55 protein-coding genes (2 of these 55 cut by a window edge) are annotated in these 54,977 nt (G+C 67.2%); 32 read left to right on the top strand and 23 right to left on the bottom strand.

All coding sequences use genetic code 11. From position 1 onward, the window contains the following. Positions 1-765 carry the 3' portion of a M15 family metallopeptidase gene (locus AC5P56_RS19370; protein WP_140222747.1) on the top strand. It extends 45 nt beyond the left edge of the window, so 765 of the gene's 810 nt are visible here — the last part of the coding sequence; its start codon lies beyond the left edge, outside the window; its stop codon occupies positions 763-765. Between the two features lie 154 nt (positions 766-919). Here the strand turns inward: AC5P56_RS19370 and AC5P56_RS19365 are convergent, their stop codons facing one another. The 4 genes from AC5P56_RS19365 to AC5P56_RS19350 form a co-directional block, all read right to left on the bottom strand. Then, positions 920-1,291, bottom strand: coding sequence for a DUF423 domain-containing protein (locus AC5P56_RS19365; protein WP_134808623.1), 372 nt, complete (start codon positions 1,289-1,291; stop codon positions 920-922). Positions 1,292-1,395: 104 nt separating this feature from the next. Next, positions 1,396-2,469, bottom strand: coding sequence for a polyketide cyclase (locus AC5P56_RS19360; protein WP_049406424.1), 1,074 nt, complete (start codon positions 2,467-2,469; stop codon positions 1,396-1,398). 234 nt (positions 2,470-2,703) lie between these two features. Continuing rightward, a complete protein-coding gene (locus AC5P56_RS19355) occupies positions 2,704-3,345 on the bottom strand; it encodes a response regulator (RefSeq protein ID WP_006424175.1) in 642 nt (213 codons plus the stop codon). Continuing rightward, a complete protein-coding gene (locus AC5P56_RS19350) occupies positions 3,345-4,541 on the bottom strand; it encodes a sensor histidine kinase (RefSeq protein ID WP_032961359.1) in 1,197 nt (398 codons plus the stop codon). Before AC5P56_RS19350 ends, AC5P56_RS19355 begins: the two co-directional genes overlap by 1 nt. A 150-nt stretch (positions 4,542-4,691) precedes the next feature. Here AC5P56_RS19350 and AC5P56_RS19345 point away from each other — a divergent pair, with 150 nt between their 5' ends. The 5 genes from AC5P56_RS19345 to AC5P56_RS19325 are packed head-to-tail and all read left to right on the top strand — an operon-like array spanning position 4,692 to position 7,715. Next, entirely contained in the window at positions 4,692-5,288 is a 597-nt protein-coding gene (locus AC5P56_RS19345) for a GNAT family N-acetyltransferase (RefSeq protein ID WP_014036357.1), read from the top strand. After that, positions 5,234-6,079, top strand: a complete 846-nt coding sequence (gene minC / locus AC5P56_RS19340) for a septum site-determining protein MinC (RefSeq protein ID WP_046429497.1) — start codon at positions 5,234-5,236, stop codon at positions 6,077-6,079. Before AC5P56_RS19345 ends, minC begins: the two co-directional genes overlap by 55 nt. 37 nt (positions 6,080-6,116) lie before the next feature. Then, positions 6,117-6,926 (top strand): septum site-determining protein MinD, encoded by an 810-nt coding sequence (gene minD / locus AC5P56_RS19335; RefSeq protein ID WP_005415682.1) that lies wholly within the window; start codon positions 6,117-6,119, stop codon positions 6,924-6,926. A 2-nt stretch (positions 6,927-6,928) separates the two neighbouring features. After that, complete coding sequence (minE, locus tag AC5P56_RS19330) at positions 6,929-7,189, top strand: cell division topological specificity factor MinE (RefSeq protein ID WP_005408532.1); 261 nt, start codon at positions 6,929-6,931, stop codon at positions 7,187-7,189. A 46-nt stretch (positions 7,190-7,235) separates the two neighbouring features. After that, positions 7,236-7,715 carry a hypothetical protein gene (locus AC5P56_RS19325; RefSeq protein ID WP_134808622.1) on the top strand — a complete coding sequence of 160 codons (480 nt, stop codon included), beginning with the start codon at positions 7,236-7,238 and terminating at the stop codon, positions 7,713-7,715. Positions 7,716-7,786: 71 nt separating this feature from the next. Here the strand turns inward: AC5P56_RS19325 and AC5P56_RS19320 are convergent, their stop codons facing one another. The 3 genes from AC5P56_RS19320 to AC5P56_RS19310 all read right to left on the bottom strand — a co-directional run bounded on the left by AC5P56_RS19320 (position 7,787) and on the right by AC5P56_RS19310 (position 13,456). Further along, positions 7,787-9,031, bottom strand: a complete 1,245-nt coding sequence (locus AC5P56_RS19320; protein ID WP_032961385.1) for a DUF819 family protein — start codon at positions 9,029-9,031, stop codon at positions 7,787-7,789. Positions 9,032-9,171: 140 nt separating this feature from the next. Beyond that, positions 9,172-11,250: a S9 family peptidase gene (locus tag AC5P56_RS19315; protein WP_495231863.1), complete on the bottom strand. Its 2,079-nt coding sequence runs from the start codon at positions 11,248-11,250 to the stop codon at positions 9,172-9,174. Between the two features lie 241 nt (positions 11,251-11,491). Further along, positions 11,492-13,456: an OPT family oligopeptide transporter gene (locus AC5P56_RS19310; protein ID WP_014646348.1), complete on the bottom strand. Its 1,965-nt coding sequence runs from the start codon at positions 13,454-13,456 to the stop codon at positions 11,492-11,494. A gap of 277 nt (positions 13,457-13,733) precedes the next feature. Between AC5P56_RS19310 and AC5P56_RS19305 the strand changes: the two genes are divergently transcribed. The 3 genes from AC5P56_RS19305 to AC5P56_RS19295 all read left to right on the top strand — a co-directional run bounded on the left by AC5P56_RS19305 (position 13,734) and on the right by AC5P56_RS19295 (position 17,380). Further along, complete coding sequence (locus tag AC5P56_RS19305; protein WP_227863628.1) at positions 13,734-14,276, top strand: hypothetical protein; 543 nt, start codon at positions 13,734-13,736, stop codon at positions 14,274-14,276. Positions 14,277-14,367: 91 nt separating this feature from the next. Continuing rightward, the gene (locus AC5P56_RS19300) at positions 14,368-15,516 is read left to right on the top strand and encodes an acetyltransferase domain-containing protein (RefSeq protein WP_445392236.1); all 1,149 of its coding nucleotides are present in this window, start codon (positions 14,368-14,370) and stop codon (positions 15,514-15,516) included. 109 nt (positions 15,517-15,625) lie between these two features. Further along, the gene (locus AC5P56_RS19295; RefSeq protein ID WP_014646346.1) at positions 15,626-17,380 is read left to right on the top strand and encodes a peptide MFS transporter; all 1,755 of its coding nucleotides are present in this window, start codon (positions 15,626-15,628) and stop codon (positions 17,378-17,380) included. A 54-nt stretch (positions 17,381-17,434) separates the two neighbouring features. Here AC5P56_RS19295 and AC5P56_RS19290 read toward each other — a convergent pair whose 3' ends face one another. After that, positions 17,435-19,423 carry an alpha/beta hydrolase family protein gene (locus AC5P56_RS19290; RefSeq protein ID WP_049441182.1) on the bottom strand — a complete coding sequence of 663 codons (1,989 nt, stop codon included), beginning with the start codon at positions 19,421-19,423 and terminating at the stop codon, positions 17,435-17,437. Positions 19,424-19,586: 163 nt separating this feature from the next. After that, positions 19,587-20,222 carry a LysE/ArgO family amino acid transporter gene (locus AC5P56_RS19285; protein ID WP_005415673.1) on the bottom strand — a complete coding sequence of 212 codons (636 nt, stop codon included), beginning with the start codon at positions 20,220-20,222 and terminating at the stop codon, positions 19,587-19,589. 137 nt (positions 20,223-20,359) lie between these two features. Between AC5P56_RS19285 and AC5P56_RS19280 the strand changes: the two genes are divergently transcribed. The 13 genes from AC5P56_RS19280 to AC5P56_RS19220 all read left to right on the top strand — a co-directional run bounded on the left by AC5P56_RS19280 (position 20,360) and on the right by AC5P56_RS19220 (position 34,713). Further along, positions 20,360-21,265 (top strand): LysR family transcriptional regulator ArgP, encoded by a 906-nt coding sequence (locus AC5P56_RS19280; protein WP_495231862.1) that lies wholly within the window; start codon positions 20,360-20,362, stop codon positions 21,263-21,265. A gap of 185 nt (positions 21,266-21,450) precedes the next feature. Then, the gene (locus AC5P56_RS19275) at positions 21,451-21,897 is read left to right on the top strand and encodes a GNAT family N-acetyltransferase (RefSeq protein ID WP_014646343.1); all 447 of its coding nucleotides are present in this window, start codon (positions 21,451-21,453) and stop codon (positions 21,895-21,897) included. A 191-nt stretch (positions 21,898-22,088) separates the two neighbouring features. Continuing rightward, positions 22,089-23,777: a malate dehydrogenase (quinone) gene (gene mqo, locus AC5P56_RS19270; RefSeq protein WP_495231861.1), complete on the top strand. Its 1,689-nt coding sequence runs from the start codon at positions 22,089-22,091 to the stop codon at positions 23,775-23,777. Positions 23,778-24,102: 325 nt separating this feature from the next. Further along, the gene (locus AC5P56_RS19265) at positions 24,103-26,295 is read left to right on the top strand and encodes a TonB-dependent siderophore receptor (RefSeq protein ID WP_075076127.1); all 2,193 of its coding nucleotides are present in this window, start codon (positions 24,103-24,105) and stop codon (positions 26,293-26,295) included. Between the two features lie 181 nt (positions 26,296-26,476). Then, positions 26,477-28,120, top strand: coding sequence for a malonate decarboxylase subunit alpha (mdcA, locus tag AC5P56_RS19260; RefSeq protein WP_495231860.1), 1,644 nt, complete (start codon positions 26,477-26,479; stop codon positions 28,118-28,120). 10 nt (positions 28,121-28,130) lie between these two features. Next, the gene (gene mdcC, locus AC5P56_RS19255; protein ID WP_014646339.1) at positions 28,131-28,451 is read left to right on the top strand and encodes a malonate decarboxylase acyl carrier protein; all 321 of its coding nucleotides are present in this window, start codon (positions 28,131-28,133) and stop codon (positions 28,449-28,451) included. After that, the gene (locus tag AC5P56_RS19250) at positions 28,448-29,356 is read left to right on the top strand and encodes a biotin-independent malonate decarboxylase subunit beta (protein WP_495227380.1); all 909 of its coding nucleotides are present in this window, start codon (positions 28,448-28,450) and stop codon (positions 29,354-29,356) included. Before mdcC ends, AC5P56_RS19250 begins: the two co-directional genes overlap by 4 nt. Before the next feature lie 2 nt (positions 29,357-29,358). Beyond that, positions 29,359-30,063 (top strand): biotin-independent malonate decarboxylase subunit gamma, encoded by a 705-nt coding sequence (gene mdcE / locus AC5P56_RS19245; protein ID WP_262225021.1) that lies wholly within the window; start codon positions 29,359-29,361, stop codon positions 30,061-30,063. Continuing rightward, the gene (mdcG, locus tag AC5P56_RS19240) at positions 30,056-30,697 is read left to right on the top strand and encodes a malonate decarboxylase holo-[acyl-carrier-protein] synthase (RefSeq protein ID WP_262224968.1); all 642 of its coding nucleotides are present in this window, start codon (positions 30,056-30,058) and stop codon (positions 30,695-30,697) included. Before mdcE ends, mdcG begins: the two co-directional genes overlap by 8 nt. Positions 30,698-30,732: 35 nt before the next feature. Beyond that, a complete protein-coding gene (gene mdcB, locus AC5P56_RS19235; protein ID WP_495231859.1) occupies positions 30,733-31,548 on the top strand; it encodes a triphosphoribosyl-dephospho-CoA synthase MdcB in 816 nt (271 codons plus the stop codon). Next, positions 31,545-32,465 (top strand): malonate decarboxylase subunit epsilon, encoded by a 921-nt coding sequence (gene mdcH / locus AC5P56_RS19230; RefSeq protein ID WP_014646334.1) that lies wholly within the window; start codon positions 31,545-31,547, stop codon positions 32,463-32,465. Before mdcB ends, mdcH begins: the two co-directional genes overlap by 4 nt. Positions 32,466-32,569: 104 nt before the next feature. After that, complete coding sequence (locus AC5P56_RS19225; RefSeq protein ID WP_134808615.1) at positions 32,570-33,937, top strand: SLC13 family permease; 1,368 nt, start codon at positions 32,570-32,572, stop codon at positions 33,935-33,937. 56 nt (positions 33,938-33,993) lie between these two features. Further along, positions 33,994-34,713, top strand: a complete 720-nt coding sequence (locus tag AC5P56_RS19220; protein WP_049441166.1) for a GntR family transcriptional regulator — start codon at positions 33,994-33,996, stop codon at positions 34,711-34,713. A 294-nt stretch (positions 34,714-35,007) separates the two neighbouring features. Here AC5P56_RS19220 and AC5P56_RS19215 read toward each other — a convergent pair whose 3' ends face one another. After that, positions 35,008-35,331, bottom strand: coding sequence for a hypothetical protein (locus AC5P56_RS19215; protein ID WP_495231858.1), 324 nt, complete (start codon positions 35,329-35,331; stop codon positions 35,008-35,010). A gap of 153 nt (positions 35,332-35,484) precedes the next feature. Here AC5P56_RS19215 and AC5P56_RS19210 point away from each other — a divergent pair, with 153 nt between their 5' ends. After that, positions 35,485-36,432, top strand: coding sequence for a nucleoside hydrolase (locus tag AC5P56_RS19210; protein WP_075076135.1), 948 nt, complete (start codon positions 35,485-35,487; stop codon positions 36,430-36,432). 4 nt (positions 36,433-36,436) lie between these two features. Here AC5P56_RS19210 and AC5P56_RS19205 read toward each other — a convergent pair whose 3' ends face one another. The 6 genes from AC5P56_RS19205 to AC5P56_RS19180 form a co-directional block, all read right to left on the bottom strand. Further along, positions 36,437-37,696: an MFS transporter gene (locus AC5P56_RS19205; RefSeq protein ID WP_495231857.1), complete on the bottom strand. Its 1,260-nt coding sequence runs from the start codon at positions 37,694-37,696 to the stop codon at positions 36,437-36,439. 78 nt (positions 37,697-37,774) lie between these two features. Beyond that, a complete protein-coding gene (locus tag AC5P56_RS19200; RefSeq protein WP_495231856.1) occupies positions 37,775-38,788 on the bottom strand; it encodes a hypothetical protein in 1,014 nt (337 codons plus the stop codon). A gap of 125 nt (positions 38,789-38,913) precedes the next feature. Then, the gene (locus AC5P56_RS19195) at positions 38,914-40,227 is read right to left on the bottom strand and encodes a sensor histidine kinase (protein WP_032960782.1); all 1,314 of its coding nucleotides are present in this window, start codon (positions 40,225-40,227) and stop codon (positions 38,914-38,916) included. Then, positions 40,224-40,964: a response regulator gene (locus AC5P56_RS19190; RefSeq protein WP_032960784.1), complete on the bottom strand. Its 741-nt coding sequence runs from the start codon at positions 40,962-40,964 to the stop codon at positions 40,224-40,226. Before AC5P56_RS19190 ends, AC5P56_RS19195 begins: the two co-directional genes overlap by 4 nt. A gap of 57 nt (positions 40,965-41,021) precedes the next feature. Beyond that, positions 41,022-41,567, bottom strand: a complete 546-nt coding sequence (locus AC5P56_RS19185; RefSeq protein WP_495231855.1) for a redoxin family protein — start codon at positions 41,565-41,567, stop codon at positions 41,022-41,024. 3 nt (positions 41,568-41,570) lie between these two features. Then, a complete protein-coding gene (locus AC5P56_RS19180) occupies positions 41,571-42,362 on the bottom strand; it encodes an alpha/beta fold hydrolase (protein ID WP_288495082.1) in 792 nt (263 codons plus the stop codon). Between the two features lie 341 nt (positions 42,363-42,703). On the opposite strand from AC5P56_RS19180, the gene AC5P56_RS19175 reads away from it, so the two are divergent. The 5 genes from AC5P56_RS19175 to AC5P56_RS19155 all read left to right on the top strand — a co-directional run bounded on the left by AC5P56_RS19175 (position 42,704) and on the right by AC5P56_RS19155 (position 46,269). Continuing rightward, positions 42,704-43,348 carry an HvfX family Cu-binding RiPP maturation protein gene (locus AC5P56_RS19175; protein ID WP_014646323.1) on the top strand — a complete coding sequence of 215 codons (645 nt, stop codon included), beginning with the start codon at positions 42,704-42,706 and terminating at the stop codon, positions 43,346-43,348. Between the two features lie 95 nt (positions 43,349-43,443). After that, the gene (locus tag AC5P56_RS19170) at positions 43,444-43,920 is read left to right on the top strand and encodes an HvfA family oxazolone/thioamide-modified RiPP metallophore (RefSeq protein ID WP_014646322.1); all 477 of its coding nucleotides are present in this window, start codon (positions 43,444-43,446) and stop codon (positions 43,918-43,920) included. A gap of 54 nt (positions 43,921-43,974) precedes the next feature. Further along, positions 43,975-44,820, top strand: coding sequence for an HvfB family MNIO-type RiPP peptide maturase (locus AC5P56_RS19165; protein WP_046429440.1), 846 nt, complete (start codon positions 43,975-43,977; stop codon positions 44,818-44,820). Beyond that, positions 44,813-45,547, top strand: a complete 735-nt coding sequence (locus AC5P56_RS19160; RefSeq protein WP_111205843.1) for an HvfC family RiPP maturation protein — start codon at positions 44,813-44,815, stop codon at positions 45,545-45,547. The genes AC5P56_RS19165 and AC5P56_RS19160 overlap by 8 nt, the downstream gene beginning before the upstream one ends. An 83-nt stretch (positions 45,548-45,630) precedes the next feature. Continuing rightward, positions 45,631-46,269, top strand: coding sequence for a ferric reductase-like transmembrane domain-containing protein (locus tag AC5P56_RS19155; protein ID WP_014646319.1), 639 nt, complete (start codon positions 45,631-45,633; stop codon positions 46,267-46,269). A gap of 55 nt (positions 46,270-46,324) precedes the next feature. Here AC5P56_RS19155 and AC5P56_RS19150 read toward each other — a convergent pair whose 3' ends face one another. The 5 genes from AC5P56_RS19150 to AC5P56_RS19130 all read right to left on the bottom strand — a co-directional run bounded on the left by AC5P56_RS19150 (position 46,325) and on the right by AC5P56_RS19130 (position 50,649). Next, entirely contained in the window at positions 46,325-47,461 is a 1,137-nt protein-coding gene (locus AC5P56_RS19150; RefSeq protein ID WP_495219905.1) for a metallophosphoesterase, read from the bottom strand. A 120-nt stretch (positions 47,462-47,581) separates the two neighbouring features. Further along, positions 47,582-49,123 carry a TerC family protein gene (locus AC5P56_RS19145; RefSeq protein WP_227863618.1) on the bottom strand — a complete coding sequence of 514 codons (1,542 nt, stop codon included), beginning with the start codon at positions 49,121-49,123 and terminating at the stop codon, positions 47,582-47,584. Positions 49,124-49,166: 43 nt separating this feature from the next. Continuing rightward, positions 49,167-49,391 carry a helix-turn-helix domain-containing protein gene (locus tag AC5P56_RS19140; protein WP_012479411.1) on the bottom strand — a complete coding sequence of 75 codons (225 nt, stop codon included), beginning with the start codon at positions 49,389-49,391 and terminating at the stop codon, positions 49,167-49,169. Beyond that, positions 49,391-49,858: a DUF2975 domain-containing protein gene (locus AC5P56_RS19135; protein ID WP_041864087.1), complete on the bottom strand. Its 468-nt coding sequence runs from the start codon at positions 49,856-49,858 to the stop codon at positions 49,391-49,393. The genes AC5P56_RS19140 and AC5P56_RS19135 overlap by 1 nt, the downstream gene beginning before the upstream one ends. A 209-nt stretch (positions 49,859-50,067) precedes the next feature. Continuing rightward, positions 50,068-50,649, bottom strand: coding sequence for an NMCC_0638 family (lipo)protein (locus tag AC5P56_RS19130; protein WP_046429431.1), 582 nt, complete (start codon positions 50,647-50,649; stop codon positions 50,068-50,070). A gap of 145 nt (positions 50,650-50,794) precedes the next feature. Between AC5P56_RS19130 and AC5P56_RS19125 the strand changes: the two genes are divergently transcribed. Beyond that, complete coding sequence (locus AC5P56_RS19125; RefSeq protein WP_004147836.1) at positions 50,795-51,106, top strand: metalloregulator ArsR/SmtB family transcription factor; 312 nt, start codon at positions 50,795-50,797, stop codon at positions 51,104-51,106. Positions 51,107-51,130: 24 nt separating this feature from the next. Beyond that, positions 51,131-52,525: a DUF2867 domain-containing protein gene (locus AC5P56_RS19120; protein ID WP_445392227.1), complete on the top strand. Its 1,395-nt coding sequence runs from the start codon at positions 51,131-51,133 to the stop codon at positions 52,523-52,525. A gap of 38 nt (positions 52,526-52,563) precedes the next feature. Here AC5P56_RS19120 and AC5P56_RS19115 read toward each other — a convergent pair whose 3' ends face one another. Further along, a complete protein-coding gene (locus AC5P56_RS19115) occupies positions 52,564-52,995 on the bottom strand; it encodes a pyridoxamine 5'-phosphate oxidase family protein (protein ID WP_495231854.1) in 432 nt (143 codons plus the stop codon). 285 nt (positions 52,996-53,280) lie between these two features. On the opposite strand from AC5P56_RS19115, the gene AC5P56_RS19110 reads away from it, so the two are divergent. Then, the gene (locus AC5P56_RS19110; protein ID WP_046429425.1) at positions 53,281-53,718 is read left to right on the top strand and encodes a hypothetical protein; all 438 of its coding nucleotides are present in this window, start codon (positions 53,281-53,283) and stop codon (positions 53,716-53,718) included. A 36-nt stretch (positions 53,719-53,754) separates the two neighbouring features. Beyond that, positions 53,755-54,261 carry a PaaI family thioesterase gene (locus tag AC5P56_RS19105; protein WP_046429424.1) on the top strand — a complete coding sequence of 169 codons (507 nt, stop codon included), beginning with the start codon at positions 53,755-53,757 and terminating at the stop codon, positions 54,259-54,261. 9 nt (positions 54,262-54,270) lie between these two features. Here the strand turns inward: AC5P56_RS19105 and AC5P56_RS19100 are convergent, their stop codons facing one another. After that, on the bottom strand, positions 54,271-54,977 hold the 3' end of the coding sequence (locus AC5P56_RS19100; protein ID WP_126411822.1) for a GGDEF domain-containing protein. It continues 1,036 nt past the right edge of the window; only the last 707 of its 1,743 coding nucleotides appear in the window; its start codon lies beyond the right edge, outside the window; it ends in the stop codon at positions 54,271-54,273.

Below are 54,977 nucleotides of genomic sequence, written 5' to 3'. Positions count from 1 at the left end.
CTGTGGCCCGCCCATCTGCTGCGCGCACGAAGCAACCTGGATGCCCGCCTGCTGTCGCAGGCACAGTGGGTGCTGCGGCGCAAGCGCGATGGCCGCTACCTGGCGGCGGTAACGACGCATGGCGTGCATTCGCTGGTGCCACGCCTGCCGCGCGAGCCCGGGGCCGAGGACGCACTGGCGCTGCTCGATGCAGCGGCGGCACGTCCGTTCGGCGCTGCGCTGCAGGAACAGTGGCTGCCGCTGGCCGGGCTGCAGCAGCGCCTGCAGCAGCTCGGCCTGGACCCGCAGCGCTACGCCGACGACAGCGGCCTGCCGCTGGAGCCCGAACCGTGCCTGCTGCATTTTGCCGGCCGCGACCGCTTCGCCCGGCCGCTATGGCTGCGCCGTGGCGCCGCGCAGGGCTGGCGACGGATGCGACTGCACGCGGCACGGGATGGCATTGCGCTGGACGCGATCTCCGGCTTCCGCAGCCATGCCTACCAGCTGGGCATCTTTGAACGGAAACTGGCGCGCGGCCTGAGCGTGGCGGAGATCCTGAAGGTCAATGCCGCCCCGGGTTTCAGCGAACACCACAGCGGCCACGCGCTGGACATCGGCACACCGGGCGACGCCCCGGCCGAGGAATCATTTGAAGCCACCGACGCGTTCGCCTGGCTGCAGGTGCATGCCGGCGGGCATGGCTTCCATCTGAGCTACCCACGCGACAACCCGCACGGCATCGTCTACGAACCCTGGCACTGGTGCTGGAGGCCGGCCAACAGCTGAGCCCCTCGTGGCGCCCGCACGCGGAATGGAACGAGAGAGCGAAGACAAAAGCGGGCCGCTTCGCTCGAAGCCGAGCATGGCTCGGCTCTACAGCAGCTGCCGCGCAACGCCCCCATGTCGTGCCGAGCCATGCTCGGCTGTACCCGGATTGCCGTCACCGCCTCAACGCATTGATCGCCAGCACCACCCAGCCGGCCATTATGCTGGTGCCACCGATCGGCGCCATCCGCGTCGGCCACTGCCACAGCGCCCCGCCCACCAGGCTGCCTGAAAACAACAGCACACCCAGCAGCAGCACGTACAGCGCCAGGTGTGCGATCGCCCCGTGCGCGCGCGGCCCGAGTGCCACCAGTACCGCACCATGCGCGAACGCGTACAGCGCCGCCATGTTCAGGTGCTGCTGCGCCAGCGGATCGGCCACGCCATGCGAGGCGTAGGCGGACAGGCCGATCGAGGCAGCGGCCAGCAGCGCCCCCAGGCAGGCGAGCAGGGACGGCTTACGTGCACGACGTTCGAGATTGAACATGGGGGCTCCTTGCGCAGCGCCCCTTGCCGGGCGCCGGATCAAAAAAAACGCGCCGCAATGAGCGGCGCGTTTTCGTGTCCAACACTACATGGGTCAGCCGAGGCTTACTTGACGGCCCAGTAGATGTCGTAGGTCGCTTCCGGGGTGAACGACTTGTCGATGCCGTCCTTCCAGGTTTCGTACGGGCGGTCGATGACTTCGTTGCCCGAAGTCACGGCCCAGGCACGCAGGCCGTTGCGGGCCACGTCCAGACCCGCCATGTGGCCGGTGTAGGCCGCATGCGCCGAACGGTGCGGAGCAACGTGCACGTACTTGACCGGAGCGCCGCCGTCGATCTTGACGGTCAGCTCGTCGGCAGCAGCACCTTCAGCACCCTTCTTCTTCACCGGCTGGGCGATGTCGAAGGCGTACTTCTCCTGGCCGAAGTCGGTGGTGATGATGCGGAACGGGCCGGCGGCTTCAAGGCCATTGGCCTCCATCACGCGCTTGATCCACTCCTGGTTGTCCTTGATGGACTTGGTGATGGTGTCCTGACCGCGGTCCACGTTGCCGGCGTTGACCACCAGCAGGTTCTCGGCCGGCACTTCAACGATGGCCAGGTCGGTCAGCGGGGCTTCCGGCGTGCGGTAGTCCACGTTCGGCACGGTTGCGAGCATGTTGGCGATGCGCGACAGGCCCAGCTTGATGTCGTCGCCGATCTGGCGGCTGACATACAGGCCGGCGTAACGGCCGAACAGGTCGAAGCCGTACTTCACCGAGTAGTCCTGGGTGATCTTGACGTTGCGACCGCCCTTGCCGGTCGGCTCCAGGTTGAAGGTGGTGACCTTGTCGTGACCCTTGGTGGCGTCTTCGATGGCGATCACAACACGCTTGTTCTCTTCGGCTTCGGTGATCTTCCAGGAACCGGTGCCCAGCTCCTTGGAGGTGAAGTCGAGGGTGGCACCGGTACCGGAGGCCGGGCCGGACAGCTTCAGTTCAACGGCGGGATCGCGCAGTACCAGCGGGTTCCAGTCCTTGAAGCGGCGCAGGCTGCTGACCGTGTCGTACACGATCGTCATCTTGCGGTTGGTCTCGATGCTTTCGGTGATGTGACGCTCGCCCGGCAGACATACGCCAATGATGACGAACAGGCCAGCCACGATCCCCAAGGCGATCAGGAACTCGATAATACGGGTCATTCAGAGAGTCTCCGGGGCCGATCCCACGGCCGGGTTGATTGAAGCGAAGCGCCAATCCTAGCAGGCTTCGCGGGCATTGTTTATCGGGATTGGCGCACCGGTTTCCCTGCCGGCTGCGTATTTGTATGGACAAAGAATTCGAAGGGTAACGCATACCGCTACCCGGCAAGTAGGGGGCAACCTTGGCAGGAACCCGTAACTACGACCCAAGTCTTTGTACTTGAACGATTTTCTTCAGACCAGCTGGAGTTCGAACGCCTTCAGTACGGCACGCGTACGGTCGCGCACGCCCAGCTTGGACAGGATGTTGGACACGTGGTTCTTGATGGTGCCTTCGGCCACGCCCAGCGAATTGGCGATCTCCTTGTTGGAGAAGCCGCTGGCCATCAGCCGCAGGATCTCGGTCTCGCGGTCGGTCAGCGGGTCCGGGCGGTCCAGGCTGACGAACTCGTTGCGCATGTGCTCCAGGCCGGACAGCAGGCGCTGGGTCACCGCCGGCTGCACCAGCGAACCGCCGTCGGCCACGGTACGGATGGCACCGACCAGCTGCGCCAGGGTGACATCCTTGAGCAGGTAGCCCTTGGCACCGGCCTTGAGCCCGGCCAGCACCAGCTGGTCATCGTCGAACGTGGTGAGGATGATGGTCGGCGGCAGCTGTTCCTGCCGCGACAGCACCTGCAGTGCCTCCAGACCGGACATCACCGGCATGCGCATGTCCATCAGCACCACGTCGGGGCGCACCTGCGGTATCAGCTCGACCGCCTGCCGGCCGTCGCCGGCCTCGGCCACCACCTCGATGCCGTCGTCGAGCGCCAGCAGGGAGCGGATTCCCTGCCGCACCAGGGTTTGGTCGTCGACCAGGCAGACGCGAATCATCAACGCACTCCTTCAGGAACCTTGGTAAGGGCCGCCACCAGCACCGTTGCCGGCACCGTCGCCCGCAGCCGGAAGCCTTCTCCGGGACGGGTTTCGATCTGCAGCTGGCCACCACATTGTTGCAGGCGCTCGCGCATGCCGCGCAAGCCATTGCCTACATTGACCATATCCGCGCCGACGCCGTCGTCGCGGGCCTCCACCACCACCCGGTCGGGGGCTTCACGGTACACCTTGATCCACAGGTGGCGGGCGCCGGCGTGGCGCACCGCGTTGGTAATGATCTCCTGGGTACAGCGCAGCAGCACGTGGGCCCGCTGCGGGTCTTCCACGTTCAACGGATCCTCGATCTCCAGCTGGATATCCAGCGAGGGCACGTTCTCGGTCAGCGGGCGCAGCGCCGCGGCCAGATCGATCGCGCCGGTCTCGCGCAGCTGGCTGACCACCTCGCGCACATTGCCCAGCAGCAGCTTGGCCAGCGCGTGCGAGCGCTTCACGTGGTCCAGCGCCTGGCCCTCGGCCAGGTGGCCGGCGACCTCCAGGTTCAGGGTCAGCGCAGTCAGCTGATGGCCCAGCAGGTCGTGCAGCTCGCGCGAAATGCGGGTGCGCTCGTTGACCCGCGCGCTCTCGGCCAGCAGGGCGCGGGTGGCACGCAGCTCCGAATTGAGCCGGCGCTGCTCGTCGCGGGCCTCGGTCTGCTGCCGTGCAACCAGGCTGGTCACGAAGATGAACATGGAGAAGCCGCCGTACAGCAGCGACTGCATCACCGCTTCGAACAGCGGGAAGCGCAGCAGCAGGTAATAGACCGGCGCCACCGCCAGCTGGCTGACCAGCAGCCACAGCACCCCCAGCCGTACCGACAGCATCCACGGAATGACCCCGGCGGCCACCATCATCAGGATGCTGCCCAGGCCCGAACCGCTGAGGAAACTGACCCCCAGCGCCGAGACCGTCAGCAACAGCAGCAGGCCGCGGTCCAGCCAGCTGGTGTGGCTGTCGCTGCGCAGGATGCGGGTCAACCAGTAGTAGGCCGTGCCGAAGGACAGGTAGGCGACGAACAACAGGATCGCCCAGCCGCCCATGTCACCGCGGCTGTGCAGGTTCTCGAACTGCGAGTACGCCAGGGGCAGGCCGACCATGACCCAGGTGAACAGGCCGGCCAGGCGGAGGACGCGGGTATGGCTGAGGACTCCCAACATGCCAGCACTCTACGGGCCGCGCCTGCGCACCGCACCCCACGGAAGTCATGCCTGCCCGGTCGCCTGTTCATGCCGCAGCCCACCCCGGGCATGCAATAATCGTGCGCAGGGTCCCTTGATGGACCAACCGCGTTACCCCACGGAGTCACAATGTCGATTGTCATCCGCGACGTGCGCGAGCACGAGCTCGATTCCGTCCTGGCTTTGAACAACAACGCTGGCCTGGCCATCCTTCCCCTGGATGCGGCCCGCCTGCGCCTGTTCTATGAAACCGCTGAGTATTTCCGCGTCGCCGAGCGCGACGGCAACCTGGCCGGCTTCCTGATCGGCTTCGGCAGCGACAGCCAGCACGACAGCAGCAATTTCGCCTGGTTCAAGCAGCAGCTGGACACCCCGTTCTTCTATATCGACCGCATCGTGGTCGCCAGCCGCCGTCGTGGCGGTGGCGTCGGGCGTGCGTTCTACGCCGACGCGCAGAGCTTCGCCGAGCTGCGCTACCCGCAGATGACCTGCGAAGTCTTCCTCGACCATGGCGCCGATGCCGCCCTGCTCTTCCACGGCAGCTTCGGCTTCCGCGAGCTGGGCCAGAACACCATGCCGCAGGTCGATGTGCGCGCCAGCATGCTGGCCAAGGAACTGTGCAGCTACCCGTGGGTCCAGGAGACCTACGGCGACAAGCTGCCGGATGTGGCATGGACACGCGCCCGGCAGCTGCCGGCGCAGGCACAGCGGCCGACGGGGACCTGAGCGTGGCGGTGAATTTCGATTACGAACAGGCCGGTGAACTGAAGATCGGCCAGGTGGGCATCGCCAACCTGCGCATCCGTACCCTTGATGTCGAACGCCTCGTGCAGGAAATGCGCGAGCGCGTGACCCGCGCACCGAAGCTGTTCGGCCGCGCCGCGGTGATCCTCGACTTCGGCGGCCTGAGCCAGGTGCCGGACGTGGCCACCGCGCAGGCGCTGGTCGACGGCCTGCGCAGCGCCGGGGTGCTGCCGGTGGCGCTGGCCTACGGCACCAGCGCGGTCGACCTGCTCTCCCAGCAGCTCGGCCTGCCGCTGCTGGCCAAGTTCCGCGCGCAGTACGAGCGTGCCGAGGGCGAACCGGCCCCGCCGCCGCCCGCACCGGAACCGCGCCGGGCAGCCCGTGCCGAACCGAAGCCAGCTCCGGCGACGCCGGTGGCCAAGGTGGCCGACGCCGCTGCACCGCAGCCGGGCCGCATGCAGCTGGGCAACGTGCGTTCGGGCCAGCAGCTGTACGCGGAAAACTGCGACCTGACCGTGATGGCCACTGTCGGCGCCGGCGCCGAGGTCATCGCCGATGGCAGCATCCATATCTACGGCACCCTGCGCGGCCGCGCGCTGGCAGGGGCCCAGGGCAACACCGCGGCACGCATCTTCTGCCGTGATTTCCATGCGGAACTGGTGGCCATTGCCGGCCACTACAAGGTACTGGACGATGTTCCGGACAACCTGCGCGGCAAGGCCGTCCAGGTGTGGCTGGAACAGGACCAGATCAAGATCGCTGCGCTGGACTGACGCAGCACCAAACTCATGCAGAACCAGGAGAAGTCCTTTGGCTGAAATCATCGTAGTCACCTCCGGCAAGGGCGGCGTCGGCAAGACCACTTCCAGCGCGAGCCTGGCCTGCGGCCTGGCGCGGCGCGGCAAGAAGGTGGCGGTGATCGACTTCGACGTCGGCCTGCGCAACCTCGACCTGATCATGGGCTGCGAACGCCGCGTGGTGTACGACTTCGTCAACGTCGTGCACGGCGAAGCCACCCTCAAGCAGGCCCTGATCAAGGACAAGCGCTTCGACAACCTGTACGTGCTGGCGGCCTCGCAGACCCGCGACAAGGACGCACTGACCCAGGAAGGCGTGGGCAAGGTCCTGAAGGACCTGGCCGCCGACGGCTTCGACTACATCATCTGCGACTCCCCGGCCGGCATCGAGAAGGGCGCCTTCCTGGCGATGTACTTCGCCGACCGCGCGGTGGTGGTGGTGAACCCGGAAGTGTCGTCGGTGCGCGACTCCGACCGCATCATCGGCCTGCTCGATTCGAAGACCCACAAGGCCGAATCCGGCCAGGACGTGCCGGCCTTCCTGCTGCTGACCCGCTACACCCCGCTGCGCGTGGAAAGCGGCGAGATGCTGAGCATCGCCGACGTCGAGGAAGTCCTCGGCCTGAAGGCGATCGGCGTGATTCCGGAATCGGGCGACGTGCTCAACGCCTCCAACAAAGGCGAGCCGGTCATCCTGGATGTCGAATCCGCTGCCGGCCAGGCCTATGAAGACGCCGTCGCGCGCATCCTCGGCGAAGAACGCCCGATGCGCTTCACCAACGTCGAGAAGAAGGGCTTCTTCAGCAAGCTGTTCGGAGGGTAAGCATGGGCCTGTTTGATTTCCTCAAAGCGAAGAAGACCACCGCCGAAACCGCCAAGAACCGCCTGCAGATCATCATCGCGCAGGAACGCAGCCACCGTGGTGGCCCGGACTACCTGCCGCTGCTGCAGCGCGAGCTGCTGGAAGTGATCAAGAAGTACGTGAACATCGACGTCGATGCGGTGAAGGTCGACCTGGTGAAGGATGGCCAGCACGATGTGCTGGACATCTCCGTGGCGCTGCCGGAAGGCCCGGACAAACCCTGATCCCCTGCCCCGCCCGTGCCTGCATGGGCGGGGCTGCCTGACCCGCATGACCGATACGACAACCGCCGTGGACATCACCTGCGTGGGCGACATCGCCTTCGCCGATGCGCAGTGCCTGCTCGCCGCGCATGGCCTGCGGCTGCACCACGTGGCCGCCGGCGAGCCGATTCCCGGCAGCTACTGGGGCGAGCCCGAGGCGGGCATCATCGCCAGCAACGTCTACGTGCGCGATGACACGCCCGTGCACTCGATGCTGCATGAGGCCTGCCACCTGATCGTACTGTCGCCGGAGCGGCGGGCGCAGGTGCATACCGATGCCACCGACTCGGTGGCCGAGGAAGACGCGACCTGCTACCTGCAGATCGTGCTGGCCGGGCAGCTGCCCGGCGTCGGCAGCCAGCGGCTGATGGCCGACATGGATGCCTGGGGGTATACGTATCGGCTGGGATCTACGAAAGCGTGGTTCGAGCAGGACGCCGAAGACGCGAAGGCATGGTTGATCGAACGCGGGTTGCCAGTGGCGTGATTCACCGGGAACCGGGGTCAGATCCCTTTTGCGTCGCAAAAGGGATCTGACCCCATCACCCCGTCGCCGTATCAGCCCTGCCCGGCCAGTGCGCGCAGGGTGATGCCGACGATGTAGGCCAGGTAGGTGCCGGTGGCATAGCCCATCGTGCCCAGCAGCACGCCCACCGGCGCCAGGGCCGGATGGAACGCGGCCGCCACCACCGGCGCCGAGGCCGGGCCACCGATGTTCGACTGCGAACCGATGGCGAAATAGAAGAACGGCACCTTCAGCAACTTGCCCAGGCACCACAGCAGCACGATGTGCACGGCAATCCAGATCAGGCCAAGCAGGAACAGCCACGGGCGATCCAGCAGCGCCAGCAGATCCATCTGCATGCCGATGCAGGCGATCAGGAAGTACAGCAGCAACGAACCCAGCCGCGATGCACCCGCCCCTTCCAGGTTGCGTGCGCGGGTGAAACTCAGGCTCAGGCCCAGCGTGGTCGACAGCACCACCACCCACACGAACGGCGCGTCCAGGCTGAACTGCGACGCCCAGCTGACGTTGGCCTTGAACCAGGCCGCCAGCGGCGCACCGATCGCATGCGACAGGCCGACGCCGCCGAAGGCCACCGCCACGATCAGCATCAGATCGGTCAGGCTGGGAATGCGTTCGTGCTCGGCCTGGAAGCGCGCGATGCGTTCCTTCAGTTCATCGATGGCCGAGGTATCAGCGCCACTGCGTGCATCGATCTTCGCTGCACGTCCTGCCAGGAAGATCAGCGCGGCCATCCACACGTAACCGACGCCGACATCGACCACCGCGAACTGGCCAAAGGTGGTCGCGTTGACGTCGAACACTTCGCGCATCGCCAGCATGTTGGCACCACCACCGATCCAGCTGCCGGCCAGTGCCGCCATGCCGGCCCAGGTATCGCCGGCCACGGTGTCGGGATGGATCGCGCGCATCACCAGGAACGCCACCACCGCACCGAGCATGATGCTGGCCGAGGCGCCCAGGTACATCAGTACCAGCTTCGGGCCGAGCCGCAGGATGCCCTTGATATCCACTGCCAGGGTCAGCAGGATCAGCGCCGCCGGCAACAGGATGTCGCGCGCGATCGGGTTGTAGAGCTTGGTGTTCTGGCCGTCGATCAGGCCGACGGTGTTGTAGATGCCGGGAATCAGGTAGCACAGCAGCAGCGCTGGCACGAACGTATAGAAGCGCTTCCACAGCCCCTGCTCGCGCGAGGCGGTCCAGAACACGGCGCCAAGAGTGGCGGCGATCAAACCGAAGACGACGATGTCGTTCTGGATCAGGGCAGTCGAAGGCATGCAGGCGCTCTGGTAGAGCCGGCCGCTGGCCGGCTGCTGGTGGCGGCAGATCAGGAAGGTGTGCCGACCAACGGTCGGCACCCACCGGTAAAGCAGATGGTGAAACAGAAGCGCCGCCCCGGAGGGCGGCGCCGCAACCATCAGTTGCCGATGTGCTGCTTCAGCCAGGCATTGACGGTGTCATGCCACAGGATGCTGTTGTTCGGCTTCAGCACCCAGTGGTTCTCATCCGGGAAGTACAGGAACTTCGATTCGATGCCCTGGCGCTGGGCAGCGGTGAACGCGGCCAGGCCCTGCTCGACCGGGATGCGGAAGTCCTGCTGGCCGTGGATGACCAGGATCGGCTTCTTCCAGTCCGCCACGTGGTTGACCGGGTTGAACTTCTCGTAGTTCGCCGCCTTCTGGTACGGCGTACCGCCCTGCTCCCACTCGGTGAACCACAGTTCTTCGGTGGCGTAGCCCATCATGCGCTGGTCGAACACGCCGTCATGGTTGACCAGGCACTTGAACGGGCCGTTCCAGTTGCCGGCAATCCAGTTGACCATGAAGCCGCCGTAGCTGGCGCCCAGCGCACAGGCCTTGTCACCATTGAGGAAGGAATACTTCTTCAGCGCCGCATCCCAGCCCTTCTGCAGGTCTTCCAGCGGGCGGTCGCCCCAGTGCTGGCTGATCGCATCGGTGAACGCCTGGCCGTAGCCGGTGGAGCCGTGGAAGTCGATCATCACCACCGCATAGCCCTGGCCCGCGTAGGTCTGCGGATTCCAGCGGTAGCTCCAGCCATTGCCGAAGCTGCCCTGCGGGCCGCCGTGGATCAGGAACGCGACCGGGTACGACTTGCCTTCCTGGTAGTTGTGCGGCTTGACCACGTAGCCATGCACGGTGTCGTTGTTCCAGCCCTTGAACTCGAACTGTTCGTAGTCGCCGAAGCTGACATCCTTGAGCACCTCACCAGCGGCCGGGGTCAGCGCGCGCAGCTCGCCGATGGCTTCGCCCGCGGCCGGCAGCAAGCCAACCAACACCTGGTCGTTGCTCTTCAGGCTGTTGCGGGTGATCGCCACGCTGTTGCCGGCCACATCCACCGAGGTCACGCTGCCGTCGCCGATCAGCTTGGTGGCCTTGCCGCTGGCCACGTCGATCTGGAACAGCGGGTGTTCGCCGAGGTCATCGGCCGTGGTGTAGATGCTGGCGCCGTCGGCGGACAGGGTGATGCCGCCAGCCGAACGATCCCACTGCGGGGCGATCTCTCGGGTCTTGCCACTGGCCAGGTCCATCGCCATCAGGCCGAAGCGGTCAGCCTCGAAGCCCGGGCGCTTCATCGCGCGGTAGAACAGGGTCTTGCCGTCGGCACTGAACACCGGGCCGGCATCCCAGGCCGGGTTGGAGGCGGTCAGGTTGACCGGCGCCTGCTTGCCCGCCGCGTCGAAGCGGTACAGGTCGAAGTTGGTCGACCACGGCTCCTGCTTGCCGGCCGCGCGGATGCTGGCGACCACGCTGGCGCCATCCGGCGACCACGCGAAATCATCATTGCCGCCGAACGGCTTGGACGGGGCATCACCGTCGATGGTGGCGCTCAGCGCGGAAGCGCCCTTGACCGGACCGGCCTTGGCTGCCGGCAGCGGCGCGACGAACAGGGTGTTGCGGCGGCCGTCGTTCCAGGTATCCCAGTGGCGCACGAACAGCGAATCGAAGACCTTTCCACTGGCCTTGGCGCCGGCGACGTCCTTGAGCTTCTTCTCGGTGCAGGTCAGGTCCGAGGCACAGGCCTGGAACACGCCGGCGCTGAACAGCACGCGGTCGTCCTGCGGCGACACGTGGTAGCTGTCCACGTCGACCGGGAAGTCGGTCAGCTGGCGCGGGGCGCCGCCGCTGACCGGCTGCGCGTACAACTGCTGGCTGCCGTTCCTGGCGCTGAGGAAATACACGGTCTGGCCATCGGCCGACAGCGAAGCGGAATTGACGTTCCAGCCGGCCGGGGTGATCTGCTTCGGCGGCGCTGCGTCGCGGGTACGCAGGTTGCGCGCGTACAGCGCGGTGGAGGCCTTCAGGTTGGCATCCACGCTGCGCTTGGCGAACACCACGGTGCCGCCGTCAGCGGTCAGTACCGGTGCGGAGACGCGGTCCATGGCCACCATGTCGCGGACTTCCAGGCCACGGGCAGCGGCGACGCTGGGCAGGGCGGCCAGCAGGCTCAGTGGCAGCAGGGCATGACGCAGTTTCATCGGGGTCTCCGCAGGACGGCAAAAAACCGATGGTAGGCCCGTGCGGCCGGGGCTGCCAAGGCCATCGGTCATGGCTGCCGGTGGGGCGCGGCCCCGCCGCCAGAAAAAGCAAACCGCGCCGTGGCGCGGTTTGTGGGGACACCGGGGTCGGATCCGATTCCGACGGAATCGGCTCTGACCCCAGACGCTGTCAACCCGGGGGCAGAGCCCTTCCCTGCGGGAAGGGATCCGACCCCAACCCTTACGCCATGGCGCGCTTGCCGGTGCGGTAGATCAGCCAGCCGACCAGGAACAGCACGGCCAGGCCGATCCACTGTGCGCCCGGCAGGTGGAACGGCACGGCCAGCACGTCGGCGCGACTGCTCACCACGATCGGAATCGCGATGGCGATGCCCATCAGTGCCTCACCGGTGATCAGGCCGGCGGCGAACAGCACGCCCGGCTTGTGCACGCGGTCGCGACCTTCTTCGTCATCGGCACGCACCTTGTGGAAGCGCTCGACGAGGTAGGCGATCAGGCCGCCGAGGAAGATCGGCACCATCAGTTCCAGCGGCAGGTAGATGCCGATGGCGGCGGCCAGCACAGGCACGCGGAAGCGGGCGTTGCGCGACTTCAGCCAGCTGTCGAACGCGATGATGGCGGCACCGACCACGGCACCGATGCCGATGAAGGTCCACGGCAGTTCACCACCGAACAGGCCCTTGGCCACCGAGGCCATCAGGTTGGCCTGCGGCGCGGCCAGCGCGTTCGGGTGCAGCTCCGACTTCACGCCGATGCCGTAGGCGGTGGCCAGCAGGTTCAGCACCGGGGCCATGATCAGCGCGCACGAGAACGCACCGATGCCCAGCATCAGCTGCTGCTTCCACGGGGTGGCACCGACGATGTAACCGGCCTTGAGGTCCTGCAGGTTGTCACCGCCGACCGCTGCAGCACAGCACACCACCGCGCCGATCATGATCGCGGCCACCGCGCCCAGCGGCGCGCCGAAGGCGCCGACCGGCTGCAGGCCATCCTTGCCCAGCAGCACCACCAGCACGGCCGAAGCGAACAGGATGGTGGAGATGGTGATGCCCGAAACCGGGTTGTTGGACGAGCCGATCAGGCCAGCCAGGTAGGCCGAGACCGAAACGAACAGGAAGCCGGCGACGATCATGATGAGGGTCATCGGGATGGACACGTGCCACTGGCCGACGATGGCCTGGTACAGGGCCAGCAGCGGCAGCACGAACACCACCAGGGCGACCAGCATCCACTTCATCGGCAGGTCGCGCTCGGTGTGCGCCAGCACCGGGCCACCGCTCTTGCGGGCGGCGGCAAAGCCGCTCTTGACGCCGTTGAGCAGCGACTTGCGCAGCGAGATCAGGGTCCAGATGCCACCGATCAGCATCGCACCGACGCCCAGGTAGCGCATCTTCGCGCCCCAGATAGCGAACGCGGCCTCGGTGGACGAGGCAGCGGCAACCGACGCGGCCAGCGCCGGGTCGGTGTTCATGAAGAACGCCTGGTAGATCGGGATGGCAATGTGCCAAGTCAGGATCGAGCCGGACACCACCACGATGCCGACGTTGAGGCCGACGATGTAGCCCACGCCCAGCAGTGCCGGCGACAGGTTGGTGCCGATGAAGGCGGTGACCTTGGAACTGCCGACGTAGGCCGAGGTGGCCCAGGCATCGGGAATCAGGCGCATGCCGCTTTCCGCGGCCAGCTTGACGAAGGCACCGATCACCGCCGACAGGCCGAGGATCTTCAGGCCCGGGCCCGGGTTCTCACCGGCCTTGAGCACTTCGGCCGCAGCCTTGCCTTCCGGGAACGGCAGCGGGTCTTCGACAATCATCGAACGGCGCAGCGGCACCGAGAACAGCACGCCCAACAGGCCACCGAGGCCGGCGATGCCCAGCACCCACCAGTACTTGAAGTCCGGCCAGTAGCCCATGATCACCAGCGCCGGGATGGTGAAGATCACACCGGCGGCGATCGATGAACCGGCCGAGGCGCCGGTCTGCACGATGTTGTTCTCGAGGATGGAGCCACCGCCCAGCAGGCGCAGCACGCCCATGGAAATCACCGCGGCGGGAATGGCGGTGGCGATGGTCAGGCCTGCGAACAGACCGAGGTAGGCGTTTGCGGCCGACAGCACCACCGCCAGCACGATGGCCAGGGCCACTGCGCGGAAGGTGAGCTGCTTGGGCGCAGCGTCGTGGTTCATGGGAGCCCCTGCTGGCAAAAAATCCCCTGCACGCTAGCGTTCAGGAGGCGGCAAGTCCAGTGCGGTTCGGGAGGGTTGCGGCCAGGTCGGCAGTGAGATAGTCGTTTCTGGCCAAACTCGGCCAACGCATCAAGCGCGTGAGGCACATCCCGGAGGGCTGCCGGGCCTCGCGGTCTCTTTGTCCTGCAGGGGCCAGGCCAACCAGTACTGCAGCATTCCAGCCATCATCGTTTGAAGTGCCTCAACGCCCCGTGCATCGTGTTCATGATCTGAACCGATGACGCTGAGCCGCCCGATGAACAACCCACTGCGGATCCGCCCGATCAAATCACCGGTCGTAGCTGTCGTGACCCTGACCTGCCTGATGCCGCTTTGCGATTACGCATCTGCCTGGAGCCGCATTGGCGCAGTCGAGATCACCGACCACGCCGGCAAACCTTGTTTCGGACTACCCAAGAAGGAGCGCAAGCGTATCGGTAAAACTCCAGAGGTGTTTGGTGTGGAGGTGCATGACGCAATTACTCCACCGCTGCGGCGGCAATGGTCTTTCTACTTTGCCCATCCCGCATCAATCCCACTTCCCCCCGGAGCCTGCGTGGTCTACGGAGAAGTGCCAGCCAACGCCATTACAAGGCAGACGGCGATGCCGCTGCAGCCCGGACGCCTGTACGACGTATCGCTGTCGGCCACCAGGACCGGCGCCACGCAACACCACAGCGCCCGATTCTGCTTGAAGGCCAACCCCGACGGGAGCCTGCGAGCGATCCAGGTCCACTACGACGAGGCGCTGGGCTGGAGCCCCTCGGTTTGCCTGCCCTGAGCCGACGCGCGCGCTCGTCGGAACAGCTCAGCACGCGCTGGAAAGACGCAATTGTTATGTTATATCCTGCCACGCCGACCGAACTTCGTACGTGGCCCCTTCCCCCACTACCCGCCTGGCCTCCATCGACCAGCTGCGCGGCACCGTGATGCTGTTGATGCTGCTGGACCACGTGCGTGAGACCTTCTTCCTGCAACACCAGGTGAGCGACCCGATGGACGCAGCGACGGTCTCCCCTGCGCTGTTCGCCTGCCGTCTGCTGGCCCACCTGTGCGCCCCCGTGTTCGTGCTGCTGACCGGGCTGTCGGCCTGGCTGTACGGCCAGCGCCAGGCGGATCCGCGCGGGGCCACAGCTGCGTTCCTGCTCAAGCGCGGGCTGTTCCTGGTGGTGCTGGAACTGACCCTGGTGAATTTCGCCTGGACCTTCCAGCTGCCGCCGGAAACGCTGTACCTGCAGGTGATCTGGGCCATCGGGCTGAGCATGATCGCGCTGGCCGGGCTGCTATGGCTGCCACGCCCGGCCCTGCTGATGCTGGCAATCGCGGTGGTGGCCGGGCACAACCTGTTCGACGGCCTTCGGGTGCAAGGAAACGGCCTGCTGGCGGTGCTGTGGAAAGTGCTGCACCAGCGCGACTGGATCGAGGCCGGCGCGCTGCGCCTGCGCACCTCCTATCCGGTACTGCCGTGGATCGGGGTGATTGCGCTGGGTTATCTGATGGGGCCCTGGTTCGGCCGCGCGCGCGCGCCGGAGCAGCGCCAGCGCTGGCTGCTGTGGGCAGGCGTCGGCGCGCTGGCCCTGTTCGCGCTGCTGCGGTTCGCCAACCAGTATGGGGATGCTCCCTGGTCGTACCAGACCACTACGCTGCGCACGTGGTTGAGCATCTTCAACGTCACCAAGTACCCGCCGTCATTGCAGTTCCTGTTGCTGACCCTGGGCGTGGGGCTGTTGCTGCTGCGGCTGTACGAATGGCCGCCGCTGGCGCGGGCACTTCAGCCGCTGGCCGATATCGGCGCTGCGCCGATGTTCTTCTACCTGCTGCACCTGTACGTACTGAAGGGGCTGTACCTGGCCGCGTTGGCGGCCTGGGGGCCGACCCATGGCGAGCTATATGCCCTGGATTCGGTCAGCGGCCTGCTGCTGGTGGCCTGTGCGCTGGCGGTGGTGCTGTACCCGCCGACGCGGGCCTTCGCGCGGTTCAAAGCGCGAAGGCGCGATCTGCCTTGGTTGCGATACCTGTGAGCGGTGGCCGCCGGGGGAGCGCCATCCCTGCATGGCGTGGATCCACCGGCGGCTGCCTGCCCAGGCCCAGAGGCCTATAATCGCGCCCTTTCCGCTGTCCCCGCCGTCGATGACCGTTGCCGCCTCTGCTTCCGACGACTTCCTGGGCCACCCCAAGGGCGTCTACGTCTGCTTCTTCACTGAAATGTGGGAGCGCTTCTCCTTCTACGGCATGAAGGCGCTGTTGCTGCTCTACCTGACCAAATACCACCTGTTCGGCGACAAGGCCGGCCTGGACCTGCTCGGTGCCTACGGTGGCCTGGTGTACTGCATCCCGGTGTTCGGCGGCATGCTGGCCGACCGCTGGCTGGGCATGCGCCGGGCAGTGCTGTTCGGCGGCATCCTGCTGGTACTCGGCCACCTCGGCATGGCCTTCGAGGGCCACGCCGCGTACCGGGTGAACGGCGAAGTGGTGCGCGACACCTCGGCGCTGGCGGTGACCTACCTGTCGCTGGCGCTGATCATCATGGGCGTCGGCTTCCTGAAGCCGAACATCTCCACCATTGTCGGCAAGCTGTACGCCAAGGACGACCCGCGTCGCGACTCGGGCTTTTCGCTGTTCTACGCCGGCATCAACCTCGGCGCGCTGTTCTCGTCCCTGGTGTGTGGCTTCCTCGGTGAGGCCTACGGCTGGAAGTACGGTTTCGGTGCGGCCGGCATCGGCATGCTGGCCGGCCTGGCGATGTTCCTGTGGGGCCAGAAGTACCTGCAGGGCCATGCCGAACCGCCGCAACCGGCGGCGCTGAAGCAGAAGGTGCTGGGCCTGCCACGCGAATGGCTCATCTATCTGTGCGCGGTGCTCGGCGTGCTGCCGGTGGCATGGCTGATGTGGGCCGCCGGCAACGGCGCGTTCGCGCTGGGCGGTGAAATCAGCCTGGCGCTGATGCTGATGCTGGTGGTGCTGGGCGGCGTGCTGGTCTGGTTCGCCTGGTTCACCGGCACGAAATGCACGCCGGTGCAGCGCCAGCAGATGATCGCGCTGATGGTGCTGATCTTCATGGCGCTGGTGTTCTTCACGATGTACGAGCAGTCCTACGGCTCGTGGGTGACCTTCACCGACCGCCTGCTGACCAAGGACATCGTGCCCTCGTTGGTGATCACCGGCGGCACGCCGCTGCCGTGGTCGATCCTCTCGCTGCTGCTGGCACCGCTCGGCTTCGTGGTCAGCGCGCGCCTGTCGGAACGGCGCCCGGGCTCGGCCGCGCCGCGCACGTTCTTCGCCGCCATCGTCGTACTGATGCTGGTGCTGCTGGTGCGCGACTGCCTGGTGATTCCGCAGACCGCCGGCTCGCTGACCTACCTCGGCGGCCTGTTCCTGGTGCTGCTCGCTCCGGCCTTCGCCGCGCTGTGGACGTGGATGGACCGCCGCGGCTGGGAACCGGGCAAGCCGGTGAAGTCGGCCTGGGGCCTGGTGATCGGCGCGCTGTCGTTCGTGCCGCTGGCGCTGGCCGCACAGCAGGTGGGCGCCACCGGCGAGATGGCCAGCGTGTGGTGGCTGGTGCTGGCCTACTTCCTGCTGGCCAGCGGCGAGATGTGCCTCTCGCCGGTCGGCCTGTCGGCGGTGACCCAGCTGGCCGTGCCGCGGGTGATGAGCCTGATGATGGGCACCTGGTTCCTGGCCACCGCATTCTCGGAAACGCTGGCCGCGCTGTTCGGCAAGCTGGCCGCGATCGAGGTGCCGGAAGGCGAATCGCTGGACATGGTGGCTGCCGCCGGTGCCTACGCGCACCTGTTCTGGCTGCTGATGTGGATCGGCCTGGGTTGCGCGTTGGCGGCCTTCATCGCCGCGCCGCTGCTGAAGAAGATGATGCACGGGGTGAAGTAAGTCCCGCGTGCGGAAGACCAGGGCGGCGGAAAATTCATCCGCCGCCCTGTCAGCTCAGGGCGCCTTGTCCTTGCCGGCCACGGGCGCGGTCGTCGCGGTCTTGCCCCCCAGGCTGCGCGCCAGGAACGCCAGCAGCTTGTCGTAGTACTCGCTGCGATGCGCCTCGGTGTAGAAGCCGTGGCCTTCGGTCTTGTAGTACAGGCTTTCCACCGGTGTGCCGGCGCGCTTGAGCGCCGCTTCCATGCGCTCGGTATGCTGGATCGGCGCACGCTTGTCTTCGCCACCGGCGGCGAGGAACACCGGCACCTTGATCCGTTCGGCCAGGTTCACCGGCGACACCGCGCCCAGCTTGGCCGGATCACCCAGCCATTCGCGCAGGTAGGTCACGCCTGAGCCGCGGTCCTGGATATCGCCACGGGTGTACATCATCGGCAGGTCGTAGACCCCCACATAGCCGGCCGCGCACTGATACAGCCCGGGTTCGCGGGCCGCCCCCATCATCGCCGAGTAGGCCCCGTAGCTGGCGCCATAGATGCAGATGCGACGAGCATCGGCGATGCCTTCGCTGATTGCCCAGCGGGTGGCATCGGTGACATCGTCCTGCATCGCCGCGCCCCACTGCTGCGCACCGGCCTGGGTGTGGGCCCGGCCGTAATTGCCCGACCCACGGAAGTTGACCTGCAGCACCGCATACCCGGCGGCGGCCAGCATCTGGGTTTCGCGGTCGTACTGGCCGGAATCGAAGATGTCGAACGGACCGCCATGCGGCATCACCACCATCGGCAGGTTGCGGCCGTTGCTGCCGGCCGGCAGGGTCAGGAAGCCATGCAACGGCAGCCCGTCCCGCGCCTTCAGTGCAATCGGCTTCACGCTGGCACTGCGGTCCACGTCAATCCAGTCGCTGCGGCTGATCAGGTGGTCAGCCTTGCGCGCCACCGTGTCGTAGACGTAGAAATCGCCCGGGTTCGAGCCCGACCAGGTTTCCACCAGCACGACACGGCCATCGCGGGTGCTGGAGGTGATGTAGACCGGCCCTCCGAAGGCGGCTTCCAGGCTGCGGTACAGGCGCGCCTCCGGCGACTTCTCGTCGAAGAACCGGGTACGCGGCGTATCGCCCAGATAGAGCGCGCCCACCGGCACGTGGGTGCCGGGCCGATGGATGATGCGATACGGATTGACCACCTCGTCGCGCAGCAGCGTGGCACGCTCGCCGGTCTGCGGGTTCCAGCTGACGATCGCGTCCGGGCCCTGGGTCTGCTCGACGTTGAGGTAGGCCAGGCTGTCATCGGCCGAGAAGCCGAGGGCGGTTTCGATGCGCTTGCTGACGGCCTCGTCGTTGATCAGCTTCCAGCTGTCGCCACTGCGTTCGCGGAAGTACAGCTTGTTGATGTTGTCGCTGCCCGAGCCATGCACGAAGCGCACTTCGCCGGCGCCGTCGGTGGTGAACTCGCCGCGCCGTACCGGCGAGGACGCCACCCGCGAGCGACGACCCGTAGTCACATCCATGCGATCTACGCGGGTGTACGGATCCTCGGCCAGCGGCCATACGGTCACCAGCACGTTGCGCTCGTCGCCCGGCAGGTCGTCGGCCAGGAAGGCGGCCACTGCTTCGACCTTCTTCGGCTGGATGCGGGTCCCCGGGCCCTTGCTTTCGACGCGATAGCCGACCAGCAGCTCGCCACGGTTGCCGTTGGCGTCGATGGCATAGAGTTCGCCGGTGGGATTGGGTTGGTCGAGCGAGCCCCACTTCTGGGCCAGGCCGATCAACAGGCGCTCGTTGCTGACCCAATCGAATTCCTGCGCGTGGTTGCGGCTGGGCGGCCAGAAACTGCCGACCACCTCCTTGTCCTTCAGGCGCAGGATCGCGATCGCGGTGCTGTCCTCCCTCGGCACCGTTGCCGCTACGTACTCGCCCCCCGGCGAGATCTTGATGTCGGTGAAGGTCTCCCGCCGCAGGTACTGCGTCAGATCCACCGCCCCCGCGCTGCCTGCGGCAACGCCCCCGATGACGGCCAGTGCGGCCGCCAGAATCGTCCTGTGCATCCTTCCCCTGCTCCTGTGGACACCTTGTCCTGGTCTCCGATTCTAGGCAGGGCAATGGGTTTCCCGCCAGAGCCGGAAAAGACGACGGCACCGTTGCCGGTGCCGTCGTTGCCACTACCTTGGAGAGAGAGTCAGGACGTGGGTTCGGGGGGCGTGCGCCGGGTCAGTGGACCCCGCGCACCGCCAACATGAGGGCCAGGATGCTGAGGATCACGGCGATGGTGCCGTCGAGCACGCGCCAGGTGCTGGGCTTGGTGAACAGCGGCGCCAGCAGGCGTGCGCCAAGGCCCTGCGCGGTCAGCCACAGGCAGCTGGCCGTGACCACGCCCGCAGCGAAGGCCATGCGGGCATTGCCGAAGTTCTCGGCGATGGAGCCGATCACCATCATGTCCAGCCAGAAGTGCGGGTTGATCAGCGAGAAGCCGACCGCGGCCATCAGCACCGCGCGACGGCTGCCGTCGTCGCTGTCGGCCTCGCCCATGCCACCGCCGCCGGCGATCGCACGGCGTGCCGACTTCATCGCATACCAGGCCAGGAACGCGACACCGGTCCACAGCACGGCGGTGGTCAGCCACGGCAGCGCCGAGGTGAGCGTGCGCAGGCCGGCCACGCTGGCGAAGATGAAGATGGCATCGATGGCCGCGCAGGTGGCGACCACCGGCACGATGTGCTTGCGCAGGATGCCTTGGCGCAGAATGAAGGCGCTCTGGGCGCCGACCACGGCGAACAGGCCGATGCCGGTGGCTGCACCAGAGAACCAGGCACCGAGGCCGGTGCTGGCGGAGATGACCGAGAACATGGGATTCACTGCCTTGTATTGCTTGGGGGACGGTGCCTCGCGAAGGCGGACAGCACCGGAACGGGCGCCATTGTCGCGCCGCAACATGGAAAAGACGAGCTAAACTTCCTAAACCAACATTAGCGGAGCTTAATTCGATGCGCATCGATCATGCCCAGCTGCGCGCCCTGGCCGCGGTGATCCGCGAAGGCAGCTTCGACCGCGCCGCGCAATCGCTGAACGTCACGCCCTCGGCCATCTCGCAGCGGATCAAGGCACTGGAGGACCGGATCGGCCGCCTGCTGGTCAAGCGTGGCACCCCGGCCACCGCGACCGCCGAGGGCCAGTTGCTGGTGCAGCTGGCCGAGCAGACCGCCCTGCTGGAACACGATGCGCTGCACCGCATGGGCCTGGCGGATGAGGACCTGCCCCAGGCCAGCATCCCGGTGGCGGTGAACCACGACAGCCTGGAAACCTGGTTTCCGCAGGCCGCGGCGCAGTTCGCGCAGGGTACCGGGACCACCCTGGACCTGCGCGTGGAGGACCAGGACCACACCGTCGAACTGCTGCGCCAGGGCACGGTGCTGGGTGCGGTGACCACGCTGGACGAGCCGGTGCAGGGCTGCCAGATCCATGCGCTGGGCAGCATCCGCTATGCAGCGACCTGTACTCCTGAATTCCGCGAACGCCACTTCGCCAAGGGAGTGACCGCGCAGGCACTGGCGCAGGCACCGGTACTGGTGTTCAACCGCAAGGACGACATGCAGTCGCGCTTCGCCCGGCGCATGGCCGGCGATGACCTGCCCAGCACCGCACCGACCTGGTGGATCCCCTCCACCCGCGCCTTTGTGCAGGCCAACCTGGGCGGCATGGGCTGGACGATGAATCCGCTGCCGCTGGTCAAGCGGCACCTGGACGCCGGCCGCCTGGTCTACGTACGCCAGCGCGCGTGGGAAGACGTGCCGCTGTACTGGCAGCACTGGAAGGGCGACGTGCAGACCATGGCCCTGCTGACCCGCGCCGTGCTGGATGCATCCTCGGCATTGATCCGGCGCAAGCGCTGACGCACAGCGCAAAAAGGGGACGGAGGGGATTAAGTCGCTTAAGGCCAATACGACATCCAAGGCAAATACGGCTTAATCCCCTCCGTCCCCTTTTTCGGGGCTCCATCGGATCTCCATCAAGCCTACACACCGGGTCCATGCGCGATGCGGATACTGGCGGGCCGACCATTACAAGGATGTCCGGCATGCCCGTGTACCTGCGCGATGCCCGCCCCGAGGATGCCGCTGCCTGCATCGATCTGCGTGGGCGCACCCGCGAGAACGCCTTCAGCGCCGAGCAGCTGGCCCAGCTGGGCATCACTGTGGACAGCTGGGCGGCCGGCATCGCCCAGGGCGATTCGATCGGCCGCGTCGCCTGGGAGGGCGAGCGCATGGCCGGCTACTGCTTCGCCGACCGCGACAGCGGCGAGGTGCTGGTGCTGGCCCTGCTGCCGGACTACGAGGGCCGCGGCATCGGCCGCCAGCTGCTGCAGGAAGTGGTCAGCCTGACCCGCGATGCCGGCCACCGGCGGCTGTTCCTGGCCTGCTCGGCCGACCCGCGTTCGCGCTCGCACGGCTTCTACCGCCGCCTGGGCTGGCGCCCGACCGGCGGGGTCGATGAGGCTGGCGACGAGATCCTTGAGCTGGTCTGATCCCACCGTCGCCGGGCATCGCCTGCCGCCCATGTGGCAGCACCGCGAAACATCGGATGCTGCGTTGCATCAAAAAAGGACCGGATCCGGTTAGAATCACCGGTGGATGATGCAAGGCGTTGTTTCTTCACGCCCTTTCCCTGCCCCACGCGCATCCTGACCCCTTCCCCTCCGCCAACGATCCCGCCCCCATGAAGAAATTTGGCAAGGCTCTTCTCGCCCTGCTCGTGCTGCTGTTGCTGGCCGCCGCGCTGTTCCTGTACTGGCCGCTGACCCAGCGCTCGGTGCCTGCCGCCAGCAACGACAAGCCCGTCGATGTTGTGCTGGTCGGCGCCGGCATCATGAGCATCACCCTGGCCACCTACCTGCAGGAGCTGCAGCCGGACTGGAACATCCAGGTCTACGAACGCCTCGACGGCGTCGCCGGTGAAAGCTCCGATGGCTGGAACAACGCCGGCACCGGCCACTCGGCGTTCGCCGAACTGAACTACACCCCGGAACTGCCCGACGGCAGCATCGAGACCAAGCGTGCGGTCGGCATCGCCGAATCGTTCGAGGTCTCGCGCCAGTTCTGGTCGCATCAGGTGAAGGAGGGCCGGCTGAGCCAGCCCAGCGACTTCATCAACCCGACCCCGCACATGAGCTTCGTCTGGGGCGATGACAACATCGCCTACCTGCACAAGCGCCAGCAGGCCCTGGTCAAGAATCCGCTGTTCTACGGCATGCAGTACTCCGAGGATCCGGCCCAGATCAAGCAGTGGGCCCCGCTGCTGATGGAAGGCCGTTACCCGAAGCAGAAGGTTGCCGCCACCTGGATGCCGCTGGGCACCGACGTCAACTTCGGCGTGATCACCCGCCAGCTGACCGCCGGCCTGCAGCGCAGCCCGAACTTCAGCCTGCACCTGAACCATGAAGTGAGCGCGCTGCGGCAGAACGCCGACAAGAGCTGGAACGTGACAGTGAAGGACCTCAAGGCCGGCACCGAATCCACCACCCACGCCCGCTTCGTGTTCATCGGTGCCGGTGGCGCCGCACTGAAGCTGCTGCAGATGTCGGGCATTCCGGAATCGAAGGACTACGCCGGCTTCCCGGTCGGCGGCCAGTTCCTCGCCTTCCAGGGCCAGGACGTGACCTCGCGCCATGGGGTGAAGGCTTACGGCATGGCCGAGACCGGCTCGCCGCCGATGTCGGTGCCGCACCTGGATGCGCGCAAGCTGGACGGCAAGCCGGTGGTCCTGTTCGGGCCGTTCGCGCTGTACAGCACCAAGTTCCTCAAGCACGGCTCGTGGTGGGACCTGTATTCCTCGGTCACCCACAACAACGTTGGCCCGATGCTGGAAGTGGGCAAGGACAACCTGGACCTGGTGCAGTACCTGATGGGACAGGCGCGCCTGAACGATGCCGACCGCCAGGCCGAACTGGTCAAGTACTTCCCCAATGCCAAGCCGGGTGACTGGAAGCTGGTCACCGCCGGCCAGCGCGTGCAGATCATCAAGCGCGATCCGCTGAAGGGCCCGGTGCTGCAGTTCGGTACCGAGATCGTGACCGACAAGGACCACACCCTCGCCGCCCTGCTCGGCGCGTCGCCGGGCGCGTCGACCTCGCCGCCGATCATGCTTGACCTGATGGCCAAGGCCTTCCCGGAGCAGATGAAGGCCGGCTGGGAAACCCGCCTGCGCGAGATCGTGCCGTCGTACGGGCGCAAGCTCAACGACAGCGCCGCGCTGGTCAACGAGATCCGCACGCTGACCAGCCAGACCCTGCAGCTGCCCTACCTGGAGGTGCCGGTGGACGCGAACGCGGCATCGCCCGCTCCGGCGGCGGTTCCGGCGCCGGCCAAGGAAAAGCGCAACGCCAACGAGGAACTGCAGGCGCTGTAAGCCCGCAGGTTCCTTTCGATGCAGACGGACGGCCACCTTCGGGTGGCCGTTTGCGTTTGTGCAGGTTACGCCTGTAGAGCCGAGCCCATGCTCGGCTCCGGCAAAAAGCAGCCGAGCATGGCTCGGCTCTACAGAAAGCGATGCCCCGTGCCGGGAACCCTGCGCACAATGACGCGAATTGTAATGTTGTTAAGAATTATTTACATTTGCGTCCTGCGCAGTGACCGCGCCTCGCCCCAGACGGACCTGACCGTGCCCGAAGCCGCCGCCCCGGGTGCTGGACGACTGTTGCCGCCCCTCCCCGCCTCCACGCTTCGAGCCCACCATGTGCCTGACCTTCGATAACCGCCTGCCCCGCCGCGCGCTGCTGCCGGCTGCCCTGCTTTCGTCTTTGACCCTGCTGGCCGCGCCCAGCGCGTTCGCCGCCACTGATGGCGCTGCCGACGCCAAGACCCTGGACCGGGTGAGCGTGCGTGCCGAACAGTCGGCGCCGCCGGCCAGTACCACGCGCCTGCCGATCACCCTGCAGGAAACCCCGCAGTCGGCCACCGCGATCAGCCTGCAGCGCCTGCAGGACGAATCGCTGTTCAGCATCAACGATGTGATGCGCAACGTGACCGGCGTCAGCGTGTCCTTCTATGACACGCAACGCCCGCTGTACTACGCGCGCGGCTTCGCCATCACCGACTTCCAGGTCGACGGCATTCCCACCTACAGCGGCTCGACCAACCAGGAGTACGACACCGCCTTCTACGACCGCATCGAAGTGATCCGCGGTGCCAACGGCCTGCTCAGCGGCGCCGGCGTGCCGTCGGCCACGGTCAACCTGCTGCGCAAGCGCCCCGGCAAGGAATTCGACGCGTCGTTCGCGGTCAGCGCCGGTAGCTGGGACTACCGCCGCATGGAAGCCGACGTAACCGCGCCGCTGACCGCCGACGGCCGCTTCCGCAGCCGCGTGGTCGCCGCCTACACCGATCGTGGCCTGTATTACGACCGCTACAAGGAAAACAAGATGGCCGGCATGGCGGTGCTGGAAGGCGACGTCACCGACAGCACCACGGTTACCGTCGGCTACCAGACCCAGGACAACAACCCGACCGGTTCGACCTGGGGCACCGTGGCGTTCTTCGACAACCAGGGCAACTTCGCCCATCTGGCGCGCTCGACCAACCTGTCGCCGAAGTGGAGCTACTGGAAGCGCGAAAGCAATACCGCCTTCGCCAACCTGGAACAGCGTTTCGGCGACCACTGGCTGCTGAAGATCAACACCGCCTACACCCGCGGCAACGTGCAGAACGTGCGCCTGTACGGCACCGGCAACCCGGACCCGGTGACCGGCGCGGGCATCTACCTGCGCGCGGCCGCCGGTGATTCGAAGGACACCCGCCGCAATGTCGATGCCTACCTGACCGGCAGCTTCCCGCTGTTCGGCCGCGACCACGACCTCACCGTCGGCGCGCAGTGGTCGGACCTGGAAGGCACCACCAATACCGTGGCGCTGAACTTCCCGGGCGACTGGGCGACCTGCGGGCGTGAGCGCTGCTACTACATCCCCAACGTGTTCAACTGGAACGGCGACATCTCCGAAGTGACCTACACCCGCACCGGCGCACGCCGCGTGGCCAAGACCACGCAGAGCGGCGTCTACCTGGCCACCCGCCTGCGCCTGGCCGAGCCGCTGTCGCTGATTGCCGGTGCGCGCCTGAGCCGCTGGGAAACGCTCAGCCGCTCGTACAACGCTGCCGGCGCCTATACCGGCACCAGCGGTGCATACAAGGTGAGCGATGAGGTCACTCCGTACGTGGGCCTGGTCTACGAGATCACCCCGAACGTGTCGGCCTATGCCAGCTACACCGAGATCTTCAATCCGCAGAACTACAAGGACCGCAACGAGAACCTGCTGGCACCGGTGCAGGGCTCGAACCTGGAAGCGGGCATCAAGACGCAGTGGTTCGATGGCCGCCTGACCGCCAATGCGGCGGTGTTCGAGGCCAAGCAGGACAACTACGCGGTACGTGACATGAGCGTGCCGGAAGGTACGCTGAGCGACGGCAGCTCGGCCTATATCGGCATCAACGGCACCAAGGCGCGCGGTTGGGAGATGGACGTCAACGGCGAGATCCTGCCGGGCTGGACGGTCAATGCCGGCTACACCCGCGTCAAGGTGACCCGCGCCGCCACCGACCTGCTGTACGCCAATCCGCCCAAGGACCTGCTGCAGCTCAACACCCAGCTGCAGCTGCGCGGCGCGCTGGAGCGACTGAGCATCGGCGGTGGCCTGCAGTGGCAGAGCCGGGTGCAGGGCTACAACATCGCCTACCCGCTCGGCGGCACGGTGACGGTGAACCAGCCGGCGTATTCGCTGGTGCAGTTCAACGCCAACTACCGCATCAGCGACAACTGGACCGCGACGCTGAGCGTGCGCAACGCGCTGGACAAGACCTACTGGGCCAACCTGGACTACAACAACTTCGGCGAGCCGCGCTTCGTGTCGGCCAGCCTGCGCTGGAAGTTCTGAGCAAACGACGGGTGCAAGGTGGGTGCCGACCGTTGGTCGGCACGCCCTCCGCCACGACCACGGTCGTGGGCTACCTGAATGGGCCCGTCTCCGTGCGGGCCTTTCCTTTTGCTGCACTGCAGGTTGCACCCTACGCCGTAATTATGCCGTAATTATTCCAACACCCGTCGGAAGCCGGTCAATGAACCCGAGCTGGGATACGTTGGAACGCAGTCGCCAGGCCCGCCTGGAACGTGCCGCGCCGTGGGCCCGGGAACGCGAGGTCGCCGCCGGCGACGTAGGCGAGCTGCTGCATGCACTGCTGGAGCCCGGCGACAAGGTCTGCCTGGAGGGCAACAACCAGAAGCAGGCCGATTTCCTCGCCCAGGCCCTGGCCGATCTTGATCCGGCCCGCGTGCACGACCTGCACATGGTGCAGTCGGTGCTGTCGCTGCCCTCGCATCTGGATGTATTCGAGCGTGGTATCGCTTCGAAACTGGACTTCTCGTTCTCCGGCCCGCAGTCGGTGCGCCTGGCCAACCTGGTGGCTGAAGGGCGCATCCAGATCGGTGCCATCCACACCTACCTGGAACTGTTCGGCCGCTACTTCATCGACCTGACCCCGCGCGTGGCCCTGGTCGCCGCGCAGGCCGCAGACCGGCACGGCAACCTGTACACCGGCCCGAACACCGAAGACACGCCGGTGATCGTCGAAGCCACTGCCTTCGGTGGCGGCATTGTCATCGCCCAGGTCAACGAGATCGTCGACACCCTCCCCCGCGTCGACATTCCCGCTGACTGGGTCAACTTCGTGGTGCAGGCGCCGAAGCCGAACCACATCGAACCGCTGTTCACCCGCGACCCGGCGCAGATCTCCGAGATCCAGGTGTTGATGGCGATGATGGCGATCAAGGGCATCTACGCCGAGTACGGCGTGAACCGCCTCAACCATGGCATCGGCTTCGATACGGCGGCCATCGAACTGCTGCTCCCCACCTACGCCGAATCGCTCGACCTGAAGGGAAAGATCTGCCAGCACTGGGCGTTGAACCCCCACCCGGCACTGATTCCGGCGATCGAATCGGGCTTCGTCAGATCGGTGCATTCGTTCGGTTCGGAACTGGGCATGGAGAAATACATCGCCGCGCGAGGTGATGTGTTCTTCACCGGCGCCGATGGCTCGATGCGTTCCAACCGCGCGTTCTCGCAGACCGCCGGCCTGTATGCCTGTGACATGTTCATCGGCTCCACCCTGCAGATCGACCTACAGGGCAACAGTTCCACTGCCACCCGTGACCGCATCGCCGGCTTCGGCGGTGCACCGAACATGGGCTCGGACGCACGCGGCCGCCGCCATGCCAGCGAGGCCTGGATCAAGGCCGGGCAACAGGCTGCGCGCCCGGGCGAAATGCCACGCGGGCGCAAGCTGGTGGTGCAGGTGGTGGAAACCTTCCGCGAGCACATGGCACCGGCCTTCGTCGAACGGCTCGATGCCTGGGAACTGGCCGAGCGCGCGCAGATGCCGCTGCCGCCGGTGATGATCTATGGCGACGACGTCAGCCATGTGCTGACCGAAGAAGGCATCGCCAACCTGCTTTTGTGCCGCACCCCTGAGGAACGCGAACAGGCGATCCGCGGCGTGGCCGGCTATACCGCCGTGGGCATGGGGCGCGACCGCGCGATGGTGGAGAACCTGCGCGACCGCGGCGTGATCCGCCGTCCCGATGACCTCGGCATCTCCGTGCGCGATGCCAGCCGTGACCTGCTGGCGGCGCGTTCGGTGAAGGACCTGGTGCGCTGGTCCGGCGGCCTGTACGACCCGCCCAAGCGCTTCCGCAACTGGTAAGGGGCTGAGCATGGAAACCCTCGACTATCGATTCGAAGGGCACACTGCGGTGCAGTTTCCGCGCGACGCGGTGCTGGTCGGCGTGCTGGCCTCGGGCAACCTGGAAATCCTGCTGGAGCCGGCCGCACTGGACGGCGCGATGACGGTGCGCATCATCACCGCCGCGAAGGGTTTCGGCAGCGTGTGGCAAGCGGTGATCAGCGACTTCGCACAGCGTCATCCGCTGCGCGATGTACGCATCTCGATCAACGATGCCGGTGCCACCCCGGCGGTGGTCAGCCTGCGCCTGGACCAGGCCGTGGAAACCCTGCGTGCTGGAGATCCACGATGAACCGGAGGCAGCGCTACAGCTACTACGAAGCCGATGCGCGCGAGCGTATCGCCAGCCTGGTCGATGCCGGTTCCTTCAGGGAATTCCTCGGCCCGGCGCGGCGGATGATGAGCCCGCACCTGGCACAGCTCGACCAGCCCGCGGCGTTCGACGACGGCATCGTTGTCGGCGAAGCCACGCTGCGTGGCCGACGCGTGCTGCTGGCCGCGCAGCAGGGTGAATTCATGGGCGGCGGCGTGGGCGAAGTGCACGGTGCCAAACTGACCGGGCTGCTGCGCCGCGCAGCCGAAACACATCCCGAAGGCGTGCTTCTGCTGCTGGACACCGGTGGTGTGCGCCTGCACGAAGCCAATGCAGGGCTCATCGCCATTTCCGAGATCATGCGCGCCACCCTGGACGCGCGTGCAGCGGGTGTGCCGGTGATCGCGCTGATCGGCAGCGGCAACGGCGCCTTCGGCGGCATGGGCATCGTCGCCCGCTGCTGCAGCACGGTCATCATGTCCGAAGAGGGGCGCCTGTCGCTGTCCGGCCCGGAAGTGATCGAAACCGTGCGCGGCGTGGAAGAGTTCGATTCCCGCGATCGCGCGCTGGTCTGGCGCGTAACGGGAGGCAAGCACCGCTACCTGATCGACCAGGCACAGGTGCTGGTGCCCGATGCCATCGAGGCCTTCGCGCAGGCGGCCAGCAACGCGCTGCAGCCTGATACCAGTAGCACCGATCCGGATACTGCACTGGCTGCGCTGCAGGAACGCCATGCGGCATTGAAGGCGCGCGTGCAGGCCTGGGGCGATTGCCGCGATGGCCTGGAGATCTGGGCCCGCCAAGGCATCGCAGCCCCCGAGCGACTACCGCTGCTCGACACCGATGAGTTCCTCATCGCCACCGCCGACCGGAGCCTGCCATGAGCATGCCGTTGCAGAACCTGCTCGATGCCCTGTTCCCGCATGGGCATGCCATTGCGGTGAACGATTCGGTGCTGACCGGCAGCGCCACCACCGAGGATGGCGAGGTGGCCGTGATCGGTACCGCCGACAAACTTGAAGTCGGCGTGGACCACGCACTGGCACTGGCCGAAACCGTGCTTGCCAGCACCGGCGCACATCCACAGCGACCGATCGTGATGCTGGTGGATACCGCCGGACAGCGCCTGGCGCGGCGCGACGAACTGTTGGGCATCAATGGTTACTTTGCGCATCTCGCGCAGACGCTCGATCTGGCACGCCGCCGTGGTGCGCGCCTGATCACCCTGGTCTACGGCGAATCGGTCAGTGGTGGCTTCCTGTCATTCGGCCTGATGGCCGACCACATCCACGCCCTGCCCGACGCACAGGTGCGGGTGATGGACCTGCGCGCGATGGCACGGGTTACCAAGCAACCGCTGGAGAAGCTGCAGGCGCTCAGCCAGAGCTCGCCGGTATTCGCGCCGGGCGTGGCCAACTACGTGGCGATGGGTGCGGTGGACTCGTTGTGGGAAGGCGATCTTTCCCAGCACCTGCTGCAGGCCCTGCGCACACCCGCCGAAGGCGACCGACGTGCCGCACGCGGCGCACAGCGCGGCGGTCGCGCCCTGGCGGCAGCGGTTTCGACTGCGGTGGCCCACGGCGATGCCTGAGCGGCCCGCCCGCCACACGCTGGCCTGGCTGTCGGCCGATGCCGACTGGCGGGCTGACGTGACTGGACACGAACCGCGCCTGGCAGCATGGTTCGCACAGGGCCTGCCAGCCATGGTGGCACGCAGTGCGGCGGGTGATCCCGACCCGCGGCTTCGCCTGGGGGTGCCGCTGCCGCCAGGCGAAGGCAAGCAACGGCTGGCGCTGCGCGTGGCCCTGCAGGACATCCAGCACCTGCAGCCTCCCCCTGCCCTGGATCAGATTCTCGCCGGCGGCGTTCCGGCTGATTGGCAGGCGGCACTGCAGGCAATGCTGCGGCTTGCACCGGCCCGCGTGTTCGGCGCCTTCGCCTGGCAGCACCTCAGCGGTCTGCCCTATGTGCACGCACGCTCGGACATCGACCTGCTGTGGCAGGTGGGCGACGCGCGCCAAGCCGACCTGCTGGTCGAGCGCCTGCAGCACTGGGAAAGCGCCTTCGGGCATCGGGTCGATGGCGAACTGTGCCTGGTGGATGGTGGCGCGGTGAACTGGCGCGAGTACGCCGGGCGCAGCCGCGAGGTACTGGTCAAGCGCCTCGATGGTGCCGCACTGGAACTACGTGATGCGTTGTTCGCCTCCACCGGGGTGAGCGCGTGAACGCCCTCGTGCAACCGGCGGTCAGGCCAGCTGCCGTGGACAGCGCGCGTCTGGGGCGCCTCGCCATCGCCAGCCTGCACGCCGAACTGGCCCTTGCACCCAAGCCAGGGTTGGTCACCCCCTTCGACAGCGGCAGCCACCACGACATGGACGCCGGCACGTTCCTGCGCAGCCTGTTCACGCTGCGCCACTACTTCATCGCCGTGGCCTGCCTCGGTGCAGCCGAGGCGGACTTCAATGCCTTGCGCCGGTGTGGCATCTCCGCCGAAATCGCGATGCTGCGCGCGACCGCCGGCATCAACACTCATCGCGGTGCGGTCTTCAGCCTTGGCCTGCTGGTCGCGGCTTCCGCTGCCTGTCGGGGCCGCACGGGCGGTGCCATCGCAGCCGAGCAGGTCTGCCAGGAAGTGCGCCGCTGGGCTGCCGAGCTCGCCGGCGCACCACTTGATGCGAACAGCCCTGGCCAGCGCGCGCGCGCACGGCACGGCGTGCAGGGTGTGCGCGAACAAGCGGCCGCCGGCTACCCGCTGCTGCGCGAGGTGGCACTGCCTACACTGCGCCACGCGCTGGCCAGCGACCTGCCACGCGAGGCCGCGATGTGCCAGACCCTGGTGCAGCTGATCGCGTGCGTGGATGACCTCAACCTGCTGCACCGTGGCGGCGCCAACGGCCTGTGCTGGGCCCAGCAACAGGCGCGAGGCTTCCTCGATGCCGGTGGCGCCTTCGTACCCGGCTGGCAGGCACGCCTGCACAGCATCGGTGATGGATTCGTCGCACGCCGGCTGAGCCCCGGCGGCAGTGCCGACCTGCTGGCCTGTGCCTGGTTCCTGCTGCAGCAGGAGGTCGCATGAGCCTTGCCCTGCTCTGCCCCGGCCAAGGCGTCCAGCACGCGGAGATGTTCGAACGCGTGCGCGATCTTCCGGCCGCACGCCACATCCTTGATCTGGCCAGCACGGTGCTCGGACGCGATGTATTTTCCGCCGCTGGGGCCGAAGACCGCTTCGACAATGCGCAGGCGCAACCGCTGCTGTGCGCGGCCAGCCTGGCGCAGTGGCAAGGACTGCGCGACTGCGTGCCAGCGCCGACGCTGATCGCTGGCTACAGCATCGGCGAGCTCGCCGCGCACGCCATTGCCGGCAGCTTCGATGCGGCCACCTGCCTTGCCCTTGCGGCGCAGCGCGCGCGATTGATGGACAGCGCCAGCCCCGCCGATGCAGGCCTGCAGGCGGTGCTTGGCCTGGAACGCCATGTACTGCAGCCGCTGTGCGATCTGCACGGTGCGCACGTGGCCATCGCCAACGGGCAGGACCATTTCATCGTGGGCGGCACGCACGCCTCGTTGCAGCGGCTGGCCGATGCAGCGCGGGCGCAGGGCGCGGACATCCGTCTGCTGCCGGTGCGCGTGCCCGCACACACACCATTGCTGGCGGCGGCGGTCGCACCGTTCGCTGCCGCACTCGATGCATCGCCACTGCAGGCCCCACGCCTGCCGCTGCTGGCCGGCATCGATGCGCGACCGGTGCGGGACCGCGCAACGGCAGTCAACACGCTTTCGTTGCAACTGGCGCAGACCATCGAATGGGCGCAGGTGATGCGCCAGGCCTTCGAGCGCGGCGCGCGGGTATTCCTGCAGTTGGGCCCGGGCAACGCGCTGGCGCGCATGGTCGCGCCGGCCTATCCGTGCTGCGAGGTGCGCGCGGTGGAAGAGTTCCAGAGCCTTGAAGGCGCGGCGGCATGGGTCCGCAGCGCGCTGGAACGGCTGCAGTAACGGGTTCGAGCAGTACGTATCACGCAACACGCCGTACGTCGCCTTACCCCGGGATGGCGGGTCTCCATCCGCGCTGTACGTGAGTCACGTGTCTGGGAGGGCGCATGAGTCCACAAATCGCAACGATCATCGGTCTGGTGATCATGTTCATCGTCGCCACCGCGATGCCGATCAACATGGGCGCGGTCGCCTTCGCGCTGGCCTTCATCATCGGGGGGCTGTGGGTCGACATGGGCGGCAAAGAGGTCCTGGCCGGCTTTCCCGGCGATCTGTTCCTGACCCTGGTCGGCATCACCTACCTGTTCGCCATCGCGCAGAAGAACGGCACCATTGACCTGCTGGTGCACTGGGCAGTGAAAGCGGTACGCGGCCATATCGTGGCCATTCCGTGGGTGATGTTCGTGATCACCGCGGTCCTGACCGCGTTCGGTGCGCTGGGCCCGGCCGCGGTCGCGATCATCGGCCCGGTCGCCCTGCGCTTTGCCAAGCAGTACAACATCAATCCACTGATGATGGGCCTGCTGGTCATCCATGGTGCGCAGGCCGGCGGCTTCTCGCCCATCAGCGTGTACGGCAGCATCACCAATGGCGTGGTGCAGAAAGCCGGGCTGGAAGTGACCGAGATGGCGGTGTTCCTGACCAGCCTGGGCTTCAACTTCATGATGGCGACGATCTGCTTCTTCGCCTTCGGTGGCATCGCCCTGCTGCGTCGCGGTTCGATCACGGCAGCGGGAACGATCGGCAATGCCGAGCTGGCGATGGCCGGTGGCCCGCAGGCATCCTCGCGCCAGTTCGCGATCGAAGGCCATGGCGCGCTGGTCGCAGCGGGCGGCGGCACCCTGTCCAACGATCCGGCGGCACTGGATGAGGTCAGCCTGACCCGCGAGCGGTTGTTCACCCTGATCGGCCTGCTCGGCCTGGGCGTGGCCGCGCTGATCTACAACCTCAACGTCGGCCTGGTCTCGATCACCGTGGCGGTGGCGCTGGCGCTGCTGTCGCCGCAGAGCCAGAAGGGCGCGGTTGACGGCATCAGCTGGTCGACCGTGCTGCTGATCTGCGGCGTGGTGACCTACATCGGCGTGCTGGAACATGCCGGCGCGGTGGACTTCATCGGCAACAGCGTCTCCGACATCGGCATCCCGCTGCTCGGCGCGCTTTTGGTCTGCTACGTCGGCGGCATCGTCTCCGCATTCGCCTCGTCGGCCGCGGTGCTCGGCGCAACGATTCCATTGGCCGTGCCGTTCCTGATGCAGGGTCACCTCAGCGCCGCTGGCGTGATCTGCGCGCTGGCGGTGTCGTCCACCATCGTCGATGTCAGCCCGTTCTCCACCAATGGCGCACTGGTGGTGGCTTCGGCAGCCAAGGAAGAGCGCGAGAGCCTGTTCCGTCGCTTCCTGGTGTACAGCGGTCTGGTGGTGGCGCTGGGGCCGTTGCTGGCCTGGCTGGTGTTCGTGGTGCCGGGCTGGATGTAACCGCCATCGGGTCGTGCCGGCCGCTGGCCGGCGCGACCTGGCGTTACACTCTGCGCATGGCCATTGCCCCTGCCCCGCGGTCACCGAAGAAGCGCGCGCCTCTGTACGAAGAGGTGGCCGAACACGTGCGCGAGCGCATCTATGACTACCGCTTGCCGCCGGGCGAGTGGATCGACGAGCCCGCGCTGTGCGAGGAACTGGGTATCAGCCGTACGCCCCTGCGCGAGGCGTTGAAGCTGCTGGCAGCCGAAGGCCTGGTGCAGATCGATGCCGGTCGTGGCAGCCGGGTCACCCGGCTGACGCTGGAAGACCTCAACCAGCTGTTCCCGGTGATGGCCATGCTGGAAGGCCGTTGCGCACACGAGGCGGTGAGGCACATCGACGATGCCGGCGTGCAACAGCTGGAGGCCCTGCATGCGGCGATGGAAGCGGCGGCGGCCGAGGGCAACATCGCCGAGTACTACCGCAACAACTACCTGATCCACGAAACCGTGCAGCATTACGCCGGCAACCCGTGGCTGATCCGCATCACCCACGACCTGCACCGCATCCTGAAGATGCATCGCGGCCGCCAGCTGCTGACCCCAGGGCGCACCGCGCAATCGCTGGCCGAGCACCGCGAGCTGATGGAGTGCTTCCGCCGCCGCGACGCGCAGGCCGCCGAACGCACCATGGAACGCCATCTGCTCAGCCAGGGCCAGGCCCTGGCCGCCTATGTGGCGGCAGGCGGGCTGTTGAACGTGCCGGCGCCCTTGCCGACCGAAGGCGGCGGCTGAGCGGATGTGGTTGCCGGCCAGCGGCCGGCACTACCGGGACGTGCCCTTGGTTGGACTGTTGAACGTGCCGTGGGCGCTTGCCCGCCGAAGGCGGCGGCTGAGCGGATTTGGTTGCCGGCCAGCGGCCGGCACTACCGGGACGTGACCTTGGTTGGGCTGCTGAACGTGCCGTGGCCGCTTGCCCGCCGAAGGCGGCGGCTGAGGGGAAGAGGTTGCCGGCCAGTGGCCGGCACTACCGGGACGTGACCTCGGCGGGTTAGTGCCGGCCGCTGGCCGGCATCCCGAAACGTCTGATCAATCGCCACCGCAGCTGCCGCCGTCCCCCCCACCACCATCACTGCTGCAGTCGGAGCTGCTGTGGCTGTGATGGCTGTGGCTGTCACCGGAATAGCCAACGGAGGTGTCATGGCTTGCACCGCCATCCCCCCGGCTGCCTGAGCCATCGGCCGTGGCCACTGCCAGGCACAGGATGGCGCCGACCAGCGGCAGCAGCCAGACCAGCAGCAGCTGCACCGCGCGGCCACCCGCCGACAGGCCATCACGCCTGACGATCACCACGGTAGCCGCCACGTTCAGGCCCAGCACCAGCAGGACCAGCAGAAGGGCAACGGTCAACATTCGGCGGCTCCATGCCTGGACTGGAGGGCATTATGGGCCTGCCAGCCCGGCAATGGCCCTGCCCGTCATGAAGATGGGACAATGCAGGGCGCGCCTGCCTGCTTCCAGGCCGCCGGCGCCCCCCGCACCACACGGAAGAAGAAGAACAACAACATGCTGAAAGTCATTTTCGATACCGACCCGGGCGTCGACGACGCCCTGGCCCTGCTGTACCTGCACAAGCACGCCCAGATTGACCTGATCGGCGTCACCACCACCTTCGGCAATGCCTCGGTGGAGTCGACCACGCACAACGCGCTGTACCTGAAGCAGGCCTGGGGCTTCGCCGCCCCGGTCGCGCGCGGTGCCGGTGGCCCGCTGCAGCCGGAAGCCACCCCGGAAGCCTGGCCGGTGCACATCCACGGCCACAACGGCCTGGGCAACCACCCGGTGCCGACCGAACTGGACGTGGCCGCCGACGCGCGCCCCGCTCACCAGCTGATCATCGACCTGGTCCGCGCCCATCCGGGCGAAGTGACCCTGGTCGCGGTCGGCCGCATGACCAACCTCGCGCTGGCCCTGCAGCAGGCCCCGGACATCGCCGGCCTGGTGCGCGGCGTGGTGATCATGGGCGGCGCGTTCCACGTCAACGGCAACATCACCCCGGCCGCCGAGGCCAACATCTGGGGCGATGCCGAAGCGGCCGACGTGGTGTTCACTGCCAGCTGGCCGGTCACCGCCATCGGCCTGGACGTGACCACCCGCGTGGAAATGGACCGTGACGGCCTGGATAAGCTGGCAGCGATCGGCGGTACCGACGCCGAGCTGGTGCGTGCGCTGTCGCAGGATTACGTGGACTTCTACCTGCAGGCCGGCCACAAGGGCATGGTCGTGCATGACTGCTGCGCCTGCATCGCGCTGACCCGCCCGGAGCTGTTCCAGTTCGAGCGCGCCAGCGTGCGCGTGGCCACCGACGGTGTTGCCCGCGGCATGACCATTCCCAAGCCGGAAGGCATGGCATTCGGTCCCAGCGTGTGGGACGGCCACGTGGTGCAGTCGATCGCCATCGGCGTGGATGCGGCCGCGGTACTGGCCGACATCGAGCAGACCCTCAAGGTCTGACCCGCTAGCGCTTGGCCCTGCCCGGGACCGTCTCGGGCAGGGTCCACAGCACCGGCAGCACCAGCACCGCCACCAGCGCGATCATCGCGCCTGGCGCTGCTGCCCAGCCGCTGCGCTCCACCCACCATTGCGCCAGCCATGGCGTTGCCCCGCCGAAGAAGGCCGTGGCCATGGTCACCCCCAGTGCCAGCCCACTCACCCGCCCTTCGCCGGGGAACTGCTCGGCCGTGGCCGGGGCCGCGACCGCGCTCACGCCGCCGGCCACGCAGGCCAGCAGCACCGCCGCCAGCGCAATGCCCAACGGCGGCGCCTGTGCCATCCAGGCGAACAGGGACAGCGGCAACAACGCTGCCAGCAGGGTCAGGCCCAGCAGCATCGGCCGCCGCCCGACGCGGTCGGACAATGCGCCACACAGCGGCGTGATCGCAATCACTGCGACCGCCGCAATTGTCGAAAGCCACAGTGCATCGCCCTCATCGTGGCCCTGCGCGTGCAGGAACGCAGGCACATAGGTGATGCCCACGTAGTAGGTGATCGATCCCAAGGCCGAGATCGCGAAGGTGCGCGCCACCGCCAGCGGGTGGTGCTGCAGCACATGCCGCAGCGGCGTGGCAGGAATGCTGCCTTCGCGGCGCTGGCGTTCGAACTCAGGCGATTCGTGCATGCCCGAGCGCGCGACCAGGATCACCAGTGCCAGCGCAGCGCCGACGAAGAACGGAATACGCCAGCCCCAGCTGTCCAGCTGCGCGGGCGCGAGCAGCGCCACGGTGACCGCCGAGATCGCTACCGCCAGCAGTGCGCCTGCTTCACTGGCGGCCGAGGCCAGCGAGGTCACCAGGCCACGCCGCCGCGCCGGTGCGCTTTCCAGCAGGTACGCCACCACGCCGGTGTACTCACCGCCCACCGAAAACGCCATCACGCAGCGCAATACCAGCAGTAGCACGCCCGCCGTGGTACCTGCGGTGGCCGCGGTCGGCAGCAACGCAGTGGCCAGCATCGCCGCCGCCATCAACGCCATCGAAGCCAGCAGCATCCAGCGCCGGCCCAGGCGGTCGCCCAGGTGGCCGAAGCACAGCGCGCCCAGCGGGCGCATCAGGTAGGACACCGCGAAGCCGGCCAGGGTGACCAGCAGCGCCTGTTCGCCGCCGCCGAAGAACACCCGCGACAACACCGTGGCGAAATACAGGTACAGGGTGAAGTCGTACCACTCCACTACCGTGGACAGGCCCGCCACCCACATCGAGCGCTGCCGCGCCGCGGTCATTGCGTGTTCGCCTTCAACAGCCTCGGTCCCGGTTGCGCAGGTTCGGGGCAGGATGTCATGGCCCGGGTGAAATACCGGTCATCGGCCATCCGCTGCCTGCATGTACTGGGTTTCATGGCCGGTGAAGCGCTCACCGTCAAAACCGAAGCAGAAGCGCCCTTCCTCGAACACGCGGTAGACCAGCAACGCGCCATCGAGGCAGAACTGCGGCTGGTCCACGCCCGTCTCCAGTGTCCCGTAGCCGGTAGCATCACCGCCCTTTCCCGCCGGCCCGGTGAAGGCATCGAACGGCAGTGGCGTCGCCCTGCCCGTGCGGGTATCGACCAGCACCAGCGTGCGCTGGAAATACTCCGGACGATCATCGACCTGTACCAGCAGGTAGTGCCGGTTGAAATTGGGTTTCTGATGCTGGAGGGCATCTTCGATGGCTGCGCGGTGCCGCGCATCGCAGAAGTCGACCGGGCTGTAGCGGTAACTGCAACCGTCGTGGTCGTAGGGCAGGTTCATGCCGGAATAGCTGATGCTTCCCTCGCTGTCCACGTCGTGGCCCAGTTCCGGGGTGCTGCACAGCAGCCACGAACGCTGCGCATCTTCGGGATCGGCCATCAGCTTCGGCTCGCGGCCCTCCTCGTAAGCCGCACCACCCGGGAAGTCCTGGCCGAAACGCTGGCGGACGATGGGACGTGCCTTCTCCAGCGGCAGGCCGATCCTGGCCCCACGGAACGAAACGAATGTCATCGTCGGCAGGATCACCTCTTCCACCGGCAGCCCCTTCCACTGCCCCTGCACGCAGAACGTGGCGATCTCGTTCTCCACGTCTTCCTTGCAGGGCTTCGGCGCGTTCGCCGCCAACCAGGGATGGGCCGGGCGCCCGGTCAGCTGATCGATGTACCAGCCGTCCAGCGCGCAGGTCGGCAAGGCGTCGAGCAGCGGAGAGAGGTCTGTTGCGGTGGCCGGGGCGGCAGGCGGTGTGCCCGCTGCGGGTGCGTCGGTCGGTGCGTCCGGTATGCGCTGGCAGGCCGCCAGCGCGAGCAGACCGACCAGCAGCGCGACGTGGCGCGGGCGCTGGATTGAATGCTGCGTTCCCTGCATTGCGTGCTTCCTGGTTTTGACACTCCCTGCAGATGATCGCCGATCCCAAGGCCGTGCAGGAACGTCACAGATCCCACATCGGGGTCAGAGCCCTTCGCTCCCGCAAGGGGATCCGACCCCGCCCGTTACCCCGGCAGCTGCAGCTCAGCCATCAGCCCGCCACCCTCGCGGTTGCGCAACCGCAGCGAGCCGCCCAGCGACTGCGCCAGTTGCACCGCGATGGCCAGTCCCAGGCCAGTGCCACCGGTATCGCGATTGCGCGAGCTTTCCAGCCGATGGAACGGCGCCAGCACTGCCTGCAGCTGGTCCTCGGGGATGCCGGGGCCACGGTCGGAAATTCCGATCCATACCCTTCCGGCCTCATCGCGGCCGGCCTCGATCTCGGCAGCGCCGGCGTAGCGGAGTGCATTATCGACCAGATTGCCGACCACCCGTCGCAGCAGCTGCGGCCAGGTCTGCACGACCAGTCCAGCGGGCGCACCGCCACTGACCGGCTTGCCCATGTCCTCGTAATCGCCGACCACACTGGCCAGGAACGCGCCCAGGTCCATCGACACCGGCGCGCCACTGGCGACGTGGCTGCTGCGCGCATAGGCCACACCCTCGCGCACCAGTTGCCCAAGGTGGTCGAGGTCGGCCAGCAGCCGCTGCTGGGTGCTGTCTTCAGGCAGGGTCTCCACCCGGAGCTTCATGCGCGTGATGGGGGTCTGCAGGTCATGCGAGATCGCGGCCAGGATCTGCAGGCGTTCACTGACATGGCCACGAATGCGTGCCTGCAGTGCGTTGAGCGCGGCTGCTGCGCCGCCCACTTCCGCCGGGCCATCTTCAGGCAGTGCAGGCCCGTCCTTGCCCGGCTGCAGATGCTCCACCGCATGCGACAACTGCTGCAGCGGGCGCATGGCCAGGCGCACCGCCAGCCACGCGCACACCAGCAGCAGCGCCAGCTGCACCAGCAGCACGGCGGGCAGCCAGCGCGCCAGCGGCAGGCCCGACGGGGTGACTTCAATGGTCAAGGGAGTGCCGTCGTGCAGGCGCAGTTCCACCTCGAACCGCTCCGGCAGGCGAGCCACCTGGCGCGCCTGCAACGGATAGCGGTGCTGCAGGCTGTCATCGATGATCGCCGTGACCTGGCGTGCACGATCGGTCTGCAGCCCCGGTCCGGCCGCGGCCGGGCGCAGCAGGTAACGGTAGGTGCGCCGCTCCAGCCGCGGCACCCAGGCATCGCGCTGGTCCGCGGGCAGGTGCTCCAGCAGCGCAACACTCACGGCCACGTCTTCGTCCAGGTTGCGCAGCATCATGCTGCGGGTGGACTGGTAGCGTTCGAAGAACAGCAGGCCGAAGGACAGTGCGTGGGCCAGCGCCAGTCCGCCCAGCAGCACCAGCAGCAGCCGCGCCGACAGCGTGCGCGGCCAGCGTGGGCGGCGTGCGGTGGCGTTCATTCGTCCGGCCCCAGCAACTGCACCGGCACGCTGAACACATAGCCTTCGCTGCGCACGGTCTTGATGTAGGTCGGCTCGCGTGCGTCGTCACCCAGGCGCTGCCGCACGCGGCTGACCAGCAGGTCGATCGAGCGGTCAAACAGTTCGGCATCGCGGCCCTGCGTGAGGCTGAGCAGCTGGTCGCGGCTGAGCACCCGATTGGCGTGATCGAGGAATACGCGCAACAGGCGGAATTCGGCGCCACTGAGTGGATACGCGGTGTCCTGTGCATCCAGCAGATGGCGTGCGGTGGTGTCCAGGCGCCACTCGCCGAAGGCCAGCTGGCGACCGGCTTCGCTCACCTGCAGATTCGGCGGCAACATCCGGGTGCGGCGGATCACCGCATTGATGCGTGCCAGCAGTTCGCGCGAAGAGAAGGGCTTGGTCACGTAGTCATCAGCGCCCATTTCCAGGCCGATGATGCGGTCGGTTTCGTCGTCGCGGGCGGTCAGCAGCACCACCGGCACCGCACGATGCTTGCCGGCGCGCAGGTTGCGGCACAGGCTCAGTCCGTCCTCGCCCGGCATCATCACGTCCAGCACGACCAGATCCACGGCATGGGTATCCATCAGCGCGCGCATGGCCCGGCCACCGTCGGCCTGGCTCACGCGCAGGCCGTTGCGTTGCAGGTAATCGGCCAGCATCTGGCGGATCTCGCTGTCATCGTCGACGACCAGGATGTGCGGTACGTGGTTCATTGCGTTCTCGATGAGGACGAAGGTCAAGGCCGCGCGGTGCGGCCATGGTAGCGCGGCTCAGGGGTTGGCCAGCAGGCGCTGGATCTCGCTTTCGGTACGTGCGTAGTCGCCCTCGCCGTAATGGCGGTAGACCACCCGCCCCTGCCGGTCGAGCAGGTACAGTGCGGGCCAGAAGCGGTTGCCCCAGGCGTTCCAGATCCGGTACTGGTTGTCCTGCACCACCGGCCAGGCGATGTCCAACCGTGCGATGGCCTTGCGCACGTTGCCAGGCAGCCCTTCATAGGCGAACTCCGGCGTATGCACGCCGATCACCCTCAGGCCCTGCGACGCGTAGCGCGCATGCCACTGGTGGACATACGGCGCCACGTTGAGGCAGTTGCTGCAGGTGTAGGTCCAGAACTCGACCAGCACCACCTTCCCCCGCAACTGCTCCAGTGTGAGCGGCGGGCTGTTGTGCCAGGGCCCGCCACCGTCGAACCCGGCGGCGGGAACGGCCCGTGCCGGCTGCGCATCGGCCTCCGGGCTGGGCCAGGCCATCAACAGCGCAGCCCCACCCGGCACGCCCATCAGCAACGGCAGCACGTACGCACGCAGGCCGGCCATCGCTCAGCCCCCCTGCTCGGCCAGTGGCAGTTCCGCCGGCTTCACCCCCGCCGCTTCCAGGATACTGTCGGCCACCTGCGCCGGATGCGAAAGCAGCGACACATGGCTGCTGCCGATCGATTGCAGCTGCGCGCCAATGCGCTTTGCGGTGGCGGCCTGCAGCTGCGGCGACAGCATGCGATCGTCACGGCTGAGCACGTACCAGCTCGGCTTGCTGCGCCACGCCGCAACGTTCACTACTTCGCCCAGCGCGCTGGCCTTCAACGGGACCTGCGTGCTGTACAGCAGTGCGGCCGACTTCTTCATCACGTCCGGCGCGAAGTCCTGGGCGACAGCGTCAGCCGGCAACGTCAGGTAGCCGTCCCTTTCCTGCAGGCGGGTCAGGCCCGGACCGACCGGGAAGCCTTCGCCCTGTTGCGCCGATGATTGCCCTGCATCCGGTGCGAACGCCGCCACATACACCAGCGCCTGCACCTTCGGGTCATTGCCCGCTTCGGTGATGACCGTGCCACCCCAGCTGTGGCCGACCAGCACCACCTTGCCAGGCGCAGCGGCAATCGCACGACGGGTGGCGGCGACGTCGTCGGCCAACGAGGTGAGCGGATTCTGGACGGCCACCGCCGGCAGCTTCCAGTCATGCAGGGTGCTGATGACCTTGCTCCAGCTGGAGCCATCAGCGAACGCGCCGTGCACCAGGATGACGGTGGGCGGTGCAGCGGTATCGGCCCGGGCAGCGAAGGCAGGGGCGGCGGCGGCAAGGGCGAGAGCGGCGGCCAGCAAGCAGGTACGGATCATGGGGGCACTCCGGAGTTGGGAGTGGCCATTTCCGCCTGCCGGTGTATCGGCGCTGTTTCTCCGCAGCGCGGAGTTGTACCGGACTGTAGGGCGCAGGCGGGTTTCTACAGTGGGATACATTCGCGCGCCGGTCCTGGCCGGGCGCTTTCGGGTGGATATCGCTGCCCGCACGCGGGCGCGCAACGCCCCGATGCGCATCCGCGCATCGTCTTTGTATCTGACTGTACGAAACCCCGGCCGCGGCCACAGTCGCTGACAAAACCCCGGGCAACGGCACACGTTGCCGATACCTGCGCCGCCTGGAATGGCTTCCATCGACCACTGGCCCGCAGGACACCACCATGATCAGCACCGCTTCTTCCGTGTATACGCCCCGCCTGGACGCCGTCGGCCGCTGGCTCTCGCCGTTGGCGCTGCGCACCCTGCTGGCCTGGGAGTTCTTTGAATCCGGCCGCGAGAAGCTGGGCGGCCAGAACTGGTTCGCCGACCTGGAAGGCCGCTTCCCGTTCCCGTTCTCCACACTGCCCGCGTCGCTGAACTGGCAGCTGGCCACGTGGCTGGAACTGGTGGGTGCGGTGATGCTGCTGCTCGGCCTGGCCACGCGCTCGGTGGCCTACGTCTTCTGGGTACTCACCATCGTTGCCATCGCCGCCGTGCACTGGCCCGACCAATGGAACGGCCTGGGTGAACTCTGGCAGGGCTATGCGATCACCGACCAGGGCTACGGCAACTTCAAGCTGCCGTTGCTGTTCCTGGCCATGCTGCTGCCACTGATCCTCAACGGCGGTGGCGCACTCAGCGTGGACCGGCTGCTGGCCGGGTCCGGCCGTGCCACGGCACGCAATGACGGCCTGGGTTGGGGCGTCAGCCTGATCGCCCTGCTGCTGCCGGTTGCCGCGCTGTTGCCCGGCATCGGCTTCGGCGGTGCCCTGCTCGGCGGTGTGCTGGTGCTGGGCCATCTGCTGCGCCGTCGCCGCGCCGCCTGAGCCGACTCCCCTGTTCCCGCGCGTTTCGCTTTCCGTCGCCTCTTCGGCGGCGTCCATCCCGCACGCCCCGCGTGCTTTCCCAAGGAGTCACCACCATGTCCATCTCGACCAAGAACACCTCTTCCTCCCGCCTGCCGCGCATCGGTGCCATCGGCATCGCCCTGGCCGGTGGCCTGCTGCTGGCCGGCCAGGCCGCGGCGATCCAGCCGCTGGCGATCAGCGCGGTGGCCATGAGCGCCGCCGCCGAAGGCAAGTGCGGTGAAGGCAAGTGCGGGGCCAACAAGGCCACCACCGGCAAGCCCGCCGGCAAGGCCAAGGTGGCCGAGGGCCAGTGTGGCGAAGGCAAGTGCGGCGACGCCTCGTTTGCCCGCACTGATCGCGACCACGACGGCAAGGTCTCGCGTGCCGAATTCAACGCTGTGGCCGCCAAGCGTGCCGCCGAGTTCGACCGCATCGACACCGACCACGACGGTTACATCAGCGAGCAGGAAGCGCACGACTACCTGCGCAGCGTCTACACCGCCAACGGCAAGCCGATGCCGAAGGGCCTGTTCTCCCGCGTTGCCGATTGATCGACGTTCACCCGGCGCCGCCTTCAAGGCGGCGCTCTCTGTGGAGCATCCGCCATGTCCCTGCCCCTGCCCACCCATGCCGCCGGTCTTGGCCTGCGCCGTGGCCTGATCGACGAACTGCTGGCCATGCCGGCCGGTGCCATCGACTTCCTCGAAGTCTCCCCCGACAACTGGATCGGCGTCGGCGGTGCACACGGCAACGCGCTGCGCCAACTCAGCGAGCGCCACCCCTTGACCTGCCACGGCCTGTCGCTGTCGCTTGGCGGTCCTGATCCGCTGGACCGCACCCTGCTGGCACAGACCCGTGCCTTCCTCGACCTGCACCAGGTGCAGCTGTACAGCGAACACCTGAGCTACTGCGCCGCCGGTGGCCATGTCTACGACCTGCTGCCACTGCCGTTCACCGCCGAGGCCGTTCACCATGTCGCCGGCCGTATCGCCCAGGTGCAGGACATGCTGGGCCGGCGCATCGCCGTGGAGAACATTTCCTACTACGCCGTTGCCGGCGCGGACATGAGCGAGATCGACTTCATCAACGCCGTGCTCGCCGAAGCCGACTGCGACCTGCTGCTGGACGTCAACAACGTCTTCGTCAATGCCTGCAACAACGGTTACGACGCCTTCGAATTCCTGGCCCACGTGCCGTCCCACCGTGTCGCCTCGCTGCACGTAGCGGGCCACTTCGATGAAGACGACGGCTTCAAGATCGATACCCATGGTGCGCCGGTGAAAGGCGTGGTCTGGGCGCTGTTGCGCGAGGCCTACATGCGGGTGGGCGTGCGTCCCACGCTGCTCGAGCGCGACTTCAACTTCCCGCCGCTGGCCGGGTTGCTGGCCGAGGTCGCGCAGATCCGCCAGGCACAGGCTGAGGCACGTTGGCCGGAGGTGGCCCATGGCTGAGCCGCTGGCTACCCTGCAACGGCGCTGGGCCGATCATGTGCGGGACCCTGCAAAGACCGCACCCGATGGCGTGGAGGCGCGCAGGCTGGCGGTATACCGCCGCCTGTGCATCGACAGCCTGGACACCCTGCTGGCCGGCAGCCTGCCGCGACTGCAACAGCAGTTGGGCACGTCGCGCTGGCGCGACACCGTGGCGCACTACTACGCCCACCACGCCTGCCAGACCCCGTTGTTCCCGCGGATCGCCGGCGAGTTCGCGGCCTGGCTGGCAGTACAGGACACGCTGGCACTGCCGGGCTGGGCGGCGGAACTGGCGCACTACGAGAGCACGCAGCAGTCGCTGCACATTGAAGCGCGTGGCGCTGGGTGTCTGCTGCAGCGCGTACCCGAGGACAGTGATGTGCTGGCGGTTTCGCCGCTGGTGCGGGTGCTTGGGTACCGGTGGCCGGTGCATGAAGACGAGGGGCTGGAACCGGTGCTGGGCGCAGCTCCCACGCTGCTGGTGATCCAGCGCCGCGCCGATTTCAGCCTGAAGGTCGAGCAACCGTCACCGCTGGCCTACGCGCTGCTTTCGGTCTTCGGTGACGACGGCGCGCGTGTGGATGAGGCACTGCAGGCGCTGTCCGAAACACATGACGTGGCAACGGACGCATTGCGTGCTGCCTGCGTGCCCGTTCTTGGCGAGCTGTGCACGGCGGGGGTGCTGGTTGCATTGCCTGCTTTCTGAGGTTGCCGGCCAGCGGCCGGCACTACCCGTTCATTGACCGGCAAGCGGCCGGCACTACCCGCCCCCTACTTCGAGGTCTCATCATGGCTGCTTCCAACATTTCCTTCCTGCACGGCTGGCGCCTGTTCGTAGCCATCGCCGTGGTCCTGATCGCGTTCGCACTGACCGCCTTCGCCCTGTATCCCGATGCAGCCGAAGGGAGCCGCGCGGCGATCCGGCTCACCGCCCGCACATCGTTCCTGCTGTTCCTGGCGGCATTCACGGCATCCTCCTTCGCCACCCTGCTGCCCGGCCCGTTCACCCGGTTCCTGCTGCGTGAACGGCGCATCATCGGTCTGTCCTTCGCGTTCTCGCACCTGCTGCACGCAGTCGCCATCACCAGTTTCGGCATCCTCAACCCGGCGTTCTGGCCAGCACGCTCCGCGCTGGCCAACCTCCCGGGCACGGTGGGCTACATCGCCATCCTGGCGCTGGCCATCACCTCGCACCGGGGGCTCGCCCGGCGCATGGGACCCACCGCCTGGCGTCGCCTGCACGTCACCGGCATGTGGATCATCGCGGCGGTGTTCACCTACTCGTACTTCAAGCGCGTGCCCGGCAACTTCTGGTATGCGGTGCCGTCGGCGCTGCTGTTCACCGCCTTCGTGGTGCGCTGGATCGCCAAGCGGGCGCAGGCCCTGCGTCGAAGTGCGCATGCGCGGCCGCCGCTGCGGGCGGCCTGACGGGCCGGGGTCAGATCCCTTTGCCAAAGGCAAAGGGATCTGACCCCACATCAGGTCAAGGCGCGCGGCGCAGCGTGATCAGGGTGATCTCCGAAGGCACGCCGATGCGCGCCGGGAAACCGGCCCAGAGGCCCGCGCCGTTGCCCACGTACAGCGTCATCCCCTCCACGTCGTAGCGGCCGGAGACAAAGCCACCATTGGCCCGCTTCACCAGCTGGTCCATGCCGATGATCTGCCCGCCGTGGGTATGCCCGGACAATTGCAGCTTTACCCCGCGCGCCGCCGCCTCGCGCGCATTGCGCGGGCGGTGGTCAAGCAGGATCACCGGTGCAGAGGGATCGGCACCGGCCAGTGCAGCGTCCAGATCCGGCAGCGGCAGGCCGTAGCGTGCGGCCACCGGATCGGTGACACCGGCGATGGTCAGCGCCGCGTCGCCGCGCCGCACCTGCAGGTGGCTGTTCTCAAGCACCTGCATGCGCAGCGCGCGGAACGCCTGCATCCATTGCTGATACTGCGCGTAGTACTCATGGTTGCCGGTGATGGCAATGACGCCGTCCGGCGCCTGCAGATCGGCCAACGGGCGCGCGTCGTCACGGCGGGCCTCGACGCTGCCGTCGATCAGGTCGCCAGTGATCACGATCAGGTCCGGCTTCAGCGCGTTGCTCTCGTCCACCACCCTGCGCACCCAGTCGCCGGTCAGCAGGCGGCTGGCGTGGATGTCGGTCAGCTGCAGCACGCGATAGCCGTCGAACGCAGCAGGCAGATCCTTGATCGCCACGTCGATCTGCCTGGGCTGGGGCACGGCCATGCCCTGGCTGACGCCATAGCCACTCACAAGCAGCGCCAGCAGGCCAGCCAACGGCCGCAGCTTCGAGGCGCGCAGGGCCGATACGATGCACGGCCAACGCAGCAGGCGCGAAAGCAGCAGGCCCACATCCAGCACCAGCATCAGCAACGCCAGCAGCAGCACCGCCGTGGAGCCGGTGGCCAGGACGGCGATGGCCATCCTCGGGATTTCCGGTGATGCCATCGTGCCCCAGAAGGTGGCCACGATGCGCAGCTGCACGGCCATGGCCACCACCAGCAGCGAGAGCACGACCTTCAACCCGATGGGCATGCGCAGCGGCCAGAACAGGCGCCAGGCCACATACAGGCCCATCAACAAACCGATCGTACTCAGCACTGCAACCATCCATGACAGAAAGCGGGCCCGCCATGGTGACGGCTGCGGGTCGTGTTGTGTAGAGCCGCGCCCATGCTCGGCTTCTCGACACGCAGCCGGGCATGGGCCCGGCTCTACAACAACAGGCGGTCAGGCCATTCCGTCGAGGCGCTCCACCCGCAGGCGGGCGATACGGCGCTTCTCCATTGCCAGCACGGTGATGCGCACGCCGGCCACCTCCACCGCGTCGCCGACGTCCGGCAGGCGGCCCAGCTGCTCCAGCACCAGACCCGAGATGGTCATGTAGTCGGCACTGCGGGGCAGCGACACGCCCGCCAAACGCTGCAGGTCGTCCAGGGTCAGCGCACCATCGGCCTCCCATTGATCCTCGCCCTGCGCCACCACGCCATAGCGCTCGTCCTGGGTATCGACCAGGTCACCGGCAATCGCCGCCAGCAGGTCGTTGGCGGTCACCAGGCCCTCCACGCTGCCGTACTCGTCCACCGCCACCGCCAGCGGCACCGGATGCTGGCGGATCAGTTCCAGCGCCTGCAGCGCACTGGCAGTGGACAGAACGTACTGCGGTTCGCGCAGGTTGCCCTCCAGCTGCAGTGGCTTGCCCTGCAGCAGGTCGGCCAGCACGTCCCGGCTCTGCACCACGCCACGCAGGCTGTCCAGGTCACCGTCGCCGACCAGCAGGCGCGTATGCGGCGAGGCCACCAGGCGCGCCACCACATCCTCCTGACCACGCGCCAGGTCGATCCATTGCACGTCGGCACGCACAGTCATCACGCTCGACACCGGACGATCGGCCAGGCCCAGCACGCTGCGGATCATTTCGTGCTCCGCCGGCTGCAGGCGCTCGTCGGCGTCCACCTGCTCGTCCACGCCTTCGTCGTCGTTGCCGTTCGCTGGACGCGCGCCCAGCATCCTCAGCACGGCATCGGCGGTGCGCTGGCGGAACGGCTGGCGGCGCTCGTTGCGCTCACGGTTGAAACGCACCCACTGGTTGAACGCCTCGACCAGGATCGAGAAAGCGATCGCTGCGTACAGGTAGCCCTTCGGGATCTTGTAGCCCAGGCCTTCAGCCACCAGGCTGAAGCCGATCATCAGCAGGAAGCCCAGGCACAGCACCACCACGGTGGGATGCTTGTTGACGAAGCGGGTCAGCGGCTTGCTGGCCAGCAGCATCAGCGCCATGGCGATGGTCACGGCCGCATACATCACGCCCAGGTTGTCGACCATGCCGACGGCGGTGATCACCGAGTCCAGCGAGAACACCGCGTCGAGCACCACGATCTGTGCCACCACCATCGCGAAGCTGGCATAGACCTTCTTGCCATCCTCGTGATGCGCGCGGCCTTCCAGCCGTTCGTGCAGTTCCATGGTGCCCTTGAACAGCAGGAACAGGCCACCGCCCAGCAGGATCAGGTCGCGCCCGGAGAAGCTGCGGTCGAACAAGGTCACCAGCGGCTCGGTCAACTTCATGATCCAGGCCAGCGCCGCCAGCAGCACCAGCCGCATCAGCAGTGCCAGCGCCAGGCCGATCACCCGCGCGCGGTCGCGCTGGTGCGGCGGCAGCTTGTCGGCAAGGATCGCAATGAACACCAGGTTGTCGATGCCGAGAACGATCTCCAGCACGACCAGGGTTGCAAGGCCCATCCATATCGAGGGGTCAGCCAACCATTCCATTTCAGGTCCGTTTCGTCAGTGGGTAAGGGAAAAGGGCGTCCACTCAGTCGGCATCCTGCGCCTGCGCCGGGTCATGCCCAAGCAGGTCGCCGGGCGTGCACTGCAGCTCGCGGCAGATCGCATCCAGCGTGGAAAAGCGGATGGCTCGCGCCTTGCCGGTCTTCAGGATCGACAGGTTCGCCAGGGTGATGTCGATGCGCCCGGCCAGCTCGGACAGGGTCATGCCCCGTGCCTGCAGCATGCGGTCCAGGGTGATGACGATCGCCATCAGATGACACCATCGAGGTCATCGCGCATCGCCGCGCCCACGGCGAACACGCGTGCGAGCACGAACAGCATCAGCACCGCCACCAGCCCAGTGATCGACATGCCGCCGCCCACCTCCATCCAGGTGAAATCCGGGCCCATCCAGGCCGCGTAGGCACCGATCAGGATCGACAGCAGTTCCATTGCCAGCATCAGCCAGGCCATGCGCTGCAGGCGCTGTGCATTGGCATGGGTGAACGGCCGCTCGCGCGCCGCCGACTTCAGCAGCCTCAGCAGATGGCGCAGGAACAGCAGGCACAGCACCAGCAGCGCGACGATCGCGCCCAGGCCCAGGCAGAAGTGCAGGAACAGGTCGTTGCCATGCGCGGCGGCGGCCTCGGCGTCATGCACGCTGTCGAGCAGCCAGCGGCGGTCATGGGCGACCAGGGGCACCGCCAGCAGTGCGGCCAGGATGCCCAGCCAGCACATCGCCCGGACGGCCTGTACGGCGGCCTGGGCCAGGGTGAACAAGCCTCGCGCGGGTCTGGCGCGGGCGGGACGAGCGGTCAAGCGGCCTCCGGCATTGGGGTGGCCTCGCCGCCCCAGGGTGGATTTATCGATAAACGATATAACACATCCTGCGTGAAAGGCTGAATCGCGGGCATGGTCCACCGGCTGGGCGCGGGCCCCGGCAGGCGTTACGGGGTGGGAGCCGCGGGTTCGAGCATCGCGTCCCCCGGCGTCACCGAGGCCATCGCCTGTACGCCGGCCTCGGCCGCCTGCCGCGTCACCAGCCGGAAGCGCACCTGCAGCTTGGCCTGCCCCGGCGTGGCCCAGCCGTATTGGATCGCCACCTGGTCGGCCGACAGCGGACCACGGCCCGGCAGCGAGCGCGCCTGCAATGGCTTCGGTGCCGCCTGCACCAGCCGTGCGAAGCCCTTCTGCACCACCGCCGCATCGGCCTTTTCCGCATACACCGAGCAGGTGCCGTCGTCGGCCCAGCTGACCGCATAACGGCCGCTGGCCAGCGGCACCATCCAGGCCACGCCCGACTGCCCCTGCAGCAACGTTGCCGCTTCGGCAGGCTGCAGCGGTGACAGCCCGTTGGATTCCATCAGCGACTGCAACCGCGCCGGCGCGCCGATGTGCTGCATGCAGGCGGTATCGAACAACTCGCTGAAGGGATCCTGCGCCGGGGCCTTGGCCTTGGGAGTACGCGCGGGTTGCGCCACCGCCAGGGTGGGCAGCAGGGCCAAAGCCAGCCAGAACGCAGGACGCATCGGGATTCCACGCTACGGAAAACAGCAGGGAGGATGGCAAAGCCCGGGCGCGCCGCGCAATGGGTCATGGCTTGACAGTCTCATGGCTTGACAGTCTTAAGCTGCGGGAGCAACATTAATTAACGAATTAGTTAATTCCCTCGCCATGGACCGCATCTTCGAAGCCCTTGCCTCCACCGCCCGCCGGCAGATCCTGGCCTATCTCAGCGCCGGCGAGCTCAGCGCGGGCGAGCTGGCCGAGCGCTTCGACTTCAGCAAGCCGGCGTTGTCCAGCCACCTGCGCATCCTCGAGGAAGCCGGACTGATCGAACGCGAGAAACGCGGCCAGTTCGTGTACTTCAGGCAGGTACCCGACCGTTTGGCCAACACGTTGTTCTCGTGGGCGGCCGAAGTCTGCCCGGTCGGCGGCCCGCTCAAGCGTGAAGCCCGCGCCCGCCGCAAGTCCCCCGCCCGCTGATCCGCCCCGCCAAGGAGCATGACCATGCCTGGTTCGACCCGCGATCGCCGTTCGTTTCCAGCAGTGCAGCTTCCGGCACAGGACGGCGGCAGTCCGACCGAAGTCACCCTGATCGCGCAGCTCGGCATCGGTGCCGGCGACGCGCTGGTGAGTGACGCCGGCCAGCGTCAGCGCCACCACCCGGCGTTCATCGATGCGTTGGATGAACCTTCGGCGCGACTGGGTGGCATGCACCTGCAGCACGGGGATGCCTCCTCGCTGTACAGCTTCACCGTCGGTGCCGGTGGCCACCCGTTTCATCGCCATGCAGGCCCGCGCATGTTCACCGCCATCGCCGGCAGCGCGGGAGCCGAGCTGCGTTTCGCTACCGCCTCCGACGCGCAGCTGGCAGCAGGTCCTGGTGCCTTCGCGCGCACGCTTCGGCGCGTCCGCATCCCACCGGACTGCCTGTTTACCGTGCGCTTCGGCGGCGGCACCTGGCACCAGTTCGCGTCGAACCATCCTGCCCATCCGGCGCTGTTTGCGCTGTCCTGCCACAGCGATGAACTGGCAGGCCGAATGAGCGAGCAGACCCGTACGCAGGTGGAGCGCAATGCCGCCGATATCCCCAGCCTGACCGAGGTGCTTCCGGAATCGTACTGGCCTTCGTGCACCTCGCTTGCGGCGGCACCGCTGTTGCAGCTGTCGCTGCAGGCGGCACCTCCCAGCGTGTGCGCGCACCTGTGCGCGCGTACCCGTGCCCTGCTCGGCCCGCTGCGCCGCATCCCCATGCGGCCGCTGCGCGGGTTCGTCGAACGTGCCACACCGGCCTATCCCATCCATTCGCGGCCCGCGCCCACCGATGGCCTGCTGACCACAGCGCTGCCGCACAGCCACTACCAGGACCTGACCACCCTGTGCCTGGAACCCTCGCAGGTGGTCCACCGTTCCGCGTCGGCGCTGCTGGCCGACGTACTGGAGGGCTTCCTGCGCAATCCACCCAGCGGCGTAGGCCAGCTGATGGCGCTGCGAAACCGACTGGTGGCACCGTTGCGGTTGCGCACGTCGCCGCTGGGATGCCCGGTGTCGTCATTGCTGTCGACCGATCGCAGCCGGTTGTTCGCTGGTCGATTCCCGGTGCTGGATTCGCACATCGATACGCAGGACAACGACGCCGAAGTCCTGCTCGGCGCCGACGATCGGCACCTGCGTTTCCGCAGCAGCGTGCGCGTGCAGCGGCATCGCGATGGACATGTCGAGATCAGCCTGGGCTCACGCGTGCAGACCCTCAATGCGTTCGGCGGCATGTACATGGCCCTGATCGACGCCGGGCACCGGCACTATGTCGCACCGGCACTGCTGCGGCGTGCGGTGGAGCACGCCTTGGCACCGGAACTGGCCAACCTTGAGGATCCGGCAGCACACCCTGCGCGCTGCTGACCCTGGAACGCGATGCGCCGGGCGCTGCGCGGTTCCGGTCAGATCACGATTTCGCCCTCGTCCTCGCCATCCCAGTAGTGGATGCGGCTGGCGCGCACGTGAATCAGCACCAGTCCCGGTGTATCCACGCCCTGTTCGAACCAGCGCTCCAGGTCCTTCACCCAGTGCTGGCTCATCGTGGCCCGGTCGCGCACCAGCACAGCCCTGCCCTGAACGTGCACGAACAGCGGCGGCTTGCCCAGCAGCGACTTGCTGCCGGAAAAACCCAGCGCAACGGCGGGGTCAGCTTCAATCTCGCGCACCATGTCGGTGTCTTCGGTGGTGAAGAACCAGCTGTCACCGTCATAGTCCACGTCGCCATTGTTGCTCATCGGACGGCCGGCAATCGCTCCACCGGCGTGGGTCTGCAGCAGGCTGAAATCAATGCCGGCCATTTTCCTGGCCAGTTCGGGCAGGGTGAGCTGGGTCATGGCGTCGTCCTTCATGGAATGGAATCCCAGCGTCTGCGCAGCGCGGTGACCTGGGCGTGGAGGGGTAGTTGCGGCCTCTTCACAGGAAACGAGATAGAGCGCATGGCGCGTACGTGACGCATTCCTCACCACCACACTGGCGTTAACGGCAGATGGAGGAACGGCCCTGCAAGCCGCGACACGCCCCCAACGGCGTGCTGCCCCAGAATCGCGCAACCCCGTGGCGCGACCGGCATGGCTGCCGGTACAAACGCGGCCTTTCCTCCGCAACCGCATGGCCTCCACATGGACCTGTCCGCCTGGCTCGCGTTCGGCTGCTACCTGTTGGCGTTCTTCATTGTCTGCCTGTTTGCTGCGGCCTATCTGAAACGCTCCGACTTCATGCCCTACCACGGCCAGGCCGTGGACAGGCCGTGGGCACAGATCGACCCCCGCATGCAGGTGCTGCTGATGGCACTCATCCGCGTGGTCGGCGCTGCCTGGATCGCACTGGCCGGTGCCGGCGTGATGCTGGCCTGGTTGATCTTCTTCGGAGGTCACTTCGCACTGCCGCAGCTGCTGGCGTTCCAGCTGTTCTGCCTGGTCGCCACCCTGCCGCCGGTCCTGGTCGCTTCCGGCGTGCGGCGACGCACCGGTGCGCGTACACCGGTGCCCGCCGGCGCCGCGGTGGTGCTGCTGTCGGTCATCGGATTCGTGCTGGCCCTGTTGTCGCTACCGCAGTGAGTTCTTTTTCTCCCCTCTCCCCCGCGAGGCTCCACGATGAATCCCGAATCGATCTTCTACAGCGTGGTCAACGGTGATCTTCCACGCTCCCAGGCCGGCACCCTGCTCGGCTGGCGCTTCGTCGGTTACGACGATGCACTGCGCCGCATCCAGGTCGAGTTCGAGGCCGGGCCGGTGCTCACCAACCCGATGGGCAACGTGCAGGGCGGTTTCCTGTCAGCGATGCTGGACGACTGCATGGGGCCAGCGATCTACGCCACCCTGCCTGCCAACCGCATCGCGGTCACGGTCGAATCCAAGACCAGTTTCGTCAGCCCCGCACGGCCCGGGCGGATCATCGGCTGGGGCGAAGTCGAGCACAGCAAGGGCAGCATCGCCTTCACCCGCGGCTGGCTGACCGACCCGGCCGGCAAGGTGCTGGCCACTGCCAGCGCCACCTTCCGCGTGGGTGCGCTGCGCTGGCGTGGACTCTCGGTGCCGCGTCCCATCGCGCGCCGGATGATTGCGCGCACGCTGCGGCGCGTGCATGCGCAGATCGGCTGATGGGTGCCGTCAACGTGCGTTGCGGCCGCCGCCGGCCACGCGCACGCGGTCGCGGCCCTGCGCCTTGGCCTGGTACATGGCCGCGTCGGCGGCACGCAGCAGGGTGCGCCAGCCCAGCGCGTCGGTGCCGCCCTCGGCCACACCGAAGCTGGCGGTGACGCGCAGCACCTTGCCACCGACCAGGGCGATGTCCAGCCGCTGCAGCGCCACCCGCAGCGACTCGGCCAGCTGGCGGCCACCGGCCAGATCACCGTCGGCCAGCAACACGAGAAACTCCTCGCCACCATAGCGGGCAATGCTGTCGCTGCGGCGCAGGTGGCGCTGCAGCAGCTGCGCCACCTGCACCAGCACCTCGTCACCGGCGTCATGCCCGTGGCCATCGTTGATCGCCTTGAAGCGGTCCACGTCCAGCAGGATCACCACCGCGCTGTTGCCACCGTCGGCATGACGCTGCTGCACCAACTCGTCCAGCGCGCGCCGGTTCAACAGCCCGGTCAGCTCATCGGTGCCGGCCAGCTGGCGCAGCTCGCTGGTCAATGCCGAGCGCTCGCGCGACTTCTCGCGCAGCACTTCGATGGCATCGAACAGGCGCTGCATCTCGGCCAGCGGGTGGGTCACATGCTGCTCCGGGCCGGGCGCTTCCGAGGCGATCTGGATGACCTGCTTCTGCGCCTGCAGCAGCGGCCGCAGGATCTGAAGATGCGCGATGCGCAGCG

This window comes from Stenotrophomonas sp. YJH_SMC_131, from assembly GCF_059367975.1.
Note: the sequence above shows the minus strand (reverse complement) of the source record. Positions and strands in the feature narration are given on the sequence as shown.

What these genes read in the sequence shown, in the direction of transcription:
- AC5P56_RS19365 (WP_134808623.1), bottom strand. Translation starts at nt 1,291, where the DNA reads ATGTTCAATCTCGAACGTCGTGCACGTAAGCCGTCCCTGCTCGCCTGC.
- AC5P56_RS19360 (WP_049406424.1), bottom strand. Translation starts at nt 2,469, where the DNA reads ATGACCCGTATTATCGAGTTCCTGATCGCCTTGGGGATCGTGGCTGGC.
- AC5P56_RS19355 (WP_006424175.1), bottom strand. Translation starts at nt 3,345, where the DNA reads ATGATTCGCGTCTGCCTGGTCGACGACCAAACCCTGGTGCGGCAGGGA.
- AC5P56_RS19350 (WP_032961359.1), bottom strand. Translation starts at nt 4,541, where the DNA reads ATGTTGGGAGTCCTCAGCCATACCCGCGTCCTCCGCCTGGCCGGCCTG.
- AC5P56_RS19345 (WP_014036357.1), top strand. Translation starts at nt 4,692, where the DNA reads ATGTCGATTGTCATCCGCGACGTGCGCGAGCACGAGCTCGATTCCGTC.
- minC (WP_046429497.1), top strand. Translation starts at nt 5,234, where the DNA reads ATGGACACGCGCCCGGCAGCTGCCGGCGCAGGCACAGCGGCCGACGGG.
- minE (WP_005408532.1), top strand. Translation starts at nt 6,929, where the DNA reads ATGGGCCTGTTTGATTTCCTCAAAGCGAAGAAGACCACCGCCGAAACC.
- AC5P56_RS19325 (WP_134808622.1), top strand. Translation starts at nt 7,236, where the DNA reads ATGACCGATACGACAACCGCCGTGGACATCACCTGCGTGGGCGACATC.
- AC5P56_RS19320 (WP_032961385.1), bottom strand. Translation starts at nt 9,031, where the DNA reads ATGCCTTCGACTGCCCTGATCCAGAACGACATCGTCGTCTTCGGTTTG.
- AC5P56_RS19315 (WP_495231863.1), bottom strand. Translation starts at nt 11,250, where the DNA reads ATGAAACTGCGTCATGCCCTGCTGCCACTGAGCCTGCTGGCCGCCCTG.
- AC5P56_RS19310 (WP_014646348.1), bottom strand. Translation starts at nt 13,456, where the DNA reads ATGAACCACGACGCTGCGCCCAAGCAGCTCACCTTCCGCGCAGTGGCC.
- AC5P56_RS19305 (WP_227863628.1), top strand. Translation starts at nt 13,734, where the DNA reads ATGACGCTGAGCCGCCCGATGAACAACCCACTGCGGATCCGCCCGATC.
- AC5P56_RS19295 (WP_014646346.1), top strand. Translation starts at nt 15,626, where the DNA reads ATGACCGTTGCCGCCTCTGCTTCCGACGACTTCCTGGGCCACCCCAAG.
- AC5P56_RS19290 (WP_049441182.1), bottom strand. Translation starts at nt 19,423, where the DNA reads ATGCACAGGACGATTCTGGCGGCCGCACTGGCCGTCATCGGGGGCGTT.
- AC5P56_RS19285 (WP_005415673.1), bottom strand. Translation starts at nt 20,222, where the DNA reads ATGTTCTCGGTCATCTCCGCCAGCACCGGCCTCGGTGCCTGGTTCTCT.
- AC5P56_RS19280 (WP_495231862.1), top strand. Translation starts at nt 20,360, where the DNA reads ATGCGCATCGATCATGCCCAGCTGCGCGCCCTGGCCGCGGTGATCCGC.
- AC5P56_RS19275 (WP_014646343.1), top strand. Translation starts at nt 21,451, where the DNA reads ATGCCCGTGTACCTGCGCGATGCCCGCCCCGAGGATGCCGCTGCCTGC.
- mqo (WP_495231861.1), top strand. Translation starts at nt 22,089, where the DNA reads ATGAAGAAATTTGGCAAGGCTCTTCTCGCCCTGCTCGTGCTGCTGTTG.
- AC5P56_RS19265 (WP_075076127.1), top strand. Translation starts at nt 24,103, where the DNA reads ATGTGCCTGACCTTCGATAACCGCCTGCCCCGCCGCGCGCTGCTGCCG.
- mdcA (WP_495231860.1), top strand. Translation starts at nt 26,477, where the DNA reads ATGAACCCGAGCTGGGATACGTTGGAACGCAGTCGCCAGGCCCGCCTG.
- mdcC (WP_014646339.1), top strand. Translation starts at nt 28,131, where the DNA reads ATGGAAACCCTCGACTATCGATTCGAAGGGCACACTGCGGTGCAGTTT.
- AC5P56_RS19250 (WP_495227380.1), top strand. Translation starts at nt 28,448, where the DNA reads ATGAACCGGAGGCAGCGCTACAGCTACTACGAAGCCGATGCGCGCGAG.
- mdcE (WP_262225021.1), top strand. Translation starts at nt 29,359, where the DNA reads ATGCCGTTGCAGAACCTGCTCGATGCCCTGTTCCCGCATGGGCATGCC.
- mdcG (WP_262224968.1), top strand. Translation starts at nt 30,056, where the DNA reads ATGCCTGAGCGGCCCGCCCGCCACACGCTGGCCTGGCTGTCGGCCGAT.
- mdcH (WP_014646334.1), top strand. Translation starts at nt 31,545, where the DNA reads ATGAGCCTTGCCCTGCTCTGCCCCGGCCAAGGCGTCCAGCACGCGGAG.
- AC5P56_RS19225 (WP_134808615.1), top strand. Translation starts at nt 32,570, where the DNA reads ATGAGTCCACAAATCGCAACGATCATCGGTCTGGTGATCATGTTCATC.
- AC5P56_RS19220 (WP_049441166.1), top strand. Translation starts at nt 33,994, where the DNA reads ATGGCCATTGCCCCTGCCCCGCGGTCACCGAAGAAGCGCGCGCCTCTG.
- AC5P56_RS19215 (WP_495231858.1), bottom strand. Translation starts at nt 35,331, where the DNA reads ATGTTGACCGTTGCCCTTCTGCTGGTCCTGCTGGTGCTGGGCCTGAAC.
- AC5P56_RS19210 (WP_075076135.1), top strand. Translation starts at nt 35,485, where the DNA reads ATGCTGAAAGTCATTTTCGATACCGACCCGGGCGTCGACGACGCCCTG.
- AC5P56_RS19205 (WP_495231857.1), bottom strand. Translation starts at nt 37,696, where the DNA reads ATGACCGCGGCGCGGCAGCGCTCGATGTGGGTGGCGGGCCTGTCCACG.
- AC5P56_RS19200 (WP_495231856.1), bottom strand. Translation starts at nt 38,788, where the DNA reads ATGCAGGGAACGCAGCATTCAATCCAGCGCCCGCGCCACGTCGCGCTG.
- AC5P56_RS19195 (WP_032960782.1), bottom strand. Translation starts at nt 40,227, where the DNA reads ATGAACGCCACCGCACGCCGCCCACGCTGGCCGCGCACGCTGTCGGCG.
- AC5P56_RS19190 (WP_032960784.1), bottom strand. Translation starts at nt 40,964, where the DNA reads ATGAACCACGTACCGCACATCCTGGTCGTCGACGATGACAGCGAGATC.
- AC5P56_RS19185 (WP_495231855.1), bottom strand. Translation starts at nt 41,567, where the DNA reads ATGGCCGGCCTGCGTGCGTACGTGCTGCCGTTGCTGATGGGCGTGCCG.
- AC5P56_RS19180 (WP_288495082.1), bottom strand. Translation starts at nt 42,362, where the DNA reads ATGATCCGTACCTGCTTGCTGGCCGCCGCTCTCGCCCTTGCCGCCGCC.
- AC5P56_RS19175 (WP_014646323.1), top strand. Translation starts at nt 42,704, where the DNA reads ATGATCAGCACCGCTTCTTCCGTGTATACGCCCCGCCTGGACGCCGTC.
- AC5P56_RS19170 (WP_014646322.1), top strand. Translation starts at nt 43,444, where the DNA reads ATGTCCATCTCGACCAAGAACACCTCTTCCTCCCGCCTGCCGCGCATC.
- AC5P56_RS19165 (WP_046429440.1), top strand. Translation starts at nt 43,975, where the DNA reads ATGTCCCTGCCCCTGCCCACCCATGCCGCCGGTCTTGGCCTGCGCCGT.
- AC5P56_RS19160 (WP_111205843.1), top strand. Translation starts at nt 44,813, where the DNA reads ATGGCTGAGCCGCTGGCTACCCTGCAACGGCGCTGGGCCGATCATGTG.
- AC5P56_RS19155 (WP_014646319.1), top strand. Translation starts at nt 45,631, where the DNA reads ATGGCTGCTTCCAACATTTCCTTCCTGCACGGCTGGCGCCTGTTCGTA.
- AC5P56_RS19150 (WP_495219905.1), bottom strand. Translation starts at nt 47,461, where the DNA reads ATGGTTGCAGTGCTGAGTACGATCGGTTTGTTGATGGGCCTGTATGTG.
- AC5P56_RS19145 (WP_227863618.1), bottom strand. Translation starts at nt 49,123, where the DNA reads ATGGAATGGTTGGCTGACCCCTCGATATGGATGGGCCTTGCAACCCTG.
- AC5P56_RS19140 (WP_012479411.1), bottom strand. Translation starts at nt 49,391, where the DNA reads ATGGCGATCGTCATCACCCTGGACCGCATGCTGCAGGCACGGGGCATG.
- AC5P56_RS19135 (WP_041864087.1), bottom strand. Translation starts at nt 49,858, where the DNA reads ATGTGCTGGCTGGGCATCCTGGCCGCACTGCTGGCGGTGCCCCTGGTC.
- AC5P56_RS19130 (WP_046429431.1), bottom strand. Translation starts at nt 50,649, where the DNA reads ATGCGTCCTGCGTTCTGGCTGGCTTTGGCCCTGCTGCCCACCCTGGCG.
- AC5P56_RS19125 (WP_004147836.1), top strand. Translation starts at nt 50,795, where the DNA reads ATGGACCGCATCTTCGAAGCCCTTGCCTCCACCGCCCGCCGGCAGATC.
- AC5P56_RS19120 (WP_445392227.1), top strand. Translation starts at nt 51,131, where the DNA reads ATGCCTGGTTCGACCCGCGATCGCCGTTCGTTTCCAGCAGTGCAGCTT.
- AC5P56_RS19115 (WP_495231854.1), bottom strand. Translation starts at nt 52,995, where the DNA reads ATGACCCAGCTCACCCTGCCCGAACTGGCCAGGAAAATGGCCGGCATT.
- AC5P56_RS19110 (WP_046429425.1), top strand. Translation starts at nt 53,281, where the DNA reads ATGGACCTGTCCGCCTGGCTCGCGTTCGGCTGCTACCTGTTGGCGTTC.
- AC5P56_RS19105 (WP_046429424.1), top strand. Translation starts at nt 53,755, where the DNA reads ATGAATCCCGAATCGATCTTCTACAGCGTGGTCAACGGTGATCTTCCA.